The organism is Maribacter taeanensis (genome assembly GCF_047345145.1).
Taxonomy (GTDB): Bacteria; Bacteroidota; Bacteroidia; order Flavobacteriales; family Flavobacteriaceae; genus Maribacter_C.
Window position 1 is genome coordinate 1 of the sequence record NZ_JBLFER010000002.1, and the last position, 57,671, is coordinate 57,671.

Below are 57,671 nucleotides of genomic sequence, written 5' to 3' on the forward strand. Positions count from 1 at the left end.
CAAAATCTTTTGGATTTTGCTCTGGACAGGAAAAAGTAAATCAAAACAAAAAGATTTCGCTATGTGCGTGGCGGAAAGCAAACGCTAGTTTGACCCCGTACTGTTCATAGCTCAACCGTTGTACACAATTTAAAATCATCATTATTGAAATACCAAAAAAGTTTATTTATTCTCATTTTTATTTTTGGGATTAGTTGTTCATCCTATAAATCAAACCTGCATCGGACTGGACAAAAAAATGAAATTATTGAAAATGCAATAATGGATTTTTTAAGCACCAATTCTTATAGAAACAAAAGCAATGCTTTTCAAATTGAATATCTGGATTTTAATGAAAACATAGCAACAGTTACAATCGATGCAATTATCGGAAAAGAACTACTTCTGCAAAAACCGGACACTATTGGAAATAGGAGTAAATGGTTTCCATCAAAATTTCGGGAAAAGAAAAACAAACTTTTTGTCGAAGTTGATTCCAGTCATGGTTTAAGCCGAGAAACAATTTCAAAAATGTCAGAATATGGCATCTTAGACTCAACAAAAGTAAAAACTGGACAAGCTACACTATTCAAAATCGATGAATCATGGAAACAGACTCATTATTTCTTTTGTAAAAGTAATATCACTAATTATAGAAGTTTAAAAAGTACTGCTGTATTAGGTCAGGACACAAGAATAGAGGAATTCAAATGTTCGGAATAAAAACTGTGTACAACAAAACCTATAAACAATACGGGCTTCGAGCTTAAACGAAAGGTTTGTGTATTTTTATGATGTCCGCAAAATCTTTTGGATTTTGCTCTGGACAAAGAAAAAATAAATCAAAACAAAAAGATTTCGCTATGTGCGTGACGGAAAGCAAACGCCAGTTTGCTCCCGTACTGTTCATAGCTCAACCGTTAGGCACAATCTTAAACCAATGAAATTCCCTCTACTCTACTCCATGTTTTTGACATTTGTGACTTGTCTCGGACAAAGCTCTCAAACGGATTTGAAACCATATTTTTCGGAATCTCAAATTATGGACTTGAATCTGATTGCGGACTTTTTTCAAAGTGAGCTTTGTGGGGATAAGGACCATGCAAAATATGGAAAATGTATGAAGGATTTGGTGCCGAAAATTACTGACTTAGAAGATAATTTCATTGAGAAAAACATTAGTTATCGAAAACAAAAAAGGCTTTATCGAACAATTTCCAAAAGCACATTTGAAAAAATATGGGCTATATGTAAAGGCACTAGATTGAATGAACCTGTTTATAAATACGAAAGTCTTTGTTTTAGCGGCAACCAAAAATTTACTGATTTTGTGCTTGAACTGGGAAAAACAAGTGGTTACTTAATAAATTACGGACAAACTCTTCAGAGCGGATTAGGAAATGGAAATTACATTGCAAATAACATTATCGATTTTCCGCTATCTATGAATATAGAGGACAGAGGAGTTCAAATCATATTTGCAATTCATTATTTAACCCTAAATGATAATCTAAAAAGGGACAAAAAATTAACTCGTTTATCGAAACGCGATTTGAGAAAACTCAACAGAACGGCAAAAAAAACTGTGCCTAACAAAACCTATAATTAATTGCTACGGATTTTTCCATCGGAAATCACGCGCAAAAAGCTATCTTTAGGTTCGGCTGCCCCGAGGCCTCGGGGTTCGGACGAATCACAGCAACTAATCATAGCCGAACCGTTAGACAACATATGAAATTACCTTCTACCATATTGATAATTTGCAGTTTTTTGTTTTACCTAAAAGCCAATTCTCAAATGACATCAAACAAATTTGAAATGGAATTTGAAAAAGGAATAGAACAAGAAAATCCTGAATATTATAAAGGACTAAAAACTATTCTCAAAGAATTTCAAGAACATTTGATTTCAAAACATATAATCGACAATTCTGATTTTAAAAATTACGCTGAACTTTTGGACAAAATTAGTGTTGATAAGGACAAGGAATATGAGATTGAATATAATATTAGTGATTCGCTGCAAAAGCTTGCGAAAGGACTTAACTATGAAGGACCTTCTCCTGAAAGTTTTGTAAAAGGAATGAAATACCTCAATGCAACAGATTCAAAAAGTTTTCTTTTTAATGAGAAAGTTTCAGAACTGATTCGAAAAAAAGAAGAGTACAATCGGTCTGTTGTCGCGACCATTTTGCTCGAAATCTACGATGAAAATGACTTCGAACTACCGATGATAAAATTGAAGTTTTTTCGTTTCCTAGACCCAAACTCCAACTTTGTCGTTACTACATACATGGGTAAGCCAAATCTGGAATAAATACGGTGCCTAACAATGCCTAAACGTAATGCGGAGTTTAGGGCTAAAACGAAAGGTCTGTGTATATTTATAATGTCGCTAAATCTTTGGGATTTAGCTTTGGACAAAAAAAAGAAAAAGCAAAACCAAAAGCTCTAGCTTCGTGCGCAGACGGAAACGAAAAGTCTCCTTACCTCCGCCCTACTTTTCTTATACTAGACCGTTATGAAATATTTACACATTATAGAAACAAACTAATAAATAATGAAAAAACAACTATTACTTCTTATAACATTGATTTTAAGCTATAATTGCTATACTCAAATTTCTTTTGAAAAAGGATATTTCATTGATAATAACGGAAATAGAATCGATTGCTTAATTGAAAATATTGATTGGAAAAATAACCCTACTGAATTCAAATATAAACTTTCCGAAAATTCAAAATCCAAGAAAGCAACTTTAACAATGGTTAAGGAATTTAGTATTCAAAATTTTTCTAAATATGTTCGAGGTAATGTTGAAATTGATAGATCTTCTAGTATTTTGAACCAATTGAGTTCCGTAAGAAATCCTGTTTTAAAAAAAGAAACACTTTTTTTAAAAATTCTAGTAGAAGGTAAATCCAACTTATATCATTATGAAGATGGTAATCTAATTAGGTTTTTTTTTAGTAAGAACGACTCTAACGTAATCGAACAACTAATTTTCAAGTATTATCTAACCTCTAATAATTTTCGTGCAGAAAATAACCGGTTCAAACAACAAATAATAAATAACTTAAAATGTAATTCAATTTCATCTAAGAACATTGAAAAAACCAAGTATGATAATGAAGATTTAATACATGTCTTTATTCAATATAATCAGTGTATGGATTCTGATTTTATTAATTATTATGAAAAGGAGAAAAGGGACTTATTTAATTTTAATCTTCGACCCGGGGTAAACATTTCTTCATTAAATGTAACTAATCAGGCAAATATCTTTAGAAATGTAGATTTTGGAAACAAATTTGGATTTAGGTTTGGGCTTGAGGGGGAAATTATCATGCCTTTTAACAAAAATAAATGGGCTATTATTGTTGAGCCTACATACCAACAATTTAGTTCTGAAGAAGAATCACCAATTAGTGCGGTTGATTATAAGTCAATTGAAATTCCTTTGGGGATAAGACATTATTTTTTTCTTAATGAAAACTCTAAGTTTTTCATTAACGGTTCATATGTTCTAGACAACGTATTAAACTCCAAAATATCCTACTCAAATACTGATTTTGAGATTACGAAATCAACTAACTTAGCATTTGGAATTGGCTATAAACAAAAAGACAAATATAGTTTGGAACTTAGATATCATACAAGCAGAAACATATTAAGTAGTTTATTTTTTTTTAGTTCCGACTACAACGCACTTTCAATAATATTTGGATATTCATTGTTCTAAAAAAACATTTCATAACAAAACCTATAAACAATACGGGCTTAGGTTTTAAACGCCGAGGATTGTATATTTTTATTAGGTCGCGCAATCTTTGGATTTCGCTTTGATACAAAAAAAGAAAAAAAACCATAAGCTTTAGCTCGTGCGCAACGAAAACGAAAAGTTTTCTTGCCTCCGCATTACTCTTAACCCAGCCGTTGACAAATATTTTAACATGAAGAAAGAAATATATTTAAAAATGCTCATTTGCGTACTTATATTCAACAGCTGTTCTGATGATAATGAGGAAACAGGCCCAATAGGGAGTTGGAACTCAATAAGTATTATTCTAACAAACCCTTTTGATTTTGATGGAGATGGGATTGAGGACAATGATGCAAAAGCTGAGCTGCCATGTTTAAATCATAGTTTTGTGCTTAACTCAGATGGAACAGGACAATACACTTCTAATTTAGCAAGTTTGGCACCGCAACCTTCTACATCACTTTATACTTGTTCTCTAGAATTTACCAATTCAATTGAATGGACCGAATCTAATGGGACAATTTCAATTATTGGGACTCAATCAGATGTGGCCTTTCAAATTAATATTATAGACAATAATTCATTAGAAAGGATATTACTAGGTTTCAATGATATAGAGGAAGGAAGAATAATTTTTAAAAGACAATAAAAACATTTGCCAACAAACCTCGAATCAATACGGGTATTGGTGCTTGACTAAAAGTTTAAAGTGGTTTTAACCAAGTCCGTCAAATCTTTTTGATTTAGCTTTAAAATGAAAATATAAAACAACCAACATAATGAAAGACATTTTCAACTTAAAGAATATCAAAATGGGATTAGGATTCGCAGCCGGATTTCTTATTTATGACTACTTTGTTCATGGCGAACTAAATTGGATTGCGGCTGTAGTAACAGCAATTATAATGGCAGCATTAATGCCTCTTTTTTATAAAAACAAATAACCTTGGGGCAAGCCCAGAAGGCATTAGAAGTAAAATTAACATGGTATTTTCTAAGAGTAAATCATGCCCAAAAAGCATCAAATGTTTCTGCTACATTGTAATTCAGATGAACTACAGCAGCCCATTTAAACAGAGACTATCAATTGCTCAAAAAAATGTACTCACGCAACTTTTATGAAAAAAATCATCTATTTATAAAAGACAAAAATGAGACGCTTAACACTCATTGTAATACTTCTTATTACCCATTTTCTGCAGTTTTCTTGTTCTGAAGAAAACCAAGAACCAATTTCCGCACTTTGCGATCATTTAGTGATTGTCGATAGCAATATATTTCAAAACAGGTCTGATGATGATGGAACAGGTCGGAATGCATTCGAAATCATTAACGCAGAAATAAATAATGACTGTTTATCATTAACTATTCAATCTGGTGGATGTAACAATGGCACTTGGCACTTAGATTTGGTTGATGCTGATAGAGTCGCAGAAACGGCCATTCCGCAAAGAGACCTTAAAGTATTTCTTGATAATACAGAGCTTTGCAATGCACTTACTACGATGACCATATCATTTGAGTTAACACCGCTAAGAATAAATGACAAACTAATCATACTCAATTTGGAAAAATGGGGTGAGCAACTTGAATATCGATATTAGAAAACCAAACTAAAAAGTCCGGCCAATTGGCCAGACTTTTCAAAACTAAACTAACTCAAAATTGTAAGCCGCTACCCTACATTTCAATCCAGTTACCTTCAGCATCAGCGTAAAGCTCAAGAGCTTCACCATCTTCTTTGGCAACTTCTAACTTGTACTGAGATGCCTCATTTACATAAGCTTTAGAGATCGTAGCTCCTGGATGAGCAACCTCTAAAGCAGCTGTAATTGCTTCTGGCAATTCTTCGATTGCGATTTCAGCGAAAGCATCTTGAGCTTCCATTACTTCAGTTGCAACCTCAGCTACAGCTGTTTCCTCTTCTTGTGCGAAAGCAGTCATGGTACCTAAAGACAACGCTGCTACTAAAAATACTTTTTTCATTTTAATGTGTTTTAAAAATTAATATGCATTTGTTTTGTTATTACCAATAGAGGGAAAATGATGCCATCGCAGGAGCAATTCATCAAATGAATATAAATATTTGATTATCAGATAATTAAATCTATTGTATTTTAATTAACAGATGTATAGCAGTGTGTAATAAATTCTAAAAGTGTGTAAGATTTACACACTTTTAGCCCAGTCTGTCTGGTACTATATTTAGCTTACTTGATGTGAAGGTTTTAGCAAGTCGTTTACGGTTTTCACCGGATTGAAAGTCAAAAGAGGTACTTCTACAAAAATGGTGTTCCAAAACGCCATTGCGCCGTTCCAAAGTCCGGGAAGTTCCAAAGCCTTTAGCTCCTTTCCATCTTTTGTTTTTCCAGTTATAAAACCTTGTTTTGGGTCGACAAAATTCAGAAGATTATATTTCTCCCCTTTGTAGTTTCGAACCCCACAAACCAAGTCTACAGGATTAAAATGGGTTGCTTGTGCAACAATATCTTTTTGACTTTGATTAGAAGTATCCATCTGGGCTGATTCAACAATCTGCAACGAGATTCGATTGCTACTGTCTTTAATCCAGAAAGGTCCACCACCCGGTTCGCCTTCATTCTTCACCATTCCGCAGATACGAATAGGTCTATTGATTTTATCCTTCAGTACTTTCATCTGTTCATCAGCCGTAAACGATTCATAGGTATTCGAAAACCGAACGTTGAGCTCCTTCTCTAAAAATTGCTTGATGTCTGCAATCTGTTCTTCACTAATCTTATGTGCGTCTAAAAGTTTGGCATACATGAATGCTTTTTGTTGTACATGCAATAGTACTCCCGCAAGAACTTTTTTGCTTCTTGTAACACCATCAAAATTTTCAGGAACTACTACATTATCAATGTTCTTAATAAAAATGACATCTGCATTCTGCTCATTGAGGTTTTCAATGAGTGCGCCATGACCTCCTGGTCTAAATAATAGAGAGCCGTCAGAATTACGGAAAGGCTTGTTTTCCATATCCACGGCAAGGGTATCGGTAGAAGATTTTTGATACGAATATCCAATATCAAAACCTGTGTCAGTAGCCTTCGAAATTCGATCTTCTATTCTATTGAGTTCCTTTCCAAACAACTCTGTATGCTGCTCTGAAATGGTAAAATGTATTTTCGCTTTGTTTCCTGTTTTAGCATATGCAGCACCTTCTTTTAAATGCTCTTCAAAAGGGGTTACGGCTTGATTAGGGTATTTATGAAAGGGAAGAAGTCCTTTAGGAAAAAATCCGTAGTTAAGACCTTCTTCAGACAATAGTTCATTTACGAATAGGTGTAAGGCCCCTCCTTCAGATATTGATTTTCCAGAAATTTTATCCTTTAGGATATCGTAAAACGGAAAATCTTCTAGACGTTCTGAAAAGACTTTCAAATCTTTGTCTTCAGTGCGAGAGAAATAGTCACTAAGGTTTTCTTCGGATGGATTATAGGCATCAAGAAAATTAAAAAGTGCTTTAAACATTCGGGAAGCTGCACCAGATGCTGGCACAAATTTTAACAACGACAAGCTTGTTCTCAATTTATCAAAGTCTGCAATTAAGTCCTCTTCTTCATGAGCAGAGAATTTAGAAATACCCTCTCCTATTACAGCTGCTTTTTCAAGATGCACAAACGGAATTCCATCACGGAAAATTTCCAATTGGTCACGAACTTTGTCTTTTGATATACCTTTTGCTCGCAGTTGTTCTAAATCTTCTTCTGAAAGTAAGCTCATTTTTTCAATAGTTTGTCAATGTGTTCTACGGACTTATTTAATCGGGTCTTTTTATCACCAGTTAAAGTAATAAAATTTCGATTGTATTTTTTTAGAGTGTCTTTAAAATACAAAAACATTCGTTCACGTTCATTGGGTTTGTCTCTTAAGTCATCACCAACCCATGGCACATCAATATCAGTGAGCAGGTATAGATCATAAGTGTTTTGCAAAGCATACTTCTCTAATATAGGATCACAATGACCTACATAATACGCTTCTGAATATACTTTGGTCTCTAACAAATCGGTATCACATATCAGAACTCTGGTTGCTTTTTTGGCCAGATCATTTTCCATTCGCATTTGTCCTTCAGCGATTGGCAAAAGATCATGCGGTTCACAGGTCTTGCGTTCATTATTCCATTTATTCTGTAAATATTCGCGTGCATATTCAGGCACCCAAACCGTATTATAATGTCTTGCTAGCTGCTCAGACAATGTGGTTTTGCCCGTAGATTCTGGTCCAAACAATACTACTTTAATAATGTCTCTGGACTCTTGTTTAAATTTTTCTTCCATGAAGAATATCCGTAAAAGGCAATTATAGTTAACAAAAAGAATAGAATAGAACTAAATATAAGCCCTTTGAACCAATAAAGAGGGACGGTTATCACATTCCCAGCAATCCAATATATCCAATTCTCTAATTTCTTCTTGGCCATTAACCACATTCCCACAAAAAAGATTGCTGTTGTTAAAGTATCAACATAATCCGTCCATACATTAAATCGATTGGAAAGCAGATAGACAATTGAAACGAAGATAATCGTGGCAAGAAATAATAAAACGGACCATTTCTTCTCTTTTGAACTTGTTAAAGTTATCGGTATAAAGTGGGTGGCATCGACTTTTCTCGTCCAAGCATACCAACCAATGATACTCATTACAAAATAATAGGCGTTTATGAGCATGTCACCTAGAAGTCCGTATTCCAATAAAATATAGGCCATTATTCCGGTTCCAATTATTCCAGTAGGAAATACTAAAATGTTCTCGCGTTTCGAATAGATGACACTCAATAAACTAAAAAGCACACTGATGAATTCCAATACTACTAAATGAGTAGGTACACCTTCGTATTGAGAAAAAATCCAATCAAAAATTTGGCTCATATTCGCTTCGGTCAGATTTGACAATTTTCATGTAAAGTAAGCCTTTATCCATCAATTCAAATGCTACTTTTATTTCAGCCTGAAGTATTTTCATAACCGTTTCGTAATCACCAAATACCTGAGTACTCAATGGGTTTTCTAAAATGGTAAGTTCTGATGCACGTAGTTTTTTGATGAAATTTATAATGTGTTCTTCGAAGTCATTTTGAAGAGGAGAAAAAGTAAGTTCTACAGATATGTTCATATTAATTAGTTGATGGTTGATCGTAAAATTACTACTAACTGACAATTCTCAACTTTCAGCTTGACGAATCGCGTAGACACAGGTAAAGCCTTCAAATTCTAGAAAACTGATTTCAAAGTTAGTCGTATTGCCTTGATATAAGACCTCACCGGTTGTGAAATCATTCATAAGCGAAAAGTCTTTGATAACGATATGATGAAAAAAGCTTAATCCTCTCTCAGCATAAATTTTATACAATGATTCTTTACAGCCCCAAACTACAGTCAATTTTCGTATCAAAGCTTCGGTATTTGCGATAGTTCGATATTCTTCTATGGGTGTAAATTTATGCGCAATTCTAAGGATCTTATCTCGCTGCATTTCAATATCAATTCCTACCTCATTAGAACTGCTAACGATAATACCTGTAAACTGATTGGAATGGGTAATCGAAATATGATTTCCATCTTTTAAATGTGGTTTTCCCGCTTCATCATAGAATAAGTCTGCATCAACATAACCAGCCTCAGCCATGAGGTGACGAATGCTCAAAAACCCTTTTCGATGCATTTCAGATTTCATTCCATCCATTCGTCCTTGACAATGGGGAGTCAATTGAATACCCTTAGCAAGTTCATTTTCAGATTCTTCAATCTTCCAGATATACACCTTGATTGATGAGCTTACCGTTAATGTATTGTAAAGAGGCATTTTATTATTCTGGTATTTTGTACCTTTGCGGCTGCGATATTGCGCAGAGAATTGCTAATAACGAAAGTAAAAAATAAAAAAGAATATGAGCACAGAAACTATTCCATACGTTCCCTACAAAGTGAAAGATATTTCATTAGCAGATTGGGGAAGAAAGGAAATTAATTTAGCCGAGGCCGAAATGCCAGGTTTGATAGCTCTTCGTGAAGAATATGGTGATGAGCAACCTTTAAAAGGAGCCCGAATTGCAGGCTGTTTACATATGACCATTCAAACAGCTGTTTTAATCGAAACTTTGGTTGCCTTAGGTGCTGATGTTACTTGGAGCTCATGTAATATCTTTTCTACTCAAGATCATGCGGCAGCGGCAATTGCAGCAGCTGGAATTCCTGTTTATGCCTGGAAAGGAATGAATGAGGAGGAATTTGATTGGTGTATTGAACAAACCTTATTTTTCGGAGAAAATCGTGAGCCTTTAAACATGATTTTAGATGATGGCGGTGATTTGACAAATATGGTTTTAGATCGTTATCCTGCTCTTACCGATGCTATCAAAGGTCTTTCTGAAGAGACTACAACAGGGGTTCACCGTTTATATGAGCGGGTGAAAAATGGAACGCTTCCGATGCCAGCCATCAACGTGAATGATTCTGTTACAAAGTCTAAATTTGATAATAAATACGGATGTCGAGAAAGTGCTGTAGATGCTATTCGAAGAGCTACAGATACCATGCTTGCCGGAAAACGTGTTGTAGTTGCTGGTTATGGTGATGTAGGTAAAGGTACGGCAGCTTCTTTCCAAGGTGCGGGTGCGATTGTAACTGTTACAGAAATCGATCCTATCTGTGCATTACAAGCTTGTATGGATGGTTTTGAAGTAAAAAAATTAGAAAATGTTGTTGGCAAAGCTGATGTTGTAATCACAACAACAGGTAACAAAGACATTATTCAAGGGCAGCACTTTAAAGCGATGCGAGACAAAGTAATCGTTTGTAACATCGGCCACTTTGATAATGAGATTGACATGGCTTGGTTGAATGGGAATTATGGAGATACTAAGGATGAAATCAAACCCCAAGTGGATAAATATACCATTGATGGTAAAGACATTATTGTTCTTGCAGAAGGTCGTTTAGTGAATTTAGGATGTGCTACAGGTCACCCAAGTTTTGTCATGAGTAATTCGTTTACTAACCAAACCCTAGCACAAATCGAGCTTTGGAAGAATAGTGACAACTATAAAAACGAAGTTTATATGTTGCCTAAGCATTTAGATGAGAAAGTTGCCAAATTACACTTGTCTCGTTTGGGTGCCGAACTCACCGAGTTGCGAAATGATCAAGCAGAGTATATTGGTGTTACTGTTGAAGGGCCTTTTAAGCCAGAATATTACAGATATTAAAAAAAATCTTATTGTATTCACGAACCCCTTCTGGCAACAGTTGGGGTTTTGTTTACTTTGTAAGTATAATTAGAGCAAAATTCCTGAATTTTAATACGTTAAAGTCTTGTTATTTTGTTTAACAATTATTTAAAATTGATAAACGTTTAGTATATTTCCAACTAACTCAAATCAAAAAAATCCTAAAAACTTAGTTATTAGAGCTTTTTCAAGAAGATTTGGAGCTAAAAGGATTAATAAAATGGCGGAATAGGAATTAGTTATCCAACATGTGGTAAAATTCAAATGATTTTACATACATTTCCGCTTTGATTATTAGTATTTAAAATTTATTAGAAAATTTAGTATATGGATTTAATGGAACGCGTTGCGGAATTCGAGGGACGTAAAATGTCCGGAATGACAACAAGTGATAGAGTAAGCTCCTCAAGAGAGGTTAAAGCTTTGATTCTAGAAATCAACGAAATTTATAAAGAAACGAAGGAAGTCGAACTTATGGATACCATGAAGCGACTTACTGTGCTTAAGAAAAAAATTGAAAAGCGTTTGAAAGGAAACCCTACTATCTAAATGGGTTTTGCACAATAGATAGGTTTCTACTTAAAAATTTGAAGATGAAGTTCTTAGATAAGTTAAAGTTCAAGTCATCTTCAAAAACGATTCAAGTAAAAAATAATTTAAATAGGTCTTCTATTTATTCCATTCCTGTGAATGGCTTAGATGGAAGACCTATTTCTTTATCTGATTTTAAAGGAAAGTACGTGCTATTTGTAAATGTGGCTTCTAAATGCGGATTTACCCCACAATACAAAGAGCTACAAAGTCTTCAAACCGAATTTCAAAATAAATTGGTCGTTGTAGGGTTACCATGCAATCAATTTGCCAATCAAGAATCGGATGACGCAGCTAAAATTCAATCCTTTTGTGAGCGAAATTTTGGAGTTACTTTTCCGCTTAGCGAGAAGCTTCACGTAAAAGGTTCTAAACAGCATCCGTTATACCAATGGTTGACTAAAAAAGAACTCAACGGAAAAAGTAATAGTTCTGTTAAGTGGAATTTTCAAAAATACCTCATCAACGAAAAAGGAGAATTCGTAGATTTTTTCTATTCTATTACTAAACCCAATAGTTCAAAAATTACAAAATATCTCAAGTAAATAACCTCTGGGCAAACCTGGGAAGCATTGAAGAAAAATTAAGTTAAAGGGCATGAACAAAAAGAAGAAACCTGATAACGTTGTATTTGATGAAGATTCTCAACAATATAATGCCTCACTGAAGCCTTACGCTACAGATGTTGGTGCACCTGCAATTACCACCACAGATACCGTAGCATGGAAAAATAGAAATATTCACGCGGTTAATAAACAAATAAATGCCAAATACCTTGAACTAAAAGCGGAATATGACGCCATGATGGATCAGTTCGAATACAACAATTTGGTCTACAGCGCCAAATTCAATTTTGAACCTGTTATTGGTTACACCTACCACCTTTATCGCAATAAAAACGAGGAAGCTTTCTTATCGGTTATTGCACCTAACGAGTGTAATTTTGACTTTTTGGGAACTTTCAAATTGAATGCTGATAAGATGTGGGAACAAATTAAAGACTAAATGCAGTATTCAAAACAAGATATTGATCAGATGGATCGCATTCAGAAGATCAAATTCATCAATTCTATTTCAGGGATAAAACCCGCTAATCTAATTGGTAGTGTATCTAATAGCGGACAGGTTAATTTGGCTATTTTTAGTTCTGTTTTCCACTTGGGTAGTGACCCGGCTTTACTAGGTTTCATTACAAGGCCAACGGGAGAAATTCCGCGTCATACTCTTGAAAACATCAAAGAAAACAAACAATATACCATCAATCATGTCAACTCTTCTTTTACCGAAAAAGCGCATTATACATCGGCAAAATTCGAGAGGGGCCAGTCTGAATTTAAAATTTGTGGCCTTACCGAAGAGTACATCGGTGATTTCAAAGCTCCTTTCGTAAAAGAAAGTGGAATCAAGATGGGTATGGAATTCAAGGAAGCAATCGATATTAAGCTAAACGGAACCATTTTAGTAATTGGCGAAATTCAACATCTCATTATTCCTGAAAAAGCTCTCGGAGAAGATGAAGACATCGATTTATCCAACATTAATACTGTTGGTATTTCAGGGCTGAACACTTACTACGAACTAAAAAAAATATCGCGTTATCCTTATGCGCGAGTGAATCAGATTCCAGATTTTGATGCTGAAATATGACTGTTGAATTGCTGCGCTTGTTATTTGATTTCGGACTCCTAGTACTGATTTGGTTGGTTCAGTTGGTAGTTTACCCCGGTTTTCAATATTACAATGCAGAGAACCTTTTAAAATGGCACCAGAAATATACCATTGGAATATCTGTTGTAGTTATACCACTAATGTTTGGTCAATTAATCACTGCGGTGCTTTTGCTATTTGAACTAAAAACAATCTTCACCATTGGAAGTCTTTTCTTAATAAGTATGGTTTGGGCGATTACCTTTTTGCAATTTGTTCCCCTGCATCGTAAAATAGCCGTCGGTGAATTCGATAATACACTTTTAAAAAAATTGGTCAGAAGAAATTGGTCAAGAACCCTCATTTGGACAGTGATTTTTATATGGACTTTTCTTACATCCCTTTAAATTCTTGTATCTTACAGTTACTTTGACAAAAGAATTAACACCCCGCTGAAAAATGAAAATTATACTTACAGGAGCTACGGGAACATTGGGTTCACGAATTCTATTTTCGTTACTAGAGCAAAAGTTCGATCAAATTGACAGCGTCTATTTACCCGTTAGAGGTAAAGCAGCAACCCACCCCGAAACACGCATTCGAAATATGTTGTCAAGCCAGAACATTCCCGAATTTATTCAAAATAATAGGAGTGCTATTGCCCATAAAATAAAAGTTATAGATGCCAAAAACATTCTTGAACCGACTTCTTATTTACAGGATGAAAATATAGACTACTTTATTCACTCTGCTGGTTATGTAAATCTATCAACCGACCCAGCGGCTAAAAAAGAAGTTTTTAAAGAGAATTTTGAGTTTACAAAAGACATTTTTAAAGCCTATAGCAATCGTATAAATAAGTTTGTTTACATAAGTACTGCTTTTTCCTTTGGTGATATCGGTGGTATTGTCAAAAATGATTACGTAGACAACGATACCGGAAATTATCGAAATCACTACGAGGCAGCCAAACATGCTTCTGAAAAGTATCTGCTTGAAAAAAGTAAAACAGAAAATCTTCCTGTTCAAATATTACGACCCAGTGTTCTCGGTGGTAATATTGAAGAAGCACCGAATTTTTTCATCTCAAAGTATATGGTTTTCTATCTATTTGCTAAATTCTTCTATAACAACAAATCTAAAGATGGAATTCGTATCGCTACTGACAGCGCAACTGGACTAAATATTATTCCTACCGACTATGCGGCTAATGTGATCGTAAAAGTTCTTGAGACCAATATTCAACAATTGAATATTGTGCATGCTGAAGAGACAAACATGATGAAAGGTATTGTTCAAGTTTTAGACGCCGTAGGCTTTTCAAATTTTAGCTTCACAGATGAGCAAATTACAACTGCAACCGGTTTTGCTTCTAAACTTGAAGAATTCTATTACGAAACTATTGGTGTGCATCTTCACCCCTATTTGAATTCAAAACCTAGCGAATGGGATACTACTCTTTTAGAAAGTATTCTACCAATGCCCAAGTATAACTTGGAAGATTACTTAATGCAAACTGTATCGTTTGCAAAAGCAGCGAATTTTCGAAATCAGAAATGGTAATTGATTCAATTCTCTTTCATCAAACACATCCATTTTGTTAAGTTAAATGAAGCTTGCATTTCATTAGAAACAGAAACAACCTCGTATAAAAAAGCCCTCTTCATTTCTGAAGAGGGCTTTTCTAATATGATTGACAAAATGTTTCTTAAGCCTCAAATGGCTCAATAGAAACATAAGACTTTCCGCCTGCTTTCTTTGTGAATTTTACAAGTCCGTCAACACGGGCGTGTAATGTATGGTCTTTACCTAAATACACATTCTCACCTGGGTTGTGCTTGGTACCACGTTGTCTTACGATGATGTTACCTGCAATTGCAGCTTGACCACCAAAAATCTTTACACCTAAGCGTTTCGATTCTGACTCTCTACCGTTTTTCGAACTACCTACACCTTTTTTGTGTGCCATGATATATTGTTTATACCCCGAACTAGTTTCAGGGTCTGGTTATTAATTCTGAACTTACGCTTTTCCGCCGTCTAATTCGTCTTGCCATTTCTTCAACTCATCCCATTTACCATCAGCTGCTAACTTAGCTTGTGCTGGCCACGTATCAGTCACGTGATTTCCACGAACGTCTGCGATGATTTCAGAAATTTTTGCTGGTTTTGCTTTTGCTAAATCTGCAAAAGTTGCTATACCTGCTTCGATTAAAGTAGTGGCGATTTTTGGACCAATACCTTCAATCTTTTTCAAATCGTCAGCTTTAGCGGGTTTTGCTTTTGGAGCTGCAGCTTTTTTTGGTGCTGCGGCTTTTGGAGCTGCTTTTACTTTTGGAGCTTCAACCTTAGGAGCAGCTTCTTTTTTCGGAGCGGCTTTCCTTGGAGCTTCTGCTTTCGCTTTTTTAGCGCCTTTAGCAACGATGCTTTCGATTACGATTTCAGTCAATGACTGACGGTGACCGTTTTTCTTACGGTACCCTTTACGTCTTTTCTTGTGAAAGACGATTACTTTGTCACCTCTAAGGTGCTTAATGACTTTAGCCTCAACAGCGGCTCCGTCTATAGCTGGGGCGCCAATAGTTACGTTCTTTCCGTCGTCTAAAAGAAGTACATTGTTAAAAGTTACCTTTTTACCTTCTTCTGTTTGCAAACGGTGAACATATACTTTTTGGTCTTTCGCAACTTTAAATTGCTGCCCTGCCATCTCTACAATTGCGTACATAGCGTGTATATGATTTAAATTTCCTCGATAATCGAGATTAATTGCTCAAATTTTCTTTAAGCGGATGCAAATATAAGTGTAAATGAGTAATCTACAAGGGATTTGACAAGATTTTAAGTTGTTTTTTATACTCCTCCTTTTTAATCTTGAAAAAGCAGTTCCATGATCTTTCTTTTTTTGCCGCGTTTACTTCTAAAATTACTGTTAAATAATGTAAGGCTAATTTATGATGCTACTAAAAAAAAATTATATTAGCCGTAACACAAATATCTAAAAAGACACTAACCATAGGTATTTGATCAAGTAAACACAATTTATATGAAACGAAAATTACTAGTGGCCCTTCCTCTTTTCTTAATGGGATGGGTGACACAAGCCCAAGAAGTGGCTTACGAAGAATATGACTTAGACAATGGTCTACATGTTATACTACATCAAGACAACACGGCACCTTTGGTAACAACTTCAGTGATGTATCACGTTGGCGGAAAAGATAGAACCGAGGGTCGTACAGGTTTTGCTCATTTTTTTGAACATCTTCTTTTTGAAGGCACAAAGAATATAGGTAAAGGAGAGTGGTTCAAAATTGTTTCTTCCAATGGTGGAAAAAACAATGCAAACACTTCCCAAGACAGAACGTATTACTACGAAGTATTTCCATCAAATAATTTACAACTTGGTTTGTGGTTAGAGTCTGAACGCATGCTTCATCCCATTATTGATCAATCAGGAATCGATACACAACAAGAGGTGGTAAAAGAAGAGAAAAGACTTCGTTATGATAATAGTCCCTATGGGCAGTTCCTTTATGCCATTGGAAAAAACTTATTTAAGGTACATCCTTACAAAGATCCTAATATTGGGTACATGGCTGATTTAGATGCTGCCACCCTTGAAGATGTTACGGCGTATAACAAAAAGTACTATGTGCCTAATAATGCGGTATTGGTAGTAGCAGGTGATTTTGAAAAAGCAAACGCTAAAAAAATGATTGCTGATTATTTCTCGGGAATTCCTAAGGGAGAAGATATCGTTCGCAGCTTTCCCAAAGAAGAACCGATTTCTGAGGAAATGAAGGCGACTTTTTACGACCCGAACATTCAAATTCCTGCCTCTATGATTGCATATCGAACACCCGGTTTCACTGAAAGGGAAGCTTATGTTTTAGATATGGTTTCAACGTATCTAAGCGACGGAAGAAGTTCAAAATTATATAAGAAAATGGTAGATGATCAAAAGCAGGCCTTACAGGTAGGTGCTTTCAATATTGGCCAAGAAGACTACAGCATGTACGTCGTTTTCGCTCTCCCCGTCGGAGAAACGACATTAGATGTTTTAAACACAGAAATGGAAGAAGAAATCGCTAAAGTGCGCTCAGAACTTATTTCTGAAAGTGATTATCAAAAACTACTGAATAAGTTTGAAAATCAGTTTGTTAATTCGAATTCAAGTGTTGAAGGTATTGCAAATTCATTGGCTCGATATCATATGCTTTATGGAGATACTTCTTTGATTAACAAAGAAATAGAAATATACCGCTCAATTACTAGAGAGGAAATCAAAGAAGTAGCTAGCAAATTTTTAAATCAAAACCAACGCTTGGTGCTCTCATATTTACCAGAGGATACTACTCAAAACTAGAACATGATGAAAAAGTTATATACCCTATTATTTGTACTATTTGCAGTCAGCTTATCTGCACAAATAGACCGAACACAAATGCCCAACCCTGGTCCGGCGCCAGAAATTAATTTGGAAGACCCGCAACGTTTTGAGTTGAAAAACGGACTCAAAGTACTGGTTGTTGAAAATCATAAATTACCCAGAGTATCTGTGCAACTGCGCATCGATAATCCTCCCATAGCGGAAGGCGATAAATCGGGAGTTTCTTCTCTGACAGGAAGTCTTTTAGGAAAAGGTTCAAAATCCATTTCTAAAGACGACTTCAATGAAGAAATTGATTTTTTAGGAGCTCGATTGAGCTTTGGCTCTCAAAGTGCTTTTGCGAGTTCATTGTCGAAATATTTTCCGAGAATTCTTGAATTGATGGCTGACGCCGGTATAAATCCGAATTTCACTCAAGAGGAATTTGATAAGGAAAAGAATAAGTTAATCACTGGGCTCAAAACCCAAGAGAAAGATGTAAAAGCAATTGCAGGGCGCGTACAAACTGCTTTAGCTTATGGCACAGATCATCCCTATGGTGAATTTACTACCGAAGAAACCGTGAATAACGTTACCCTGACTGATGTTCAAAAATTCTATTCCAGCTATTTTGTTCCAGCAAACGCTTACTTGGTGATTATTGGTGATGTTGAATTAGAAAAAACCAAAGAACTTGTTGAAACCTATTTCACACCTTGGACGAAAGCCTCACCCCCTTCTTTTAAATTTTCAAATCCTGTAGATGTGCAGTATACGCAGATTAGTTTTGTCGATGTACCCAATGCCGTGCAGTCAGAGATATCAGTACAAAATCTCGTAAATTTAAAAATGAGAGACGAAGACTACCTTTCTAGCTTAATGGCAAATGAAATCTTAGGTGGAGGCGGTGAAGGTCGTCTATTCTTAAACCTTCGAGAAGATAAAGGATACACTTATGGTTCGTATTCCAGACTTGGAGATGACAAATATGGTGCTTCAAGATTTAGAGCAGTGGCCAGTGTCAGAAACGCAGTAACAGATAGCTCTGTAGTCGAACTTCTTAAAGAAATTGATAAAATTCGCCAAACTCCTGTAACTGATGAAGAGTTGAAGAATACAAAAGCGAAGTATGTAGGTCGCTTTGTTATGGCTCTCGAAGACCCAGAAACCATAGCGAGATATGCTTTGAACATTGAAACGGAAGATTTACCTAAAGACTTTTACAAAACGTATTTAGAAAAAATAAACGCCATTTCTGTAGCTGATGTTCAAGAAGCAGCTCAAAAATATTTTAGTTCCGATAATTCAAGAGTAGTTGTAACTGGCAAAGGAAGCGAAGTATTAGAAAACCTCAAAAAAGTTGCCGTTAACGGAAAAACAATTCCTGTTAAGTATTACGATAAATACGCCGCTTCAGCTGAAGAACCTAATTATAACTCAGAAATGCCAGCAGGTATTGGCATTAATGAAGTGATGAATAGTTACATCAATGCCATTGGCGGAAAAGAAAAACTAGAGGCTGTTAATTCATATATGCTTATTGCAGAAGCGGAGATGCAAGGGATGAAATTAAATCTTGAGCAGAAAAAGACTTCTAAAAACCAATTCATGCAAGATGTGAAAGTCATGGGTAATTCAATGAGTAAGCAGGTTTTAAATGATGGCTCGGGTTATGTGGTAATGCAAGGTCAGCGAAAAGATATGGATGAGGAAGAATTGAAAAAGGTTCGAGAAGAATCTGCACCATTTCCTGAATTGCAATATCTCAACGGAGGAGTCGCCCTAGATGGGATAGAAGACGTAAATGGCAAAAAAGCATATAAGGTGAAGATTTCAGAGGAAAAGACGCTCTATTATGATGTTGAAACTGGTCTTAAAGTACAAGAGGTTACCAAAAATGAAATGATGGGGCAGCAAGTTACCAGTACTGTAATATATAGTGATTATCGAGAAGTAAATGGTATTATGTTTCCATTCTCAATCGCTCAAACCGTAGGACCTCAAAGTTTTGAGTTTATAGTTAGTGAAATCAAAATCAATGAAGGCGTTAGTGATGCCGATTTTGAATAATTAACTACCTTATATTAATAATAAAGGAAGCCTCGTTCGAATTTAACGAGGCTTCCTTTTTTTAAACACTTAAACAATATTATCCGATTTTTCGAATCCTCGCTTCACCAATTACAATTCCTTTATCCACATCAGCATTACCTTTGTAGTTGATTTTGGTTTCACCATAACAAGTAACTTTTAGTCGTTCTGAAACATTAACTCTAAAATTACTCTCACCATAAGCCGTTATTTTTGTAGATGTGTTATTCATATCCATAGTGTTTACTTCACTTTCTCCGTAAGCTCTATAAACTTGTCTACCTACATCACCTCCTTGAATTTCCAAATAACTTTCGCCATAAATAGCAACCGTTAACTCTTCTGTTGTTACCGAATTGAAATATACTTTTGACTCCCCATAAATTGCCAACTTTAGTTCTTTTTGTTCAAAGGGACTTTCGCATTTTACGATTTCTTCACCTCTAATTGATAGCATTTTTAATCGTTTATAGGTAATTGTTGCCGTGGCCATCGTTCCATTGTAAATTGATTTTTTCCAATTGCCGCTACTCCCCTCAACACGTTCAGATTTTGTAACCGTTTTCGCTCCGTCTAAATACAGGCGAAGTGTTTTTCCCTCTACTTCAATATTGATTTTCTCTTCGGAAACCTTAGCATTATCAATTCTCACAGATTCCTCGTCTCCTTCAACCAGGACAACCTCTATATGTGGACTTACAATTACTTTTTCAAAAGATTTGACATTGGTTGTTTTTTGAGCATGGCTAACATTGGGAAGCAATAAGACTATGCCAATGACCATTAGAGATAGAATTGATTTTTTCATGATTGTCGTTTTTTAGTTAAATGAATTCAGAAGAAAGAGTATCAAAAAATTAAATTGTTACAGTAAGTTAACTGGTTTCTTCTTTTTATTTACCAACCAAACGCCGAAAAGAATAATAGCTCCACCCAAAAGTTGGTATATATTGATGCGTTCACCATCCCAAAAACCCCATAAAACAGCTACCAAAGGAATAGTATAGGTAACCGATGCCGCAAAAACAGGACTAGAAATATGAATCAACCTATTAAATAGAATGTTTGCCCAGGCTGTGCCTAAAATAGCGAGCGCCAACAAGTACCATATCGTATCTTGCATCTGGGCATTCGTCGTAATTTCCTCAAAAAATCCGGAGTAGCTCACTATGAACAGAGCAGGTACAAAAGCAACTCCAAAACTAGCCGTTGTAATAGACAATGGCCCCAAATGTGACAAATGTCTTTTTATGATATTTATGTTGAAGGCATAACCCAATGCCGAGAGCAATATAAAAATGGCATACCAATAATTTTGCTCAGGCGTAAACTCCATTCCAGTCACGATTAGAGCAACCGTGCCAAATAGACCAATGAACACTCCTAAAACCTGCCTTTTGGTTATAATTGCTCCAAAAAGAGCGATTCCGACGAGAGTTGTCATTAAGGGAACTATGGAATTGAAAATAGAAGTAATACCGCTATCCAATTGTGTTTGTGCTAATGCGAATAAAAATGGTGGGAAAAACGAACTTGTGAATCCGGCGATAATCAACCACTTCAAGTCGGTCTTTTTAATTTCCGATAAACTTCGGAATCCAAATAGGAATAAAGTCAAAGAAGCAAACACGATTCGTAAACCTCCAAGTTGAATGGCAGTAAAACCTACAAGTGCCTTTTTTATCAATATAAAGGAAGAGCCCCATATAAGGGAGAGTAATATCAGATAAAACCACTTCTTTTGATAGTCGTTCAAGAGATGCTAATTTTTGACAAAAATGGCATTTTTTTATGACTATGGTATCAGTACTTTGTACCTCAGGTCGTAAATTTGTTTAAATCAAACGATTTAAATTATGAAAGCAAAAACGAGTTGGCTGTTCTTTTTCTTAACTTTTTCGAGTGCTTTTATATATGCGCAAGGAAGCAATGAAAGCATGATGTTGTCCGACGAAAAAATAACAGCAGTTATTACCATTGACGGAATGGCTTGTCAAGAGGGATGTGCCAATACAATTTCTAAAAACCTTCTGGAAACAGATGGGGTACATATGGCAGAAGTAAGCTATGAAACGGGAAAAGCAATTGTTCAATTCGACAATAGCCTATTGACTATCAATAGTTTGCAAAAAATAATTACCGACACCAAGGTCAAAGATTATATCTATGTTGTTAAAGAATTGGTCATCAAAAATGAAACTTTAGAATGAAAAAATATATTTTAATTGTAACCACCCTTGTTTTCACTATTGCAATAGGTTGCAAGGAAGAAAAGAAGGAATCTACAGACTCAAATCAAATGGAACAAGTAATGGCCATTCATGATGAGGTAATGCCTAAAATGAGCAAGATCGGTAGGTTGGTAGCCCAATTGAGAAAGAAAATTGATTCTGACCAGGGTGGAGTTGAAGAAAAAGAGGCTATGGAAGCTTTACAAGATGCCAACAAAAGCATGATGGATTGGATGCAAAGTTTCGGAAATCGTTTTGATTCTGATGAAATCATGAATGGCAAAGCACTGACCGATGAGAAAAAACACTGGCTGAATGAGGAGGAGGAAAAAGTAAAACTTGTGGCTGAAAAGATGAATTCAAGTATTGCTGCGGCTGAGGCCTTGCTTAGTGAAAAATAAGTGAGTTTTTCTATCAAATAAATCTCCTTATTTAGACTTACTAATAAGTTCCAGTGCTTTTTCGATAGCGGCATCGCCTTCCGAATTAAGGTCGTCCACCACCTTTTTCAAAAACTTTTGGGTATCTCGCTCATAACCAATTTCTATATCAGGCGAAATTCCTACCCCTTCATAATTATTACCATTTAGGTCTAGGTAAACTTCGCTTGACAAACCAAACTCCCAACCATTGGGAAGTACTCGGTCTAGAATATCAGAGAACACTCCTTCAGTTTTCGACCCTATTCTTGTTATATTAGGAAGTGATAACGAACTTAGGGCCATAATCTCTGTTGCACTCGCTGATTCCGGACCTATCAATAAATAGACTGGTTTGGAATAGGGATTTTTTGATCCCTTTTGAACCACTTTGTTCACAGGTGTAAAACCATCTCCCATTTTGCCTTTCTTGATAAAGACCGTCCTATCCTCCTTATTAAGGCGTTCGAGAACTGCCATACCAACTTCATCTTGCCCACCACCATTAAAACGCACATCAACAATTAGGGCATCGGTACCCTCAATATCTTCCATGATACTATCCAACGAAGCGTTAATTCCGTCAAGTTCGTCCTCATTATCATTTTCGGCGGTCTCTAACTTTTCGAAATAAGCCATCCAATGGTCTCTATATGAAAGTGTATCGCTTATTCCATAATCGGCCATACCCATCATTTGATTCATTTGAAGATAAGCAATATTGCTCTCTAACTTGCCCCAACGAAGGTTTCCATTTTTAATATAAATGCCCTCAGGGATGTACTTCTTGGCTACCTCTGCTGCAACCTCATAATTACGAAGTCGTTTTTTTGACTTTTCACCAGAAGCATCTTCTTCATTTTGAGCAGCCTGCTTTGCTTCATAAAGCTTCATAGCAGCTTCCTCCACTTCATCTGATGCGTCAAGGCCAATATGCCCGTCATCAAAAGATTCCAACATTTCATTCAACACTAAGAACAACTCGGCATCTGTAGTTTCTGCCGTTACCTTAGGGCGGTATTCGGCGTACATCTCTTCTGGATTCACATTGCGCAATTCAAAGTAGGCATAATGGTCTTTGAAGGTTTCCCAAAGGACTTCAAAATTATATTCAGGGTTATTTGCCTTTGCTTGAGCGTCGGCATACTCCGAGGTATCATTCTGACATACAGTTGGAGCATCCTCAATCCTGATGAAATGGTAATTATTTATACCATCTTCCAGAATTATTGTATCGTTTCGCACCTTCAGTTTGTCTCCAAAATCTGAAATGTTTCCCTCCATTAGAGGCATACATGAAATAGTAGTGACATCGGCCATTGTGTATTCGCCTTCCTCTATATTTACAACTCTTCCATAGCCCAAGGATTTCCATACGCCATCCAAACTTTGTGGGTCTTTTTTATCGGAAGATTCACAAGACAGGAGAGCTATGATGAATAGGAATGCAAAGCCAGATTTGAAAAATTGCGATTTTTTCATGGGATGATTTTTGATTGATATTGTATATATTAGGAAAGTAAGTTACTTAAATTCGTTGAATTCTAAATAACGCTAAAACTCCTCCCACCAGCGCTCATTTGAAATTTGGTCGGCTTCCAGATAAATATATTCCCCAATTTTAGGAATTGTAGTAGCAACACCTAATTCCTCAGCTTTTTTGGAAACTCTTTCTACGGGTTCTGTCCACGGGTGCATGGCTAGTTTGAAAGCCCCCCAATGGATTGGCATAATCTTATTGGCCTGAATATCCAATCCTGCTTGCGCTGTTTCCTCTGGCATCATGTGAATATCACTCCAAAATTCATTGTACTGTCCGCATTCCAGCATCGCAAAATCAAAAGGACCGAGTTTCTCGCCGATTTCCTTAAAGTGCGAACCGTAACCGCTATCGCCACTAAAGAAAATGTTCTCGGTAGAAGATTGAATCGCCCAAGCGCTCCACAAAGTTTTTGCGCGGTCTGTAAGTCCCCTACCTGAAAAATGTTGCGCCGGGGCACAGGTAAAACGCAGGCCTTGAAAATCAGTTTCATCCCACCAATCCATTTCTACTATTTGCGCTTCGGCAACACCCCATTCTGAAAGATGAGCCCCAACACCTAAGGGCGTATAAAACATATCTACTTTTCCTTTTAAAAGTTGAATAGAACCATAATCAAGATGATCATAGTGATCATGTGAAAAAATGACAGCGTCTATTTTAGGCAACTTCTTAATTTCAATAGGTAAGCCTTTGCTGAATCGTTTCACTCCAAGCAGTGGATGTGGAGCAGGAACCGCACCGAACATTGGGTCTATCAATATATTTTTACCTTCCATTTGCAGTAGAAAAGAAGAATGCCCGAACCATACCAACCGACTTGGTCCTTTATAATCTGCTACGGTTATTGAATCAATTTTCTCAACAGCTATTCTTTTTTCAGGTTTTGAATTGGGTTGCGCACCTAATGATTGACGAATAATCTTCATCATTTTACTAAAACCTATACTCATTTCAACATTTGACTGATTTACAAAAACACCTTCCTTATAGTTCTTGGATTGCGTATATCGCAACCGCTGTTCTTCGGTAGGTTTACCCCCGAATTCCGGACTTATATTTACAAAAAGAGTAACAAAAATGACGAGAATCAACAACAATCCACCGAGGAGTAATCCCATTTTCTTTAGTATTTTTTTTAATTTTTGCATGCATTAAGATATCTCAAAGGGCAAGTTTAAACTATTCAAAGTGAAATCGGACATCTATTTTAATTTGTCTTAAAAAGGAAGTTTGCTCAGATCAACATTTCCACCAGAAATAACGATTCCGACCTGTTGTCCTTTGAAATTTTCTTTGTCCCGCAAAAGCGCTGCTAAAGTAACAGCACTGGAAGGTTCTACGATGATTTTCATACGCTCCCAAATCAATTGCATGGCAGAGACAATTTCTTCTTCGGTTACGCGAATGATTCCGCTAACATGTTCTTTTATGATTGGAAAATTATTGCTGCCTAATGTAGTTTTTAGTCCGTCAGCTATGGTGTTTGTTGTTTCATTGCCCTCGATTTTTCCACTTTGTAAAGAACGATAGGCATCATCTGCTTCAAAGGGTTCTCCGCCAAAAACTTTACAATCATTCCCAAAATAATGAGCTGCCAAAGCAGAACCTGCAATCAGTCCTCCACCCCCAACGGGGCAAAAAATGGCATTCAAATTGGGATGATCTTCTAGGAGCTCCATCGCAGCTGTACCCTGACCAATAATTACATCTATGTCGTTTGACGGATGCAAAAGTGTAGCCCCCGTTTTCTCCGCAATTTGATTAGCAGTTTTCTCTCTAGCTTCTAAGGTAGGTTCGCATTCGTAGATTATTCCCTCATATTCTTTTACTCCGGTTTTTTTTACTTCAGGAGCTGAATTGGGCATTACAATATGTGCGGTTACTCCCAAACTTTTGGCACCCAAAGAAACTGCTTGCGCAAAATTGCCTGAGGAATGAGTGACGACTCCTTTACTCCGCTCTTCATTTGTCAACTGCAAAATGGCATTGGTGGCGCCTCTCATTTTGTAGGCTCCACCCCGCTGAAAATTTTCACATTTAAAGAATACCTCCGCACCAGCTTTAGTATTAATTAGTCTAGAAGATAAAACCGGAGTTCTGTGAATAAAAGGTTTTATTCTTTGATGGCAATCAAGTAGTTCTTGTTTTTGTATCATACGGACTACAAAATACAAGATTAATTTTTTTAAATGCCTAGTGTAAATTCCTTTTTAACGAGCTAAAGTTTACTTGCCATGAATCTTTAACCTAATATAGTCAGACAGTTCATTAGAGTTATGACCATCGGCCTGTGTTCTCTTAATATAACGAGCTGTCAACCCGTGAATTTTAGCTTTCTTGAAGCTATTTGGGCTTGCATCATTGATGCCAGTATCTTTTAAGGACTTAATATATTTTGGGCTTATATCATGAACTGCAAAGTTCTTCAACATTCCAGGTTCTAAATTTGCAAAGCCCACCGCGGATAAACCTTGAATATAATCAAGTGTAATATCATGAACAGCGAAGTTTTTAATCATATTAGGGTCCAAATTACTATAGCCAGCACGAGTGAGACCATTTATATAATCAACACTCACATCGTGTATGGCAAATTTCTTTATCATATTGGCATCTATATCGCCGTAGCCAGCTTTTTCTAAGTCTTTGATATAATCGATTGAAATATCGTGAATCGCAAATTTTATAAGCATATCGACTTCCAAACCTTTATAATTAGTGTTGGCAATCGAATTGATATACTCCAAATCCACACCGTGGATTCCAAGTTTGCCAAGTTGCTTCAAAGTTGGTTTATACCCATGTCTTTTTAATCCAAGAACATATTCTTTTGATACATCTCCTAAGAACAACTTGAAATAGTTATAACGATCATCACCGTTGGAGATAATCCCCTCTTTATTTAGGAAAGCCTCAAACTCTCGGTTTTTTACGAAAGTGAAATCACCATAACCTTTGTCATTTGGGAATGCCCCTTCAAACTTAATGGAGCCTGAAGGTTTATTTAACTCAAATCCTCCAGATGTATTCAAGGTAAATTCCTCAACCGGAATACAGAGACTAATCATAAAGGATGGATTGCTCCTATTCTTTGAATCCATCAATTGAATACAAACAGTTTCCCTTTCGATAGTACCAAGCCAAATACCACTATCAATTTCAGCTCTGTGATTAAATGTGGAAAATGAGATGGTATGTTCTTCTTTCTGCTCTTCTTGACAAAAAGAAATCTGGAACATAAATAAAAATGCAAATAATAGACTCGCGTAAAGGTTGATTGTAGTTTTCATGATATCGTTTTTTGATGTATACCATGGTAAACTCGCCTTTTTGAAAATGGTTACATGAAATAGTAGAAATCTTTATTTCGGGTAATCCACATAAGTGTATGACTTATGAATAATCTTCCAACTTCCCTGATACTTTAAAAGCATTAGATAATCCGTATAAATTCTTTTGGGGCCTGGCATAATGATTTCAATCTTGCCAACCGCAGCGTCGTTTTTATAATCAATGGATACAATTCTACCGATGCGATTACTCTTTTTTCCTTGTTTTATACCCCCAGTATAGTCTTGCCCATACCAGACTCTTAGGCTATCATTAGCAACACTATAAAGGTTAAGTTCAGGGTGAAAAGCTCTTTTTACACGTTCTGGTTCTCCGTTGGCGGTTCCTTCAAGATAGTCGTTTAATGTACTGGTAATCGATTCTAAATCAGTTTGTGCGCTTACTGTATGGATTCCTATAAATAGAAAAGCCATCAGTATGATTTTGTTCATTTTCATAATTTCAATTGTTTAACTTCTGTTCGTATTTCTCTAAAATTTTATGAATCTTTCGATATTGTTTCCATAGTTTCTCGTCATCCTCCGCATTAACATTGGCTAGAACAATCCGACCTATTTTGCTGTCTGCATTAAACTGTAGGTCAGTTTGAACTCCTGGGTCGCTACCGCCATGACCAATATTTCGGCTTTTTACTCCCATACCCCAAAAAGCCCTATTGGCATCGGCATCTCCAGGAAGTAACAATTTAGCATATTCTGGTGGCAGATAACTACTATTGCTTGAGTAGGCCTTAATGATTTCCTGAAGGAAGTTAGACAAATCGGAAACACTAGAATAAAGCCCCCCATCTGGGAAGGTTATCAATTGATATCGGGGCACTTCCTTCCCGTTAGGAAAATATGGAGTTGCTAATTCATTTACCTGTACTTCGTTAAGCTCCCAAGAAGTACTCCTCAGTGCCAAGGGGGTAAAAATCTTGGCTTTCGTATATTCTTCAAAAGAAGTCTTGGTCACAACCTCAATCAAGTAAGCCGTCAATGCTGTGTTTAAGTTTGCGTATTCTTTGTTTGAACCTGGCGGGCTTTTCTGAAAGTTTTTTTTACGGTTCCATTGCCCATTTTCATTTAAAATATGAAACAGAAAATTTTTGAGCGATATCTGTTCATGACTTTTTAGGAATGCCAGATAGTCTTGATGTACATTTTCGGAAGGCTTGAAATTAGAATCTAAAATATATGACTTACTATAGTTTTTGGTATCAAGAATGCCAGAGGTATGATTGGCCAAATGACGAACTAAGATTGGTGATTCTTTGAAGTAAGGATTAACGACCTTGAAAGGTAGTATATCGTTAATCTTGGTATCCATTGTTAGCAGGCCATCTTCAATAGATTTGACCAAGGCAAGGCCAACTATTGTTTTGGAAACGGAACCTAAGTTTTGAACTGTTTTCGTCTCAAAGTTCTTACCTGTGCTTTTATCAGCAAGACCGAAACCCATTTGATATAAAACTTTGTCTTCGTCGACTAAGGCAACCGCGAACCCTGGAATATCGGAGTTGGTTAAATGATTTGTTAGTTCTGCGGTTAAGGACTCTGAATCGGCTTGACCTTGTAATTCCAGAGAAATAAAACCTAGAAGTAAAATGAACAGGTGCTTTTTCATTTGGTTTTCATCAAATTCTGGCTTGAGGGGATTTCCTTTTTAAACCAAATATTAGCTACTCCGCTCGTGGCAAGTTGAAACCCCGTGATTGTACCGTTTAAATCCCTTTCAAAAGCGAGCGATGAAAAATGTCTTTGGTCTCCAGTGAATACATCTTGTATTCTTGGACTCAATTGAACAGGTTCTAGCCTAGGATGGGTTATTAAGAGCTTTCCTTGATTAGTTGTCAGGGAATACCAAGTATCCAAAGCCGCTGCGTAATAATTTCCGGTAAACATATCAAGGTCATTTGCCCAACTTGCATTGGCCTCAAAAGCAATTAGATGAAAGTTATCACCCCCGACCGTCACATTCATATTCTTAGGTATAGCTTTCGCATCAAAACTAACCGTTACCTCTGCCGGTGAAATCATTTTGAAGGAGTTCTTGGTCAAAGGTACTAGGGCACTTTCATTGCCTGGGCCTCTGGAATATCTCAAGGTATCGTTAACGATATGAATTTTTCGGGTGGAGTGGTTCGTAACATCCCAATAATCACCCTCAAAGTTAGCAAGTTGCTTTTTTGATAATTTTTTAGAGTTGATATTGGCAGGTGCTTCACCAGATGATGAATCCAAAAAATCTTCAATATATAGCGCACTGGCTCCTGTGCCCGCATATCCGTTATAGGCACCATCATTTCCCATAATAACAACGGCAAGGTCATAATCGGGATAGCGAATCAATTTACTGGCATATCCCCCAGCAACCTCAACATGGTATAGTTTTTTAGCTCCTCTAAAATTCCAATACCGGTGGCCTCCGGTATACAATGAAGTATTGACTTCCTCAAGAGTTCTTCCGTCAACAACTGAAAGTCCATCAAATTTTTCAACCATTTGCTTGGTACCAATTTTGGGGTTACCGAGCTCTTTGGACCAAAGGCACATATCTCCCACAGTAGTGTATACATCTGATAAAAGCGTGTGACTATAGCTCATGTTTGAACTGATAAAACCATCGTTTTGCGCAAAATACCCCTGGGCCTTGTTTGCGATTACGGCACCTTGAGTATCATATATTGAATTCTTCATTCCTAGTGGTTCAAAAATCTCCTTCGTCACAAAATCAGTATATGACATTTTAGAAATCTTAGCAATAAGGTCTTCGAGTATCAAAAAACCGGCATCCGAAAAGCGTTGTACACTCCCGCTATTGGGTACTGATTTCGCCTGGTTCTGAATCATGGTATATGCCTGTTCCTTGGTAAAAACATCTTCAGCTCTCCATCCTGCAAGGGCTTTGAAAACCTCTTCGTTGTTTAATCCACCGGTGTGATGTGTCAATTGTTCAATACTTATGGAGTTGGGAAAGGACTTTAATTTGGGCATATGCATCCGTATATCATCTTTCAGTGAAAGCTGGCCACGTTGTTCCAATAACAAAAGTGCATAAACGGTGAACTCCTTGGCTATGTCACCAATATGGAATCTAGTTTCGGCACTTATCGGAATCTTGTGCTCCAAATTGGCTAGGCCATATCCTTTAGTGTAGACGATTTCTCCATCGTTAAGAACCCCCACTGCAATACCTGGTCTATCAGGAGTATCCCACTGGGAAAAAACAGCATCTATTTGCGCTGGTGAAATCTGTCTTTTTTGTTCCTCCTGTGAAAATGTAGTGGTTAGTGCGAATAATAAAAATGCCGTGAATAGATTTTTCATGTCCTGTTCGTTTTTTGATGATTTATAATTGCTGTAATGTCTCAATCACTTTTTCTGCCACCAAGCCCGCAGCTGAAGGGTCTTGTCCGCTTATCAATCTTCCATCAGATACCATAAAGCCATCCCAGCCTTCTTCGGAAAATTGAAAATCCCCTCCTCTTTCCTTGAGGATTTCTTGGATTGAAAAAGGGAAGGTCTTGTAGTACTCTGCATCTTTATTTTCGAAAATATCAGGAAAACCGTTTACCTTTTTTCCAGCAAATAGGTAAGAACCATCCTGAGTCTTAAGATTGACTATACCAGCGGTGCCGTGGCAAATGGCCGAAACGATTCCATTGTGCTGCTCGTAAAGTTCCATCACGATTTTTTGGATGGCCTCGTTTTCAGCCACTCCGAACATTGCGGCTCCACCACCTCCATAATACACTGCTCTATAATCGGATGCCTCAATTTCATTTGGTTTTTTTGTAGTCTCCAAGTCATCCATAAAATCATTGTCATAGATATATTTCTTTTGAAGCGAATCTGAAGTGCTAATATATCCGATTGGTATTGCTCCTCCCTCAGGGCTCACAAAATCGATTGCATAACCTTTCTTTTTAAAGACTTCATATGCCTGAACTATTTCGGAAAAATGATTTGAAGCACCTATATCGGAATCTCCATAAAAATGGGCATTCGAAACAATGAACAAGATTCGTTCTGCTTGCTGGGCAACTTCAATATTGCTAGATAGTGTTTCAGGGTTTTGCTTGCATCCTATAAATAAAAAAAGGATGGTAAAAAGAGCGTACATGGTATTTTTCATGCTAATGTTATTTTGATTCGGTCACAATACTATGTCGAATCAAAATGAAAGTAGGTCTTACTTATAAATCTGGAGTACGGATTTATAAATCGGGAAGGGATTTAAGGAATCTTTAGGAAATACTTTCCTTGTATTTGGCCGGAGTAGTATTCGTCATCTTCTTGAAAACAGAATAAAAGGTGGATTTTGAATTGAAACCACAATCATAGCCTACGGCCTCCAATTTGATGTGGTTGTTTGATTGAATTAAGTTTTTGGCTTCCTGAACACGATACTCGTTTATCAAAGAAGTAAAGCTCTTTCCTAAATTATCATTAATCAATTGCGATAGCGTGTGCGGTAGAATATTCATTTTACTTGCCACATCGGAAAGCTTAAGGTCGGCATCTGTAAAAATTTTCTCCTTCACCATCAGATGGTTCAATTGTTTAGAGAGATTTTCAGCCTCAGCAGCTTCTATTTTCTTATTGGAATACTTATGGTTCTTATCAAAAATAGCTCCTTTAGTTCTGCGAAAATGAATCAAAAGAATTAATAAATAAAAAATAAATGAAAATGATAATGCCCCAACGATGTAGGAGGTGTAAGAACAAGTTTTATAGGCGACCCATATGATTACGTTACCAACAAAAACGCTTAATACCCAGAAGTCAAAATCAGACAGTTTCTCATTGGTATTGAAAATTTTATTTATTGTACCCCTTATAACCCAAGCAGATGCAATGATATAACCCAACCAAACCAAATAGATTATTTCCACCCAACTAAGGCTTCGCCCTATTATCCATGGATCATGAGTTTCTGGGAATAAAACCCCAATCAAAACAGATAAGCCTAACAATACCAAAAAGTGAAGTGGCCAAAAACTCATTTTAGAATTTGACCGTACACAAGATTTCATATAAAAATAGAGTGCAGGTCCAATTAATATGCAAGCAGCTAGCCCAACCTTAATAAATTCTATAGCCAGGTCATCATTGAAATAATAAAATACCGATTTACCAACCCTAATAGCAAGCATTAAAAGCAAGAGGCCTAAAAAGAAATTGGAAATATTCTTTGGCTTTTTAAAAAAGAAAAAATAAACACTGATGAGCAAGGCATTGAAAACTCCCAAGGCACTAAAAAAGAAAAGAAGTTCATCAGAAACGTTCATAATCTTGAAAATTTTTGCACTGTTATAAAAGTAGCAAAAAATAATAGCTCGAAAAATTTGAGGAATCTAAGTTATTTCCACCTTAGCGACTCCATTATTCGCCCCATATCTTGTTGCAGATATACAGCGGCTGGATAGATAGAATCATAATTGGGTCTTGTTTTAAAATAGAGCGAACCCGTCACAAAATGATTTAGACTATCAGTAACATAAAATTGAGCTTGTGAAGCTGCATCACCTCGAACTTCAAAAAATGCACCGTATACTTTACTTAAGTCGTCTTCGTATGCTCTTGGTCGAATACCATCTGCCTTTGCTGCGTGTTCATAGCTCAATTTTTGAGCATCTGAAATAAGGTTTTTGATATCGTCGTCTACCTTTCGATAACTCATAAATATAGTGGCCTTCATTTCTGGGTATTCAAGTATGATCGACCTACTGCTCTTTTGATTAACGACTGCTTCTTTATTAGAATCAAACCTAAAATAATCAGTTTCAATACTCTGCGCCGATGGCCTCTCATATTCCAAACGAAGCATTGCTTTGGGTTTAGGCAAAATGGTTTCATCATTGCAAGAACTGATCGTAATGAGAATAAGAAAAACCATAAAGATTATACTAGGCTTCATTTGGCAAGGTCACTTTAATTTGTTTTAATCGCTTTTTATCCAGACTTTCTACTAAAAACTGATAGGCATTGAAATGTACTTTTTCTCCTTTTTTAGGGAAGTTTCCAGCAATTTCGAGAACAAATCCTGCAATGGTCTCAGACTCTCCTTTTTGATTTTCAAACTCCTCTTGATTTTCAATCTTAACAACGCGATAAAAATCTTTTAGGGCCGTTTTTCCATCAAAAACATAATTGTAATCATCTAATTTAGAGAAAATCAAATCTTCATCATCAAACTCGTCACTAATATCACCAACAATTTCTTCTATGATATCTTCCAAAGTTACGATTCCTGAAGTACCTCCATATTCATCAACAACAATGGCCAAATGGTTTTTCTTATCTTGGAACTCCGACAGTAAATCATCTAACTTTTTATTTTCTGGAACGAAATAAGGCTCGCGAATTAGCGATACCCAATTAAAAGTTTTTCTATCAATATAAGGCAACACGTCTTTAACGTAAAGTACCCCTTTAACAGTGTCAATATTTTCTGAAAAAACAGGAATTCTAGAATACCCATGCTTTTTGATTTCCTCTAGTACCTCCAAAAACTTCATTTCTTCTCCTAAAGCAAAAATATCAATACGTGGTCGCATAACCTGTTTGGTATCTGTATTCCCGAAAGAAACGATTCCCTCTAAAATTTTTTGCTCTTCTCTTGTTGTATCTCCTTCAGACGTTAACTCTAAAGCTTGCGATAAGTGATCAATGCTAAGATTGGATTTTTCCTTTCCTAATTTATTATACAAGAAAATAGTACTTGACCTCATTGGAAGACTAAGGGGAGAAAAAACAAAGTCTAATGCTTTCAGAGGATAGGCCATGAGTTGTGAAAAGCTGGAGCGATTTCGATTGGCATAAACTTTAGGAAGTATCTCACCAAACATCAATATTAAAAAGGTAATTACAACAACTTCAAGCAAAAAACGAACTGAAACAAGATCAAACAACTTATAGGTAATATCAGAAAACAGGGTATCACCAATGACATTAAACAACAATACAATGCCAATATTAATGGCATTATTAGCAATCAAAATTGTAGCTAATAGCTTTTTAGGTCGTTCTAGCAGTTTAACCACAATTGATCCTCGTGTGGTTTTTTGATCGTCAATTTCGTTTACTTCGGTTGGTGAAAGTCCGAAAAAAGCAACCTCTGCACCTGAAATTAAAGCTGAACATAAGAGCAGCACTAATAAAATGACCACCTTAAAAAAGAAAGAGCCGTCAAAAACGATAAAATTTAGCAGAAAACTAAGGGGGTCAGGATCCAATAGTTGCGATTTAGATTTTTATTAATTAAAATGGTAAATCATCATCTTGTTCAGGCACATTTACCTGTGAAGTCTCATTTGACACCGCCGGTTTTTGAACCTGAGCTGGTTGAGATTGTGTACTAGCTTGAGCATTTGCCATACTCTCTTTCTTAGTAGATAAAAAGGTAAACTCTTGTACATGTACTTCAGTAGTGTACCTTGTATTACCATCTTCACCTTGCCATTGTCGATTTTTTAGTCGCCCTTCGACATAAATTTTATCACCCTTACTTAAATATTTCTCACAAATTTCGGCGGCTTTATTGCGAACTACAATATTATGCCAGTCTGTATTAGTAACACGTTCGCCAGTTTGCTTATTTGTATAACTTTCATTCGTTGCGATAGGAAAACGACCAATACTGCCTCCACCTTCGAAATAGTGCATCTTTACCTCGTCACCCAAATGCCCGATAAGCATCACCTTATTAAGTGTTCCACTCATGTTTTATTTTTAAATTTTCTTATTAAGAAATGTACTGTTTTCGATATTAGATACCATTCTTTAAAGTACAAAGAATTGGGTCAAAAATACGAAATTTTAGCCGTTTTGATGAAATCTGCAATCAAAACAGGTACGGCATAATCTTCAACTTCCGCTACCGGAATAGACCCTTCTAATTTGGTGTCGGTCTTAATCAACCAAAAACGAGTGTGTAGGTGTTGATGTGAAAGCTTATGCACAATTAATTTTTCATTGAAGGGAGTTACTTCTGGAGAATCATGCAATTCTAAAACCTCTGACAAACCACTCAACACCTTTTCTAAACTGATCTCATCGTCGGATTCAAGTAAAGGAAATTCCCATAGATTCTGCCAAATGCCTTTACCCTTGCGACGTTTTAAAAGTGTTCGCTTCTCTCTATTTTCCGAATCAATTAGGGGCACCAAATAATTGAAATACCGCTTTCTAACTTTCGTTTTATTTAGCTTAACAGGTAGTTTATCAATCGTATTTTTTTGCAAGGCAACACAACTTTCATTCAAAGGACAACTCAAGCAATTTGGTTTTTTTGGAGCACATTGAATTGCCCCAAACTCCATAATACCCTGATTATAGTCTCTGATATTATCGGCATTCATTATTTTTCGAGCCAATTCTTTAAAATACCTAAGGCCCTCAGTACTATTTATAGGCGTATCAATACCAAAGTAGCGAGCCAAGACTCTATAAACATTACCGTCAACTACCGGTTGTGGCTCGTCAAAACAAATAGAAGCAATTGCACTTGCAGTATAATCACCAACACCTTTTAGCTTTAAAAGTTCTTTATAGGTTTTAGGAAACTCACCTTCATACTCCTCAACAACCATTTTTGCTGTTGCGTGTAGATTGCGTGCTCTCGAATAATAGCCTAGTCCTTGCCATAACTTTAAAACCTGTTCCTCCGAAGCTTTTGCTAAGTCATAAACTGTTGGAAAATTTGCAACAAACTTCAAATAGTAGGGGGTACCTTGAACTACACGTGTCTGTTGTAGCATGATTTCTGATAGCCAAATTTTATAAGGATCTCTAGTTCGTCGCCATGGAAGTGTGCGTTTATTTTGAGCGTACCAGATAAGAATATTTTGAGAAAAAGTCATTAGCACGAAACGATTGCATCAAAAGTAAGGGTTTATTTATTTAGTGCTTTCTCAAATTCTATTTTTAGTATAATTTCAAAAAATCAACTTTAACACCAAAAGCCCAATGAATTCACTTAAAATTAGTCGTTTAAGACTAAAAGAATAAATTTAATTTATATATTTGCTCGCCAAAATTTTATACCTAAAACTTAATTTAAAAGATGACGAAAGCGGAAATTGTATCGAAAATCTCAGATAAACTGGGAATCGAAAAAGGTGATGTGCAAGCAACAGTAGAATCATTCATGGAGGAGGTAAAATCTTCCTTAGAAAGTGGCGATAACGTTTACCTACGAGGTTTTGGAAGTTTCATTGTTAAGACAAGAGCTGAAAAAACTGGAAGAAACATTTCAAAAAACACGACAATTAAAATTCCTGCTCATAATATTCCTGCATTTAAGCCTGCAAAGGTTTTTGTTGAGGGTGTTAAGAGCAACGTTCAAGTAAAATAAAGTACTAATCATAAAAAGTAACCCTTTATGCCAAGTGGTAAGAAAAGAAAAAGACATAAGGTAGCTACTCATAAGCGTAAGAAACGCAGAAGAGCTAACCGTCACAAGAAAAAGTAGTTGTAATAACTACTTTTTCACTTTATACGTTCTTTGACATAGAGATTCCAAAAGTGAATTTCGGCAGGTGGTATGCCCCTGTTTCAATATTGTTTAATCCATTTATCCGCTCGTAAGCGGATAAGTATAAATAAATTCAGGTGAATAGAGAATTAATCGTAAGATCTAGTTCCGACGCCGTCGATTTTGCTTTACTAAAAGATGGAAAACTTACTGAATTACATAAAGAAGAAGACAATAACGACTTCTCCGTTGGTGATATTTTTCTCGCCAAGGTAAGAAAACCTGTTACCGGTCTAAACGCAGCTTTCGTAAATGTAGGTTATGAAAAAGATGCTTTTTTGCATTATCATGACCTTGGGCCGCAATTATCTTCAATGTTAAAATTCATTAAGCAAGTTAGTACAGGGAAATTAAGAGATTATTCCCTCAAAAACTTTCCAACTGAAAAAGATATAGATAAGCATGGTGTAATAACTGACGTTATTAAAGCCAATCAGTCCTTATTAGTGCAAATTGTTAAAGAACCCATATCAACCAAAGGCCCAAGAATTAGCTCTGAGCTATCATTAGCTGGGCGTTATTTGGTGATGGTACCTTTTTCTGATCGTGTATCAGTCTCTCAAAAGATTGCTAGTAGACAAGAAAAAGACAGGTTAAAAAGGCTTGTAAAAAGCATTAAACCCAAAGGTTTCGGAGTAATTATCCGTACAGTTGCAGAAGGCAAAAAAGTGGCAGAACTCGACAAAGATCTAGAAAACTTGCTGAACAAATGGTCAGCAATGTGCAAGAAATTATACAAAGCGCCAACCCCCTCTAAGGTACTTGTTGAAGTCAATAGAGCTTCTAGTATTTTAAGAGACGTTTTTAACGATTCCTATACGGGAATACATGTAGACGACCAAACGCTTTATAACCAAATTAAAGATTACCTGCTGGAAATTGCACCAGCCAAAGAATCCATTGTAAAACTGCATAGTTCGTCCGTTCCTATTTTTGAGAAATTTGGAATAGAAAGACAAATCAAAACCTCTTTTGGCCGTACTGCTACTATGAGTAAAGGTGCATACCTTATCATAGAGCATACCGAAGCATTACACGTAATCGATGTAAATAGCGGAAACCGTTCAAATAAGGCCAAAAATCAAGAGGATACTGCCCTAGAGGTAAACTTATTGGCAGCTTCTGAAATAGCAAGGCAATTACGCCTTCGCGATATGGGAGGAATAATCGTAGTAGATTTTATCGATATGGTAAAAGCACCACATCGACGAAAACTTTTTGATCATCTTCGTGATGAGATGAAAGATGATCGTGCGAAGCACAAAATACTACCTCCTAGTAAATTCGGACTCATACAGATTACAAGACAAAGGGTTCGGCCCGAAATGAATATCAAAACAACAGAGAAGAACCCAAATGGCAATGGTCAAGAGGTAGAAGCTCCGATTGTTCTGGTTGACAAGATAAATGCCGACCTAGAACGCCTTTTAAAAGGACCGAAAGCTAATAATGGTATTACTTTAAATATACATCCATTTATAGCTGCGTATTTGACGAAAGGCTTTCCATCTATGCGAACCAAGTGGTTTTTGGAGCATAAGAAAAGAATTAAAATACAACCTAGAGATGCGTATACGTATCTTGAATACCGTTTTAAAGATAAAGACGGTAAAACTATTTACTAAGCCATTTTGGCTATTAAAATTTAAGCGACCTTTCGGCAACGAAGGGTCGCTTTTTTTGTATCTAGTTATTTTATTTTCATTCCCATGAACATGGGAATCTTAAAGATTTTTGTATTTTCCTCATACTAAACACAACACTATGAAAGAATACAAGGTTGAGTCTTTTCTTCTCTATTCAAAAATGACTTTTAATACAAAGCATATTATTCAAGACGCCACAAAGAAAATTCAAGAGCTCTTAGACCAATATGCGCAAGATGGTTGGACTCTTGCTTCAACCGACGCCGTTACTTTTGGTGCTGCAGTATATCATTATCTTTATTTTGAGCGTAATAAATAATGGCAAATTCAGACATTAATCGCTTTCAAAATAAAACAGAAACCTACACCCTAACAGAAGCTACTAAAAAACTAGAAGGCTACTGCGCCTATCAAGAGCGCTGCCATAAAGAAGTAGTTCAAAAGCTTCGTAATATGAACATGATTACTGAGGCAATAGATGAAATTGTTTCGCATTTAATTCAAGAGAATTACCTAAACGAAGAGCGCTTTGCGCAAAGCTTCGCAAGAGGGAAATTCAATATTAAAAAATGGGGTAGAAATCGCATTGTTAATGAATTGAAGTTTCGGGGAATTTCTAAATACAACATCAAAACGGCGCTAAAAGAAATTGAAGATGAAGCATACCTAAGTACTTTAGATACTCTTTCTCTAAAACGCTTAGAAGCTATCAAAGAAACTAATCATCAAAAACGACGGAAAAAACTAGCAGACTACTTGCTATATCGCGGATGGGAAAGTCATTTGGTATATGGTAAAGTAAAGGAATTGATTCCTTAAAAATAGATCAGCTCATTGCCCGATTGGTCTTCTCAATTGCTCTTTTATTCTTTCGATCTATCCATTTTTGACCCTGTAATTTTCGCATGAAAACATCAAAATGACGCATAAAGAAAATATTATAAGCAGCCTCCAAAAAATTTAAGGGATTTCTCGCCAAAGCCCGCAAACTCATTGAAAAACCAGGCGTCAAATACTTCATATAATGCCAATAACCCTCGGGCATATACAACACTTCACCGTGCTTTAGAACAGATTTAAACCCTTCGGCTTTTTTCAAGGCTGGCCATTTCTCAAAATCTGGATTTGAGAAATCTATACTTTCATGTGTAATTATCGAATGCGGTACGCGATACAGGTATTTGTTCTCCGATTGGGGGAAAAGAATACAGAGCTTCTCACCCTCAAAATGAAAGTGAAAAATATTAGCAAAATCAATATCATGGTGCATGAAGGTGTGCGAGTTTTTACCTCCAAAGAAAAGCATGGGTACACCTTTCAATAGTCGAATGCCAAAATCAGGGTACGAAAAATCCTTTTGTAAAACGGGTACTTCCTTTAAGACATTCCATAGAAAAATTCGAAACTTCGTAGGTTCCTTTTTCAGTAAATCAATATATTCTGACATCTTCATCTCAGCATGTGGTTCGTTAAAACCATCATCATGATGCACAGGCCTATCATCATATAAGGGAACAATTTTATCTCCTGCAACTTCCTTGATATAGTCTAGACTCCATTTGGAATGCGCAGCCCAACCATCATCAAATTCTTCAATAATCACAGGTTTTTGTGGCTTTAGATAAAGCCGCACAAAATCTTTTTTTGAAATGGATTTTACCCTCGGAATTTCAACTAACTTCAATGGAATCTGGGTTGATTTTAAAGAACAAATTTAGTCAACCTAAAGAAAAGATATTCTTAAAATTTTCTGAAAGAAAAATAGAAACTAAAATGTAAGTTTGGGCCTGTAGAAGACATTGCTAGAAGTGTTTCGATAAGCTCAGCAAGACTAACGTATTTCTTAACAGACGCTTATTTTGCAGCAGCTTTCGCCTCTTCGTTACGCTCGATTTTATGGCCAGGGCGCGTCCATTTTGGTTTTTCACCTAAGGGCTGCAATTGAGAATCTTCTGCTTCTACAGTCTTTGGTTGCGATACTTTGGTGAATGGTTTTTGCGGATTCAAACCTAAGAGTTTGAACATTTCCATATCCTGATTAACATCCGGATTTGGTGTGGTTAACAATTTATCTCCCGCAAAAATAGAATTGGCACCTGCGAAAAAGCACATTGCCTGTCCTTCTCTGCTCATTTCCGTTCGACCTGCAGAAAGACGTACTTGTGTCTCTGGCATTACAATACGTGTGGTTGCTACCATGCGAATCATATCCCAAATGGCGATGGGTTCCATATCTTCCATAGGAGTGCCTTCTACAGTAACTAAAGCATTAATTGGAACCGATTCTGGTTGCGGATTTAAAGAAGTGAGTGCAACTAACATTCCCGCTCTATCTTCTAAAGCTTCTCCCATGCCAATAATTCCACCACTGCAAACAGTTACATTACTTTTGCGAACATTGTCAATGGTTTCCAAGCGATCTTCAAAGGCTCTGGTTGAAATCACGTCTTTATAATAATCTTCAGAAGTATCAAGGTTGTGGTTGTAAGCATATAGTCCGGCTTCTGCCAAACGATTTGCTTGATTTTCAGTAATCATCCCTAAGGTACAGCAGACCTCCATGTCTAACTTGTTAATCGTACGTACCATCTCAAGAACTTGATCAAACTCTGGTCCGTCTTTCACATTACGCCATGCCGCCCCCATGCAAACTCGAGAACTTCCAGATGCCTTGGCACGCAAAGCCTGAGCTTTCACATGCGAAACTGTCATTAAATCATTGCCTTCAATATCAGTATGGTAGCGAGCAGCTTGCGGACAATACCCACAATCTTCAGGGCAACCTCCTGTTTTTATTGACAATAAGGTTGAAACCTGAACCGTGTTTGGATCATGATTCTCTCTATGGATTGTTGCCGCTTCATAGAGCAATTCCATCAAAGGCTTATTGTAAATATCTAGGATTTCTTCTTTTGACCAGTTGTGTCTTGCTGTGCTCATATTCTATTTGAATTCTAGTTCAAAAATAAGCTATTCGAAGTCAAAAGCCAATGAAAGAAAAGTCCAAAATGAATTGGAAATTGATGTTTTTTAGTCCTCGACTGCTCTCGAAGGGACAGTAATTTATTATTTGGAAAGTAGAATACTAACCGCATTCCCTCCAAAACCTACGGCATTTACCATAACTTTTCGAATCTTTTTTGGTTTAGATTCATAAGAAATAAATGGCGTTCCTATAAATTCTTGATGCTGTAACATGAGAACCGCTAGTTCAACACTCAACATTCCAGATGCACCAAAGGTATGGCCTACCTGCCATTTGTTGGAAGTCAGCACAGGTTGTTTCTTTTGAAATATTTTTTGAACTGCTTTGTACTCTGAGGCATCCCCTTTTATGGTTCCTGGCGCATGCATCACTATTACGTCTACTTCTTCTGGATTCATTTCTCCTAAAGCCATTTGCATCGAACGTTGAAAGCATTTTGCATCCGAAGAAATAGAAATATTATGCTTTAAAATTTCCGTAGCATAACCAATTCCCAATATTTGAGCCAGAGCATTTTTGGCAAGTCCTTTTTCCAAACAAGCTACTGATGCACCTTCACCTAAGATCATTGTATTTTGCTTTTTATCGAGGTTTAAGGCTTGACAGGGATAGTCGTCTAAGGGGTCTTTCGACTGCGCTAGAGGAGACATTCGAGCATAAATCTTTAATGCCTTCATTTGAGCAATTGTAAACGGAGTTAGAGGGGCTTCACTTCCGCCTACTAAGAATTTATCTGCCATTCCAGATTGTAGCCAAGCGATTCCGTTCAGCAAGGCATGTAACGCGGTAGAACAGGTTATGGAATGTGATACTTCAGGCCCTTTAGAATTCAAATCATGACCTACCCACGAAGAAATATTTCCCAAAGTGGTAGTCGGCGATGTTAAAGTAGAAGACTTTTTATTTTGAATATATTCGGAATGATATGATTCAAAAAGGGAGGTCGCTCCGCGAGAAGAGCCTATGTTAATTCCGAAATTATCGCTAGCCCTCCACTTGGCTTCTTCTATAGCTTTTCTCGAAACATAGATTGCAAATAAGACAGAATCATCAAGCTTTTTATATTTGGAATCTGAATTTCGAAGTTCCTGTATTTCTTTGGCCGCTTCAGTATCTAACTGCGCTACCCATTCCATATGTGCATCAAACATTTTTTGCTTAAAAAGATGCTCGCGCCTTTGATAATTAGACCAAACTTCATCTTTGGTTGTTCCTAAAGCAGAAATTGAACTTAATGCCGTTATTGAAATGGGTTGAATCACAAATTTGATATTTATGGCAAAAGTAAAAGTTCTTATCTTCATCTTATGCAACAAAATCAAGAAAGCATGAATAATGAACTGGTAGAATACCCGAGTTGGTGGAAACGCAATTGGAAATGGGTCGTACCCGTTGGTGGATGCCTTAGCTTAATTGTACTATTTATTGTGTTTCTAGGCTCTGTTTTTTATGGTGTTACCTCAGCTTTAGAAGAGTCACAACCTTATGAGTACGCCTTAGAGAAAATAAACCAAGACCCCGAAATAGCTAGTGTTTTAGGTACTCCAATCGAAAAAGATGGAATGATTCAGGGAAATTATAAATATTCTAACGGTAAGAAATCGGCTGATATGAAAATACCTATTTCAGGGCCAAACGGCTCTGGCACTTTGTTCGTTGAAGCCACAGGCGAAGATGATAATTGGACTTACAATGTGATTCGTGTGGAAATTAAAGACAATGAAAGTATCGATTTGTTAGAAGGGGAATCAGAAATGTTCTAAGGCCTCTTCTATTGAAGAATACACCTTTCTCAATTGCATATTAGTAATCACATAAGGAGGAAGCACATAAACCGTGTTTCCTAAAGGTCGTATCATAATGCCTCGCTTCATAAAAAACTGATACAATTTATCGCGTAAATTGCCATAGCGTTCCATTTGCAAATTCAAATCAACAGCAAGTATAACTCCAAGACTACGTACCTCTTTCACTTTTGGGTGTTTCTCAATGGTTGCTGCAAATTGTTTGTGAGCATTTTCAATATATCTTCTTCGCTCCATAATTTCAGGAGAAGAAAGCAATTCAATACTAGCCAATGCAGCAGCACAACCCAACGGATGCGCACTAAATGTATGTGCATGAAAAAAACCTTTATGTACTTCTTCGCTTAAAAAACCATCAAAAATCGCCTGCGAACAACTCGTAATACTCAAAGGAAACATACCGGCCGTTAGTGCCTTGCTCAAGCAAATAATATCAGGATTATTTTCAAGGTAATCAGAAGCAAAGTTCTTACCCGTTTTACCAAACCCAGTCATAATCTCGTCTGCAATACAAATAACACCTAATTCTTGGCATCTTTTAATCAATACGTCAAGTCCTTTAGCCGAGTGAAATTTCATTCCCGCAGCTCCTTGGGCCAATGGTTCGAAAATAAAAGCAGCACAATTCGTATTCTGAATTATACTTTCTAACTGTGCTAAAACCTTTTCAATAGTATCTTCTTGAGGTGGAGGTATACGTTCCACTTTCAATAAAAAATCTTCAAACGGACCGTTATACGATGAGAGTCCAGATGCGCTCATGGCACCAAAAGTATCTCCGTGAAATCCATCTTCAAAAGCGATAAGTGTTCCTCGCTTATCTCCTCTATTATGATGGTACTGCAAAGCCATTTTAATTGCAGCTTCCACGGCCGTAGAGCCATTATCATTAAAGAAAATTTTTGCTTGGTTTTCAGGTAGAATTCGCAATAAGTTTTCAGATAATTTCACAGCAGGTTCATGGGTAAAACCACTGAACATCACGAAATCCAACTTTTGCATTTGATTCTTGATGGCAGTTGTTATGGTGTCATTGGAATGCCCATACATACAGGTATACCATGACGCAATACCATCGATATATTCATTGCCATCCTCATCCCATAACAGGGCATCTTTGGCTTTTACAATTCCGATAGGAGCAGCGGCGGTTTGATGCTGCGTTAGTGGATGCCAAATAAATTTTTTGTCTCTTTCAGAAAGATTTTTCGTTACCATTGAATTTATTAAACGGCGGTTTCTTTATCTTGCAAAGATGGGGAATTCATCCCAAAATGAAGTATGCTCAACCGCCTTATAGACAAACTTACGCCTAACTATAACCAAATAAAATATCGCACTGTTTTCGGTATTCTATTTGTGATTTCGCTCTTTGTTCGTTTTCCTTTTTTCTTTAGGGATTATATCGATAGAGATGAAAGCACTTTTATTTTAATGGCGCAATCATGGGTTGAAGGGCATTTGCCGTATACCCAACTTTGGGATCTTAAACCTCCCTTGGCCTTTTTGTTCTTTGCAGGAATCATAACCGTTTTCGGGAAAAGTTTTTTTGCAATCCGTTTTGTGGGGGCATTAGTAGTTGCTACCACAGCATTCTTTACTTATCAAATCGGAACAACTATTTCTACTAGAAAAATATCTTTTTGGGCGGCCATAGCTTGCGTGGCATTGCAAAGTATGTTTGGAAGTATTCAGGGCGTAATGTCGGAGCACATTTGCGTCGCCTTTCTAACTGCGGCCATTTATGTTATTATTCGTTATAAGGAATGGTATTGGCTTGCCCTTGCCGGATTATTAATGGGCATTGCTATAATGGTAAAGCTTAATCTTGCCTATGTAGTCTTATTTGTAGGTCTTTATTTAATCTATTATTTCATTGGAGAACGGAAAATTAAAAATGGAATCCTTGGCGTTACAGCCTATGGAATTGGGATTATAACAATTGTTTTACTTACATGGCTTCCTTATTATTTTCAAGGGCTTCAAGAACTTTGGTGGAAATCTGTGGTCATCGCTCCTTTAGATTATTCTGGCGCTAGGCGCTATTCAGTATTCAAGTTAATGCCAACTTTTCTTTTGCTTGGAGGCTTTTTCTTTTTGGCTTGGAAAAACAAGTATTTGAATTTCAAAGATGCCTCCATTCAAGTTCTTTTGGTTGCCATTCTAGGAGTGCTTTATGCTTTCTTTAAAGGCGGAAGAATCAATAGTCATTATTTGATTCAGCTCTACCCTATTTTGATCGTCTTAGTAGGAATCGTTTTTGGTAAACTATGTACATCTTGGAAGGTAAAAATACCCAAAGCATTTCTATTATTATTGCTTCTGTTTCCAGCAGAAAGTTACTTGGAGTATTATCGCATTGTCAAACATAAAATAGAACGTGGAAGCTTTTACAATGGAGAAGGAATTACCGTTCCTAAATATCTGTCTGAAAACAATATTAATGCGGATAATATTCTCTTTTTAGAATATCATATTGGGTATTGGAAATTAAATAAAAAACCTCCCACAAAAGCCGCCACCCACCCTAGTAATATCTGTAAGCCTGAAATGTTTGCGGCATACGATAATCCTAGAAGCACTTCTATGGAAGAGTTACGCTATATCATGGAGACGCTACAACCAGAGACCATAGTGACCAGAAAAGATCGACTCATATTTGACGAGCAACAAGTTGAGGCAAACGCATATCTAGAAAAATACATTCCGAATAACTATAAACTTCATACTGTAGTTGACGAAGCAGAAATATTTATACGCTTAAAGTGATTGTAGTGTATTTCGAAACTTATTGGCGTATTTTTTAATTACATCTTTGTTGAATTCTGCTTCCTCATCAATTCTGCCGATTAACGGGACTCCCGTTTTATGCAGAATAATTTGCTCGGTTGTTGGGTGTTCATTTCCGCTAAATAAAAGTGATACACTATAACCTTTCTGCTTTAGCCAACCTACTGTTAAAAGCGTGTGATTAATGCTGCCTAAATAATGTCGGGAGACCACTATGACCTTATAACGTGGTGATATTATATCTAAAATAGTATCCTCTTCATTCAAAGGAACCAATAATCCACCCGCACCTTCAATAACCAAATGATTTTCGGTTTTGGGAGCAACTATTTTTTGAGTATCAATCTGAATTCCATCAATATCAGCAGCCGCATGCGGACTCATAGGTGTCTGAAGTTCGTAACTACTTTTGTGAATTTTTGTCTTCAGATTCGAAATTAAACGAGATACTTTATGGCTGTCTGAGTTATCTAAATCACCAGCTTGAATGGGTTTCCAATAATCAGATTCAAGCGCTTCGGTTATAATTGCGGAGGCAATTGTTTTTCCTACTTCTGTAGAAATACCTGTGATGAAATAAGTATTTGCCATTTTACAAAAATAGGAAACAGTCTCTAATACCTGATTGAAGACTGTTCCTTATTTACATGATAAACTTACTATTCTATAGACTGAAGCACAGTAGTCAGTGCTTTATCTGCCAAAACCTCTATTGTAGGTTGCACTCCCACACGATCCAATCTAGTACCTGCTGCAGTTATATAGTCCAGTACTGGAAGGAAAATTGTTAATTGATCATCTAATTTAAAATCCATACCGCTCATCATTTCACCTGCCGTGGGTTCGCCCACGATGGTTACTACTTTTTGGTTCTTTAATAAATATACCAAAGGCTCACAAGCGCTTGCAGTTTTCTTACTGGTCAGTACATATACTTTTCCAGAATACGTTGAGTTATTATGAGGAGGTAAGACCATTCTAAATGCTGGATTTTGTGATGCCTCCTGAAATCCTTGATAAGTCATCTCCTTGAGGTATGGAAAACTATTAATTTCATCCAGAGAAGGGTATCTCTGTTTTTCTTCAAACCAGGATCGACCAATATAGGCGCCTGCATCAATTATTTCTGCCGTTAAAAAGCGACCTAATACTACCGCCGCATCCAAACTTCCGCCCTGATTATTGCGCAAATCAATGATTAGGTTTTTATATCCATTTTGTGCAATTTGCTGTACAATATTGATCATCAATTCTGTATTTGAATCAAAGGATCGTATAAATAAAACGGCTGTGGTATTATCAATTGGCACCAATTCAAACGGAGGTATTTCATTGGTCTTGGTGTTTCTATTTTCTTTTTTGGAGCTTCCTGTGTGTTTAAGATAATAATGGCTAAAAGGTAGTTTGTCCGAAGCGTTATTAAAAGCTTTTGCAAAATCACGGTCACTTAATTTCTGCTCTGCCAAAGCTTTAATTTGAGATTCAAATTCCTCCCAATCTTTGGTTTCTAAAAATGCCGGATTGCAGATATTTTTGTGTGTTGTTTCTATTAAAGTATTGAATAGTTTTTTGTGTTTTTTTGCTTCGTTCTGTGCGTTTCCTGCGCTCAAAATTGTACACGCTACAAGGATTAAAATTCGTTGTTTCATAAAGTTTTTATTTGTTGATGAAAAACAAATAGAAACTATTCTGTAAAATGAAAAAAAAGATTGTGATTAGTTTGTAATTTTTGTGCTCAAATTGTAAACCTTGGGACGATTTTGTTTTTTCTGGGATGAGTCTAAAAGCTTATTTCTCAATGCTTCAAAGTATTTTTGAGAAATAGGAATAGGTTCTAAAGGAAGCGTAAATACCATTTCTCTTTTACGTGAATTACCCTTAACTCCTTCTAGAAATTTTAGATTCACAAGATATGATCGATGTACTTGATGTGCATGAGGCAATTGTTTTTGTATTATCGTAAGTGTTGCTCTTAGCATTTCCTCCTTAACGATATCATCTTGTACAAATACAATGATTACATAATTTTGTTGTGCCCGTGCATACACAAAACTGTCTGCTTCGAGTATTAATTCATCATATTTATTGGTTCCACGCAGCACAATCTGCTTATCATCTTCTTCATCACTTGTTGCTAATTGAATCGTCCCTAAGCGTATTCTAAAATAGATCCATAAGGGACCCAAAATGGGAATGAATGGTATTCCAGCATAACTCATAAACCCTTTCCATCTATTCAAACTCAATCCTTGCATACCATCCATCGCCACCCATTTATAGAGATAACTTACACTGAGCATTACGAACAAACTCAGTAAAGTATACAAGATTTCATTAATGGGATACCAACGTCGTTTTTGAACTTTATAGATGTAGTTCTCCAATGGATGTAGTGCAAGTATGGGAATCAAAATTGCCAAGGCATAGCCCGCCAATCTTAGGTTTTTATAAGAAATAGTGGACTTATCGGTATTAAAAGGCTGCAGGAAAATAAGAATTAGACTTATACTTACCCCCATGATTAACCCTATATGTAAGGTAGATTTCCATTTCTGGTTATATGCAATTACTCTATTAATGGGCTGGATTATTTAGAAACTATGAAACTAAAGATAGCAAATTAATTATTCAGGGTTTAGTATTAAAACTATGCATACAAAAACGTAATCGTTCAGCTCCCTCAATGACCAAATGGTTATCCGTTTTGGAAGCAACTATTTTTTGAGCATTAATCCGAATACCATCAATATCTACCACTTTATGGCTATCCAAATTATCTAAATCACCTGCTTGAACACGTTTTTAATAGTCGGCTTATAATGCTTCGGTGATACTTGCTGAGGCAATTGTTTTTACTACTTCAGTGGATATTCCGGTAACGAAAATTTGTTGCATTTTACTCAGGTTTGGTAATTATTCCGCAGTTGAGACACTTGTATTTCCTCTTTTCAAAAAATGGAAAGAGTCTATGAAATATACTTTTACGTTCATAATATGCTTCTGACTTTGTTGCCTTGCAATTTGGACAAACGATAGGGTTACCATCACCATCTAAGGCGTACGCCCGTATTTCATTATAAATTTCAAGAGCACGATCTTTATCTTTTGTATATACTTGCAGCTTCACTCCTCCAATAGCATTGCTAATTAAAGGGTCAGAATTTAAAGTATTCTCATCTCGAAGAAAAACAGGAATACCTTCTGCTTCCAATTTACCTTTTATGATTTGCACGTCTGCTACAAATTCAAAAGCACCAATCATATAAAACTTCTCTTCCATAGTTCTCAAAGATAACTTTTAAGCAACTGAAGTACTAGTCCGATTTCATCGGGACTATTAAAACTATGCAAACAAAATCGCAGCCGTTCTTCACCTTCAGGAACTGTTGGCGAGAGAATTGCTTTTACATCAAAACCTTTATCGTTTAGTTTTTTTGAAACGGACTTCACTTTATCGTTTCCTGAAATCATACAACAATGAATCGCGGAATCGCTTGGCACAAAATACTTCGCAATTTCAAGTGATTGTATTTTGCTTCTAAAAAGCGAAATATTGTCTCGAAGGTATTTCCCTTGATCCTCTACATCTGGAATTTCTAGATAGGCATATGATGACAAAATGGTAGCAACCGAATGTGGTGGAAGTCCTGTAGTGTAGATAAAACTCCTTGCGAAATTCACCAGGTAATGTTTCAACTGCTCACCTCCTAAGATGGCAGCGCCATGGCAACCCAAAGCTTTTCCGAAGGTAATGATACGTGCTAAGATTTGTTTTTCTAAACCCAAATCTTGAACAATTCCTTTCCCATTTTTCCCTAATACCCCAATCGCATGTGCCTCATCAACTATGAAATGGAATCCTTCAGAAGCACAAAAATCAGCAAACTTTTTTAAGTCTGGAGAATCACCATCCATTGAAAACACGGATTCGGTTACAATGTAAATTTCTGTTTCATTTGGGTTTCGGGAGCGCTCAGCCTGACACTTTGATTTTAAATCTCCTAAATCGTTGTGTTTGAACTTGTAGCTTTTCGCATTTCCCATTTTGATACCATCACGAATGCTGGCATGAATGTATTCATCGTAGAATACAACATCACCACGCTGTGGTACCGCACTAAAGAAACCAATATTGGCATCATAACCTGAATTGAAAACTAAGGCACTTTCTGTCTTATGAAATTTCGTTAGCTGCCTTTCGAGTTCTGCATATAAATTGTGATTACCAGATAAAAGCCGAGACCCAGTTGCTCCGTTTTGAGAAATATTTTTTTTTAGACTAAGTTGAAAAGTATTGGCATAAATCGTCTCATTGTTTGCAAAGCCTAGATAATCATTACTAGAAAAATCAACTAGATTTTCTTCAAAAGGTAAACTCCGAAGCGCGTTGTTTTCTTTTCGTTCTTGTAATTTTTGTTGTAGTTTTTTCGGGAATTTGGCCATGGGCTAAAGATAAACCATCCGAAGAAAAAAAAGGAAATAAGACTCATCACAAATGAGTATAAAAATGTAAAAACTTAGCTAAATGCAGGTGGGAAATAAATTACACAACAAGATTACTTCTGTTTACAAGTTTTAGAAAGGCACTGACAACAAAAATAAGTGTGCAGTTCATCGAAAAGTTTATATTTAATCGGCCTTTTAACTTAATTTTAAGATAGTGAACTGGTTTTGACTTTTTCTTTTACCTGCAAACTTCACATTTTGCACCCTAATTTTGTCATTTTTGATTACCGTAGCTAAGGCTATGCCGATAAAAAACAACTTCATTAGGTCACAAAAGCCGAAATTCTCGGTTCCAAACAAAAAGTCAAAACCAGTTCAATCAACCAAACACAATTGTCCAAACTAATTGTCCCCTTCATGCTATTTTGCACTCTTGGCATATCCCAAAGTATCAACTTTGACCAATTGGGCAAAGAGAAATGGCTACGCTATAATGGCGGAGTTGCGGCAAATGCTGTTTACTACGATGGCACTGCGAACAGACAAGATTTAACTTACTTTTTAACGGGAAACTTAAACTTCAATATTGCGGGGTTATACAATATTCCATTGTCATTCACCTACTCAAATCAAGATTTCAATTTTCAGAATCCGTTTAAGTTTAATCGTTTGAGTTTGCATCCATCATATAAATGGGCGACGGCACATATTGGTGATGTGAATATGACCTTTTCACCTTACACCTTGGCTGGGCATCAATTTACAGGTGGTGGTTTTGATTTGAATCCTGAAGGAAGATTCCAAATAAGCGCTATGTACGGGCGTCTACTTCGCGCTACAGAATATAATGAAGAAGAACCAAGAGCGATTACCGCATACAACAGAAAAGGCTACGGACTAAAAACAGCCTACGATTTTGATTTTATGAAGTTGGGCTTGATTCTTTTTAAGGCTTCGGATGATATCAATTCTTTGGATAATCCATTTCCGGTTGAATTAGGTCTTTCACCAAAAGACAATGCAGTCGTCTCTTTTGAATCAGAATTTCGACTTTTTGATAAAGCACAAATTCGTGTAGAATACGCCATTTCAGGAGTCACGGAAGATACACAGCTGACAGATGCTCGAGAAACCAATGGTATTCTATCCTTTTTATTGGATGAAAATATTAGCACCAACTACTACAATGCGTTGAATGCTTCATTCAGCTATCCCGCAGGTAATGGAACGATTGGCGCAGGCTACGAACGTATTGACCCTGATTATAAAACCTTAGGAGCCTACTTTTTCAATAATGATTTGGAAAACATTACTGTAAATGCTAGTCAATCGTTGTTCGAAAACAAATTAAGCCTAAGTGTAAATGCAGGTTTACAGCAAGACAATTTAGATAATGCTAAGTCATCAGACCAACAGCGAATTGTAAGTGCTGTGAATGCCAATTATAGCGCTTCTGAGCGTTTGAGTTTGAATGGGTCGTATTCCAATTTTCAGTCCTTTACCAACATTCGTGACCAGTTTGATTATATCAATCAAGTGGGCGATTTCGATAATGTAGATACGCTTAACTATCGTCAAATTTCACAAAATGCCAATTTGGGCGCGAACTTTATCGTCAAGAAAACGGAAACCCAACAACAAACTACGAATTTGAATTTGGTGTATCAAAACTCTACCAATCAGCAAGAAGGGGAAACGATTGAAGGCGGTGAAAACCAATTTTATAATGGTGTTGCGGGTTATACTATCGGATATCCTGAACGGGCATTAAATATTTCTTTAGCAGCAAACGTATCTTACAATACGGTCGCTGAAGATGATAATATGACTTTGGGCCCTACCCTATCCATCGGAAAACAATTTTTTGACAAGCAATTACGCACCAATTTTTCAAGTTCGTATAACACCTCATTCACCAATGGAGAACAGCAAGGTGACGTTCTGAACTTTCGATTGGGCAGTAGCTATGTATGGTTGGAAAAGCATAATCTCAATTTGAATTTCTTGATGCTATTTCGAAATTCTACTTTAAACACAGGCCGTGATCTGACCATAACATTTGGATACAGCTATGCCTTCGACAATTTCAAGCTAAACCTCAAAAAGGGTCAGCGTGTACCGAATGAGCGAACACCTCGCAATCGAGAAGCTTCAGTCAGCTTTAGATATCGCAATGTATCTTACAGCGGAACACTGTCGGAAGTCAGTGAACAATTGACCAACGTCTTTGAAAGTGGGCAATTTGCAGCTATTCCACAGTTTAAGAAAGATGAACTGACTATTCTTTTAGCGATAACCAAAGAGCAGGAAAAAGAGAATAAATACCAAGAAAGTGCTCTGAATTTTCTTGCAGAATTATATGAGTATGGCGATTTTCAAGATCTTTACAACCAAGCGCTTTTTGACGTAATTGATCGTATTCGTGACGACATCAAACGAATTGATTTTATATTAGAAAAACTCTACATAGAGACCAAAGAGATTGTAGATAAGCATCCTCTCTATAAAAAACCGGTAGAAAACTATACGGATACTGATAAAATTTTAAAGCCGCAATTCGACAAAATTATAGCCGAACATACTGATCGAGCCGAAAAACTAGCCGGTCATCGTTGGCTTGAAATCAAGTTTGCCAAATACAATACCGTTGAAGATATTGAAAACCCTAGTGGTTATTTAAAGGACTTTAGAGACAGTATGTCGATAAAATCATACGAGATGTACGATAAAACAGGTGATTTAGACGAATTAGAGTACTTTTTAGAAAAGGAAATCATCGATTACTACTATAAGAAGTCACTGAGCATTACCGACCCAGATAATTTGGAGTTGCGGTATATTAATAAGAACTAAATCTAAGTACGAGGTAAAAAGTACGAAGTACGAAATATTGGATGGATAGATTTTTACAATTTTTAATTGGAATTTTTTCTTTTAAAAAGAAGAATAAATTCCCTTCCCTTCGGGAAGGGCTAGGGAGAGGTCTATTCGTACTTTGTACTTTGTACTCCGTACTTTCAACAGCCCAAACCTTCCCCGTACAAGTAATTCCGCAAGCTTTACCACCTGCACCAATCTATATTTCAAACTACGCAGATGCTAGCACTGTTACGAGCCCTTTACGTGTGCAGATTATCTTAAATGATTTTGAAATCGCCAATCGTGAAATTCGCCTAAAAACCTATTTCACCGGAAGCGGACTGTCCTTCCAAAGCAACGATCTTGTAGTGGGGGCGAGTCCTTTGTTTTTAGAAGGGGGAATTCCTTTGATATTAACCAATGCCGAATTAGCCCCTTATTTTGAGTTTAACAATATAACAGGCATCAATGCCAATCAGTATGGAAGTGCCATTCCCGAAGGTGCTTATCAATTCTGTGTTGAAGTATACGATGTATTGACGGGCAGTCGCCTCTCTAATAAAAATTGTGCCGTTAGTGTAGTCTTTCAAAATGAGCCTCCCTTTTTGGTACTACCCAGAAATAAAGAAAATGTTGATGAAATCAACCCACAGTACATCGTCTTTCAATGGACACCGCGTAGCATCAACGTCAGCAATGTAGAATACGAATTGAGCATGGTTGAAATTTGGGACAACCAAGTAGATCCACAGCAAGCCTTTTTAAGTTCTCCCCCTGTTTTTCAAACAACGACCACAGCCACGACATATGTATATGGGCCATCAGACCCACTCTTACTATCTGGAAAAAAATACGCTTGGCGCGTTCAGGCAAAAGCCAAACAAGGGACCGAAGAAATTGGACTCTTTAAAAATGAGGGCTACAGTGAAATCTATTCTTTTAGTTATGCCGCCTCTTGTGAGCTTCCGGCAGCAGTTAACCATGAAGTAAAAGGAAGTACCAATGCGAACATTTTCTGGGATGATTTTTCTACGGAAATACCTGAGTATACAGTACGCTATCGTCAAAAAAATGTACAAGATGCTGAGTGGTTTCTAGCCAAAACTACGGGTAATGAACTTACGATTTGGGAACTCAAAGCCGGCACCACCTACGAATACCAACTCAGTAAAAACTGTGGCGTTGCTCAAAGTGATTGGAGCTTTACCAAAGAGTTTACCACGGCATTAGAGTTTGAAGAAGAGAGCGTTCTTGATTGTGGAGTTTCTCCTGATATCAACTTAACGAATATGGAGCCTTTAGCTAGTATTGCTACTGGCGAAACTTTTGTTGCCGGAGATTTTCCTGTAAAAATTCTAGAAGTCAGCGGTTCTAACGGAAAGTTTACTGGTAAAGGTTATGTATCGCTGCCTTATCTTGAAAACATCAAAGTCGCTGTTGAGTTTACCAATATTTTGATCAATACCGATCGAGATATGGCCGAAGGCTCTGTCATAACGGTTTACGACCCCGACTGGAAAAACATTCTTGATGTCGATGTTGTTATAGATGTCGCGGACGATATTTTAGATGAATTTACTGGTGGTGACCAAAATGTCCCCATAAAAGTTGACTTTGAGGTTCCTTCTACGGATAATATTAAAATTGAAAATGGTAAAATAGTTATCACAGGACCCAATGGAGAAACAACAACTAATGACTACGATGAAGGTGATAGTTATGTAATTACAGATAGCAAAGGCAACACCTTCAACATTGATAAAGATGGTAACATTACTGAAGGTGATAAAGGTGCCCCAGGTGGTGAGGCTACCGCAGATAATACTTCTGGTATTTCAGGTGGTTCTGGTACTGCAGCCGACCCTTCTGTACAACAAATAACCGCTACAGATATCACCGTAACTTTCGATGCCTCAACTTCGACCTATGGTTTTGATGAAGCTACAAGTGATTTTGAAAAAGCAAACTACCCTAAAGTTTCTCTTCCCAATGGAGGAGATTACTACCCCGTTCATAAAGCAGTGGTTGCAGGAAAAAGCGATAACCTAATTGCGAATGTTCAGACTACAAACCCAGACATTCAGCTCGACAGCCTCATATTCAAAACGGTTAAAGGTACCCTAATACCAACCACTAGAAATAACAATTCTTTCACTCTAACCCTAAACGGAAACAATAGCTATCATTCTGATGAAGCCATTGTAACCTACAAAGCTAAAGATGGCAAATACAAAATAGCAGCTAGCTTCTTTATTCATCATATAAAACAGCATGATAAAGTTGATGTGGTCATCGTACAAGTAAATAATGCAGATGCACTCTCCAATATAGATCAAAAATTAGATCCCCTTTTTAAAACTGCCGGAGCCAGTTTTAATATTATACGCAAGCAACTTTCAGTTACCACAGAACAATGGGATACAAAAACAGCCAATAATTCACTTGATTATGACGGTAGTGGCATAGCCTCCAATTACCCTGATGAATTTAAAAATATTACCCAAGCTTATAAAGACGACAATCCAAATTGGAACCGTCGTGCCTACCACCTTTTTGTCCTCCCTGAGGATATACCTAATACTAAAGGAATCAATGGTTTTATGCCTAAAGGTAGGCAATGGGGTTATGTTTTCGAAGCACATAAAGGCAGTGGCATTGAAAATAAAGCAACGCTAAACTTAACGGCCATGCACGAACTAGGGCATGGTATTTTTGGCCTACCACACCCATTTGAAAACGACGAAGACACCAGTGGTGAAGGCACTGATTGGCTCATGGATTATGGGGGTGGGGAGCAGCTCTCTTACTCTAACTGGGCACATATGAGTGATGAAGGCCTGAAGTTGTATCTGTTTCAGACCGATGAGGATGGGGAGTATAGTAATTCTGAATATTTTGAAAAACTCCTGCAACAAATTCGATGTGCTTATGCCTCAGGTATAAATTCAATTGAAATGCCCGAGAAATACATAACGGGATATAACAAACAAGTAATTACATTCAACTATGGTCTACCTATTCGCAGATCGGATATTAATGGAGAAAAAATTACCTCCGGTTGGTTTACCTCAACGAGTGGCGCAGCTACAATTACAAATATTCGAAATGCTATTATTGACCCAAATAAAGGAGATATTATATTTGGAAACTTTAAAATAGATGTTCCTGTACCAGTTTATACCTTTAATAACAACATAACTCCATTTGAACATTTAATAGATTACTTATTTCCTACTTCGGCCGATATTGAAAAAGACTTCAACACAATATGGAATGATAATATAAAGCAGAAAGTAGAGTCAAATCAAATGCTTTCAAGTGATGACATTAACAATCTTAAAAAAATTGCTTCTTGTGGAACGGAGCTATTGAGCAGTGACACAAAATACAAGTTGTTAAAGAGTCTGTTAAAGGTAGGTTGGACGAATTGGTGGATTGATGAAGAGCAAGAAGATTTAATTCTTGATATTATTGCTACAACTCCCCCTGGAAATAAATCGAAAGAACTTTTTGATAAAATAAATGCCGACAATGCTTTGTTAGAAGATCTAATGGGAAGTTTGGATGATACCTCGGGTAATGAGAATAACTTTGTAAGACTAGGTAAAGAAATATTTTCCTTATTTGACAGAGCATATTCAGATGCTGCCCGAAATTCTCTTTACAACAATCTTGATGCTGGCAAAAAACTCTATTTCTACGGGGCTAATAGCCCAGAAATGTGCACATGGAGAATTAGCGCTTCTAAAGGGAGCAACAAGTTCAACTTTGATGAAACTCACGTATTTAATATTCAATATGGAGACTACAACCCTTTAATAGCGGGTTCAAGTCTGCCAACATGCCAAACAGAAAATAAAAAATATAGTTTCTCTTATAGCGATTTTATAGCCGTTAAGTTCATCGGTGACCAATCTACCTATGATTTTGATGATGGTCTAAATTTAATGCCTGCATCGGTTTACTACATATTACTTAAGTCAAATTCAAATCAAATTATAAGGACCCAACTTGAAACTTTTGTTTTCGTTCTTGGTATACTTACTCCAATAGATGAATTCTATCTTTTAGGTAAAGCGATACAATATGGGAACAGAGGTATAAAAGCTTTAAGGTATTCTAGTATCAAATCTTTGTCTCAGGTCAATAAAATTAAAGTACCTCTGGATACCAGTGGCAAAAAACTTGAAGAACTTAGTAATGGCAAAGTAGATAAATTTGTTGAGTTCGTTGATGATGGAGCAGGCCTGTCAGATGAACTGCTTACAGCTATAAGGTTGGGAAAAAGAAACGATGGGACTCTTGCTAAAGCACTTGATGATGCTGGTTTTCCAAAAAGTGCTGATGCAGTTAGAAAATCAAGCAATGTTCAATCTAATA

General features: G+C 36.7%; 58 protein-coding genes and 1 pseudogene (1 of these 59 running past the window's edge). 26 read left to right on the forward strand and 33 right to left on the reverse strand.

Translation table 11 applies throughout. The features are described 5' to 3' along the window. Positions 1-144 precede the first annotated feature (144 nt). The 7 genes from ACKWCD_RS05865 to ACKWCD_RS05895 all read left to right on the forward strand — a co-directional run bounded on the left by ACKWCD_RS05865 (position 145) and on the right by ACKWCD_RS05895 (position 5,345). Positions 145-702 carry a hypothetical protein gene (locus ACKWCD_RS05865; RefSeq protein ID WP_413983014.1) on the forward strand — a complete coding sequence of 186 codons (558 nt, stop codon included), beginning with the start codon at positions 145-147 and terminating at the stop codon, positions 700-702. A 217-nt stretch (positions 703-919) separates the two neighbouring features. Next, entirely contained in the window at positions 920-1,588 is a 669-nt protein-coding gene (locus ACKWCD_RS05870) for a hypothetical protein (RefSeq protein ID WP_413983015.1), read from the forward strand. Between the two features lie 209 nt (positions 1,589-1,797). After that, positions 1,798-2,295: a hypothetical protein gene (locus ACKWCD_RS05875; protein WP_413983016.1), complete on the forward strand. Its 498-nt coding sequence runs from the start codon at positions 1,798-1,800 to the stop codon at positions 2,293-2,295. A 243-nt stretch (positions 2,296-2,538) separates the two neighbouring features. Beyond that, positions 2,539-3,720, forward strand: a complete 1,182-nt coding sequence (locus ACKWCD_RS05880) for a porin family protein (protein ID WP_413983017.1) — start codon at positions 2,539-2,541, stop codon at positions 3,718-3,720. A 211-nt stretch (positions 3,721-3,931) separates the two neighbouring features. Further along, entirely contained in the window at positions 3,932-4,390 is a 459-nt protein-coding gene (locus ACKWCD_RS05885; RefSeq protein WP_413983018.1) for a hypothetical protein, read from the forward strand. Positions 4,391-4,520: 130 nt separating this feature from the next. Beyond that, entirely contained in the window at positions 4,521-4,685 is a 165-nt protein-coding gene (locus ACKWCD_RS05890; RefSeq protein WP_413983019.1) for a hypothetical protein, read from the forward strand. A 207-nt stretch (positions 4,686-4,892) separates the two neighbouring features. After that, complete coding sequence (locus ACKWCD_RS05895; RefSeq protein ID WP_413983020.1) at positions 4,893-5,345, forward strand: hypothetical protein; 453 nt, start codon at positions 4,893-4,895, stop codon at positions 5,343-5,345. Between the two features lie 76 nt (positions 5,346-5,421). On the opposite strand, the gene ACKWCD_RS05900 is transcribed toward ACKWCD_RS05895, so the two are convergent. From ACKWCD_RS05900 to ACKWCD_RS05925, 6 genes are all read right to left on the reverse strand, one after another. Next, on the reverse strand, positions 5,422-5,727 hold the full coding sequence (locus ACKWCD_RS05900; RefSeq protein WP_413983021.1) for a hypothetical protein: 306 nt from the start codon (positions 5,725-5,727) through the stop codon (positions 5,422-5,424). A gap of 219 nt (positions 5,728-5,946) precedes the next feature. Then, a complete protein-coding gene (locus ACKWCD_RS05905; RefSeq protein ID WP_413983022.1) occupies positions 5,947-7,488 on the reverse strand; it encodes a DUF4301 family protein in 1,542 nt (513 codons plus the stop codon). Next, the gene (locus ACKWCD_RS05910) at positions 7,485-8,048 is read right to left on the reverse strand and encodes an AAA family ATPase (protein ID WP_413983023.1); all 564 of its coding nucleotides are present in this window, start codon (positions 8,046-8,048) and stop codon (positions 7,485-7,487) included. The genes ACKWCD_RS05905 and ACKWCD_RS05910 overlap by 4 nt, the downstream gene beginning before the upstream one ends. Further along, positions 8,003-8,641: a nicotinamide riboside transporter PnuC gene (pnuC, locus tag ACKWCD_RS05915; RefSeq protein WP_413983024.1), complete on the reverse strand. Its 639-nt coding sequence runs from the start codon at positions 8,639-8,641 to the stop codon at positions 8,003-8,005. The genes ACKWCD_RS05910 and pnuC overlap by 46 nt, the downstream gene beginning before the upstream one ends. Beyond that, positions 8,625-8,885, reverse strand: a complete 261-nt coding sequence (locus ACKWCD_RS05920; RefSeq protein ID WP_413983025.1) for a hypothetical protein — start codon at positions 8,883-8,885, stop codon at positions 8,625-8,627. The genes pnuC and ACKWCD_RS05920 overlap by 17 nt, the downstream gene beginning before the upstream one ends. 48 nt (positions 8,886-8,933) lie before the next feature. Then, complete coding sequence (locus ACKWCD_RS05925; protein ID WP_413983026.1) at positions 8,934-9,575, reverse strand: 4'-phosphopantetheinyl transferase family protein; 642 nt, start codon at positions 9,573-9,575, stop codon at positions 8,934-8,936. 85 nt (positions 9,576-9,660) lie between these two features. Here ACKWCD_RS05925 and ahcY point away from each other — a divergent pair, with 85 nt between their 5' ends. The 7 genes from ahcY (at position 9,661) to ACKWCD_RS05960 (ending at position 14,799) form a co-directional block, all read left to right on the forward strand. After that, complete coding sequence (gene ahcY / locus ACKWCD_RS05930; RefSeq protein ID WP_413983027.1) at positions 9,661-10,977, forward strand: adenosylhomocysteinase; 1,317 nt, start codon at positions 9,661-9,663, stop codon at positions 10,975-10,977. A gap of 348 nt (positions 10,978-11,325) precedes the next feature. Continuing rightward, complete coding sequence (locus tag ACKWCD_RS05935) at positions 11,326-11,547, forward strand: hypothetical protein (RefSeq protein ID WP_413983028.1); 222 nt, start codon at positions 11,326-11,328, stop codon at positions 11,545-11,547. Between the two features lie 44 nt (positions 11,548-11,591). Beyond that, positions 11,592-12,134, forward strand: coding sequence for a glutathione peroxidase (locus ACKWCD_RS05940; protein WP_413983029.1), 543 nt, complete (start codon positions 11,592-11,594; stop codon positions 12,132-12,134). Between the two features lie 52 nt (positions 12,135-12,186). Then, a complete protein-coding gene (locus ACKWCD_RS05945; RefSeq protein ID WP_413983030.1) occupies positions 12,187-12,594 on the forward strand; it encodes a DUF2452 domain-containing protein in 408 nt (135 codons plus the stop codon). Then, positions 12,595-13,236 (forward strand): flavin reductase family protein, encoded by a 642-nt coding sequence (locus ACKWCD_RS05950; RefSeq protein ID WP_413983031.1) that lies wholly within the window; start codon positions 12,595-12,597, stop codon positions 13,234-13,236. Then, the gene (locus ACKWCD_RS05955) at positions 13,233-13,643 is read left to right on the forward strand and encodes a hypothetical protein (RefSeq protein ID WP_413983032.1); all 411 of its coding nucleotides are present in this window, start codon (positions 13,233-13,235) and stop codon (positions 13,641-13,643) included. The genes ACKWCD_RS05950 and ACKWCD_RS05955 overlap by 4 nt, the downstream gene beginning before the upstream one ends. Before the next feature lie 52 nt (positions 13,644-13,695). Beyond that, a complete protein-coding gene (locus tag ACKWCD_RS05960) occupies positions 13,696-14,799 on the forward strand; it encodes an SDR family oxidoreductase (RefSeq protein ID WP_413983033.1) in 1,104 nt (367 codons plus the stop codon). 145 nt (positions 14,800-14,944) lie between these two features. Here the strand turns inward: ACKWCD_RS05960 and rpmA are convergent, their stop codons facing one another. Together rpmA and rplU are read right to left on the reverse strand one after the other, a co-directional pair. Next, positions 14,945-15,205 (reverse strand): 50S ribosomal protein L27, encoded by a 261-nt coding sequence (gene rpmA, locus ACKWCD_RS05965; protein ID WP_413983034.1) that lies wholly within the window; start codon positions 15,203-15,205, stop codon positions 14,945-14,947. A 54-nt stretch (positions 15,206-15,259) separates the two neighbouring features. After that, positions 15,260-15,961 (reverse strand): 50S ribosomal protein L21, encoded by a 702-nt coding sequence (rplU, locus tag ACKWCD_RS05970; RefSeq protein ID WP_413983035.1) that lies wholly within the window; start codon positions 15,959-15,961, stop codon positions 15,260-15,262. Between the two features lie 318 nt (positions 15,962-16,279). On the opposite strand from rplU, the gene ACKWCD_RS05975 reads away from it, so the two are divergent. Beyond that, entirely contained in the window at positions 16,280-17,602 is a 1,323-nt protein-coding gene (locus ACKWCD_RS05975; protein ID WP_413983036.1) for a M16 family metallopeptidase, read from the forward strand. A 6-nt stretch (positions 17,603-17,608) separates the two neighbouring features. Then, complete coding sequence (locus tag ACKWCD_RS05980; RefSeq protein ID WP_413984108.1) at positions 17,609-19,675, forward strand: M16 family metallopeptidase; 2,067 nt, start codon at positions 17,609-17,611, stop codon at positions 19,673-19,675. Between the two features lie 79 nt (positions 19,676-19,754). On the opposite strand, the gene ACKWCD_RS05985 is transcribed toward ACKWCD_RS05980, so the two are convergent. Further along, a complete protein-coding gene (locus ACKWCD_RS05985) occupies positions 19,755-20,504 on the reverse strand; it encodes a head GIN domain-containing protein (RefSeq protein ID WP_413983037.1) in 750 nt (249 codons plus the stop codon). A gap of 57 nt (positions 20,505-20,561) precedes the next feature. After that, the gene (locus ACKWCD_RS05990; protein ID WP_413983038.1) at positions 20,562-21,452 is read right to left on the reverse strand and encodes a DMT family transporter; all 891 of its coding nucleotides are present in this window, start codon (positions 21,450-21,452) and stop codon (positions 20,562-20,564) included. Between the two features lie 100 nt (positions 21,453-21,552). Here ACKWCD_RS05990 and ACKWCD_RS05995 point away from each other — a divergent pair, with 100 nt between their 5' ends. Further along, on the forward strand, positions 21,553-21,906 hold the full coding sequence (locus ACKWCD_RS05995; protein ID WP_413983039.1) for a heavy-metal-associated domain-containing protein: 354 nt from the start codon (positions 21,553-21,555) through the stop codon (positions 21,904-21,906). Beyond that, complete coding sequence (locus tag ACKWCD_RS06000; RefSeq protein WP_413983040.1) at positions 21,903-22,328, forward strand: hypothetical protein; 426 nt, start codon at positions 21,903-21,905, stop codon at positions 22,326-22,328. The genes ACKWCD_RS05995 and ACKWCD_RS06000 overlap by 4 nt, the downstream gene beginning before the upstream one ends. A gap of 27 nt (positions 22,329-22,355) precedes the next feature. On the opposite strand, the gene ACKWCD_RS06005 is transcribed toward ACKWCD_RS06000, so the two are convergent. The 13 genes from ACKWCD_RS06005 to mutY all read right to left on the reverse strand — a co-directional run bounded on the left by ACKWCD_RS06005 (position 22,356) and on the right by mutY (position 36,085). Continuing rightward, positions 22,356-23,828, reverse strand: a complete 1,473-nt coding sequence (locus ACKWCD_RS06005; RefSeq protein WP_413983041.1) for a S41 family peptidase — start codon at positions 23,826-23,828, stop codon at positions 22,356-22,358. A gap of 72 nt (positions 23,829-23,900) precedes the next feature. Beyond that, on the reverse strand, positions 23,901-25,007 hold the full coding sequence (locus ACKWCD_RS06010; protein ID WP_413983042.1) for an MBL fold metallo-hydrolase: 1,107 nt from the start codon (positions 25,005-25,007) through the stop codon (positions 23,901-23,903). Between the two features lie 99 nt (positions 25,008-25,106). After that, the gene (locus ACKWCD_RS06015; RefSeq protein WP_413984109.1) at positions 25,107-26,045 is read right to left on the reverse strand and encodes a pyridoxal-phosphate dependent enzyme; all 939 of its coding nucleotides are present in this window, start codon (positions 26,043-26,045) and stop codon (positions 25,107-25,109) included. Positions 26,046-26,114: 69 nt separating this feature from the next. Next, entirely contained in the window at positions 26,115-27,179 is a 1,065-nt protein-coding gene (locus ACKWCD_RS06020; protein WP_413983043.1) for a hypothetical protein, read from the reverse strand. Between the two features lie 72 nt (positions 27,180-27,251). Beyond that, entirely contained in the window at positions 27,252-27,677 is a 426-nt protein-coding gene (locus ACKWCD_RS06025; protein ID WP_413983044.1) for a nuclear transport factor 2 family protein, read from the reverse strand. 4 nt (positions 27,678-27,681) lie between these two features. Then, the gene (locus tag ACKWCD_RS06030; RefSeq protein WP_413983045.1) at positions 27,682-28,845 is read right to left on the reverse strand and encodes a serine hydrolase domain-containing protein; all 1,164 of its coding nucleotides are present in this window, start codon (positions 28,843-28,845) and stop codon (positions 27,682-27,684) included. Beyond that, positions 28,842-30,548 carry a serine hydrolase domain-containing protein gene (locus ACKWCD_RS06035; protein ID WP_413983046.1) on the reverse strand — a complete coding sequence of 569 codons (1,707 nt, stop codon included), beginning with the start codon at positions 30,546-30,548 and terminating at the stop codon, positions 28,842-28,844. The genes ACKWCD_RS06030 and ACKWCD_RS06035 overlap by 4 nt, the downstream gene beginning before the upstream one ends. 22 nt (positions 30,549-30,570) lie before the next feature. Beyond that, a complete protein-coding gene (locus ACKWCD_RS06040) occupies positions 30,571-31,356 on the reverse strand; it encodes a type 1 glutamine amidotransferase domain-containing protein (RefSeq protein WP_413983047.1) in 786 nt (261 codons plus the stop codon). Positions 31,357-31,468: 112 nt separating this feature from the next. Further along, entirely contained in the window at positions 31,469-32,512 is a 1,044-nt protein-coding gene (locus tag ACKWCD_RS06045; protein WP_413983048.1) for a helix-turn-helix domain-containing protein, read from the reverse strand. Between the two features lie 71 nt (positions 32,513-32,583). After that, positions 32,584-33,141, reverse strand: coding sequence for a gliding motility lipoprotein GldD (gene gldD, locus ACKWCD_RS06050; protein WP_413983049.1), 558 nt, complete (start codon positions 33,139-33,141; stop codon positions 32,584-32,586). Continuing rightward, positions 33,131-34,459, reverse strand: coding sequence for a gliding motility-associated protein GldE (locus tag ACKWCD_RS06055; protein WP_413983050.1), 1,329 nt, complete (start codon positions 34,457-34,459; stop codon positions 33,131-33,133). Before ACKWCD_RS06055 ends, gldD begins: the two co-directional genes overlap by 11 nt. Positions 34,460-34,484: 25 nt before the next feature. Then, positions 34,485-34,946: a single-stranded DNA-binding protein gene (locus tag ACKWCD_RS06060; RefSeq protein WP_413983051.1), complete on the reverse strand. Its 462-nt coding sequence runs from the start codon at positions 34,944-34,946 to the stop codon at positions 34,485-34,487. 80 nt (positions 34,947-35,026) lie between these two features. Continuing rightward, positions 35,027-36,085: an A/G-specific adenine glycosylase gene (gene mutY, locus ACKWCD_RS06065; protein WP_413983052.1), complete on the reverse strand. Its 1,059-nt coding sequence runs from the start codon at positions 36,083-36,085 to the stop codon at positions 35,027-35,029. A gap of 203 nt (positions 36,086-36,288) precedes the next feature. On the opposite strand from mutY, the gene ACKWCD_RS06070 reads away from it, so the two are divergent. The 4 genes from ACKWCD_RS06070 to ACKWCD_RS06085 all read left to right on the forward strand — a co-directional run bounded on the left by ACKWCD_RS06070 (position 36,289) and on the right by ACKWCD_RS06085 (position 39,224). Next, complete coding sequence (locus ACKWCD_RS06070; RefSeq protein ID WP_413983053.1) at positions 36,289-36,579, forward strand: HU family DNA-binding protein; 291 nt, start codon at positions 36,289-36,291, stop codon at positions 36,577-36,579. Positions 36,580-36,836: 257 nt separating this feature from the next. Further along, positions 36,837-38,384: an Rne/Rng family ribonuclease gene (locus ACKWCD_RS06075; RefSeq protein WP_413983054.1), complete on the forward strand. Its 1,548-nt coding sequence runs from the start codon at positions 36,837-36,839 to the stop codon at positions 38,382-38,384. Positions 38,385-38,523: 139 nt separating this feature from the next. Continuing rightward, positions 38,524-38,724 carry a DUF4177 domain-containing protein gene (locus ACKWCD_RS06080; RefSeq protein WP_413983055.1) on the forward strand — a complete coding sequence of 67 codons (201 nt, stop codon included), beginning with the start codon at positions 38,524-38,526 and terminating at the stop codon, positions 38,722-38,724. After that, the gene (locus tag ACKWCD_RS06085) at positions 38,724-39,224 is read left to right on the forward strand and encodes a regulatory protein RecX (protein ID WP_413983056.1); all 501 of its coding nucleotides are present in this window, start codon (positions 38,724-38,726) and stop codon (positions 39,222-39,224) included. The genes ACKWCD_RS06080 and ACKWCD_RS06085 overlap by 1 nt, the downstream gene beginning before the upstream one ends. A 7-nt stretch (positions 39,225-39,231) precedes the next feature. On the opposite strand, the gene ACKWCD_RS06090 is transcribed toward ACKWCD_RS06085, so the two are convergent. The 3 genes from ACKWCD_RS06090 to ACKWCD_RS06100 all read right to left on the reverse strand — a co-directional run bounded on the left by ACKWCD_RS06090 (position 39,232) and on the right by ACKWCD_RS06100 (position 42,695). Beyond that, positions 39,232-40,089 carry a cupin-like domain-containing protein gene (locus ACKWCD_RS06090; protein WP_413983057.1) on the reverse strand — a complete coding sequence of 286 codons (858 nt, stop codon included), beginning with the start codon at positions 40,087-40,089 and terminating at the stop codon, positions 39,232-39,234. Between the two features lie 170 nt (positions 40,090-40,259). Continuing rightward, positions 40,260-41,345 (reverse strand): biotin synthase BioB, encoded by a 1,086-nt coding sequence (gene bioB / locus ACKWCD_RS06095; protein WP_413983058.1) that lies wholly within the window; start codon positions 41,343-41,345, stop codon positions 40,260-40,262. A 126-nt stretch (positions 41,346-41,471) separates the two neighbouring features. Continuing rightward, complete coding sequence (locus ACKWCD_RS06100; RefSeq protein ID WP_413983059.1) at positions 41,472-42,695, reverse strand: beta-ketoacyl synthase N-terminal-like domain-containing protein; 1,224 nt, start codon at positions 42,693-42,695, stop codon at positions 41,472-41,474. Positions 42,696-42,719: 24 nt separating this feature from the next. Here ACKWCD_RS06100 and ACKWCD_RS06105 point away from each other — a divergent pair, with 24 nt between their 5' ends. Then, positions 42,720-43,154 carry a cytochrome c oxidase assembly factor Coa1 family protein gene (locus ACKWCD_RS06105; RefSeq protein ID WP_413983060.1) on the forward strand — a complete coding sequence of 145 codons (435 nt, stop codon included), beginning with the start codon at positions 42,720-42,722 and terminating at the stop codon, positions 43,152-43,154. Here ACKWCD_RS06105 and bioA read toward each other — a convergent pair. After that, a complete protein-coding gene (gene bioA, locus ACKWCD_RS06110; protein ID WP_413983061.1) occupies positions 43,140-44,414 on the reverse strand; it encodes an adenosylmethionine--8-amino-7-oxononanoate transaminase in 1,275 nt (424 codons plus the stop codon). The genes ACKWCD_RS06105 and bioA overlap by 15 nt on opposite strands. A 63-nt stretch (positions 44,415-44,477) precedes the next feature. Here bioA and ACKWCD_RS06115 point away from each other — a divergent pair, with 63 nt between their 5' ends. Next, positions 44,478-45,965, forward strand: a complete 1,488-nt coding sequence (locus tag ACKWCD_RS06115) for an ArnT family glycosyltransferase (protein WP_413983062.1) — start codon at positions 44,478-44,480, stop codon at positions 45,963-45,965. Here the strand turns inward: ACKWCD_RS06115 and bioD are convergent. From bioD to ACKWCD_RS06145, 6 genes and pseudogenes are all read right to left on the reverse strand, one after another. Next, a complete protein-coding gene (gene bioD / locus ACKWCD_RS06120) occupies positions 45,957-46,577 on the reverse strand; it encodes a dethiobiotin synthase (RefSeq protein ID WP_413983063.1) in 621 nt (206 codons plus the stop codon). The two genes, ACKWCD_RS06115 and bioD, sit on opposite strands and share 9 nt — an antisense overlap. Positions 46,578-46,645: 68 nt before the next feature. Continuing rightward, positions 46,646-47,635, reverse strand: coding sequence for a S41 family peptidase (locus ACKWCD_RS06125; RefSeq protein ID WP_413983064.1), 990 nt, complete (start codon positions 47,633-47,635; stop codon positions 46,646-46,648). A 66-nt stretch (positions 47,636-47,701) separates the two neighbouring features. Continuing rightward, complete coding sequence (locus ACKWCD_RS06130; protein ID WP_413983065.1) at positions 47,702-48,505, reverse strand: LytTR family DNA-binding domain-containing protein; 804 nt, start codon at positions 48,503-48,505, stop codon at positions 47,702-47,704. 154 nt (positions 48,506-48,659) lie between these two features. Then, a pseudogene (locus ACKWCD_RS06135) lies at positions 48,660-48,881 on the reverse strand (AAA family ATPase); the annotation flags it as partial. Between the two features lies 1 nt (position 48,882). Then, positions 48,883-49,266 carry a putative signal transducing protein gene (locus ACKWCD_RS06140; RefSeq protein WP_413983066.1) on the reverse strand — a complete coding sequence of 128 codons (384 nt, stop codon included), beginning with the start codon at positions 49,264-49,266 and terminating at the stop codon, positions 48,883-48,885. Positions 49,267-49,271: 5 nt separating this feature from the next. Continuing rightward, positions 49,272-50,429, reverse strand: coding sequence for an aminotransferase class I/II-fold pyridoxal phosphate-dependent enzyme (locus ACKWCD_RS06145; protein WP_413983067.1), 1,158 nt, complete (start codon positions 50,427-50,429; stop codon positions 49,272-49,274). Between the two features lie 420 nt (positions 50,430-50,849). Between ACKWCD_RS06145 and ACKWCD_RS06150 the strand changes: the two genes are divergently transcribed. Continuing rightward, complete coding sequence (locus tag ACKWCD_RS06150; protein WP_413983068.1) at positions 50,850-53,285, forward strand: hypothetical protein; 2,436 nt, start codon at positions 50,850-50,852, stop codon at positions 53,283-53,285. Between the two features lie 41 nt (positions 53,286-53,326). Then, a protein-coding gene (locus tag ACKWCD_RS06155; protein WP_413983069.1) for a hypothetical protein crosses the window boundary here: on the forward strand, positions 53,327-57,671 show its 5' portion. It continues 551 nt past the right edge of the window; only the first 4,345 of its 4,896 coding nucleotides appear in the window; its start codon is at positions 53,327-53,329; its stop codon lies beyond the right edge, outside the window.

Bases quoted from the DNA above. Each gene is read 5' to 3' on its own strand.
- ACKWCD_RS06150 (WP_413983068.1), top strand. From the start codon at position 50,850: ATGCTATTTTGCACTCTTGGCATATCCCAAAGTATCAACTTTGACCAA.
- ACKWCD_RS05885 (WP_413983018.1), top strand. From the start codon at position 3,932: ATGAAGAAAGAAATATATTTAAAAATGCTCATTTGCGTACTTATATTC.
- ACKWCD_RS06010 (WP_413983042.1), bottom strand. From the start codon at position 25,007: ATGGGATTACTCCTCGGTGGATTGTTGTTGATTCTCGTCATTTTTGTT.
- ACKWCD_RS05910 (WP_413983023.1), bottom strand. From the start codon at position 8,048: ATGGAAGAAAAATTTAAACAAGAGTCCAGAGACATTATTAAAGTAGTA.
- ACKWCD_RS06145 (WP_413983067.1), bottom strand. From the start codon at position 50,429: ATGGCCAAATTCCCGAAAAAACTACAACAAAAATTACAAGAACGAAAA.
- ACKWCD_RS06000 (WP_413983040.1), top strand. From the start codon at position 21,903: ATGAAAAAATATATTTTAATTGTAACCACCCTTGTTTTCACTATTGCA.
- ACKWCD_RS05950 (WP_413983031.1), top strand. From the start codon at position 12,595: ATGCAGTATTCAAAACAAGATATTGATCAGATGGATCGCATTCAGAAG.
- ACKWCD_RS06125 (WP_413983064.1), bottom strand. From the start codon at position 47,635: ATGAAACAACGAATTTTAATCCTTGTAGCGTGTACAATTTTGAGCGCA.
- ACKWCD_RS06020 (WP_413983043.1), bottom strand. From the start codon at position 27,179: ATGAAAACTACAATCAACCTTTACGCGAGTCTATTATTTGCATTTTTA.
- ACKWCD_RS05945 (WP_413983030.1), top strand. From the start codon at position 12,187: ATGAACAAAAAGAAGAAACCTGATAACGTTGTATTTGATGAAGATTCT.
- ACKWCD_RS05870 (WP_413983015.1), top strand. From the start codon at position 920: ATGAAATTCCCTCTACTCTACTCCATGTTTTTGACATTTGTGACTTGT.
- ACKWCD_RS05895 (WP_413983020.1), top strand. From the start codon at position 4,893: ATGAGACGCTTAACACTCATTGTAATACTTCTTATTACCCATTTTCTG.
- ACKWCD_RS06130 (WP_413983065.1), bottom strand. From the start codon at position 48,505: ATGGGGGTAAGTATAAGTCTAATTCTTATTTTCCTGCAGCCTTTTAAT.
- ACKWCD_RS06115 (WP_413983062.1), top strand. From the start codon at position 44,478: ATGCTCAACCGCCTTATAGACAAACTTACGCCTAACTATAACCAAATA.
- ACKWCD_RS05975 (WP_413983036.1), top strand. From the start codon at position 16,280: ATGAAACGAAAATTACTAGTGGCCCTTCCTCTTTTCTTAATGGGATGG.
- ACKWCD_RS05900 (WP_413983021.1), bottom strand. From the start codon at position 5,727: ATGAAAAAAGTATTTTTAGTAGCAGCGTTGTCTTTAGGTACCATGACT.
- ACKWCD_RS05920 (WP_413983025.1), bottom strand. From the start codon at position 8,885: ATGAACATATCTGTAGAACTTACTTTTTCTCCTCTTCAAAATGACTTC.
- ACKWCD_RS06140 (WP_413983066.1), bottom strand. From the start codon at position 49,266: ATGGAAGAGAAGTTTTATATGATTGGTGCTTTTGAATTTGTAGCAGAC.
- mutY (WP_413983052.1), bottom strand. From the start codon at position 36,085: ATGACTTTTTCTCAAAATATTCTTATCTGGTACGCTCAAAATAAACGC.
- pnuC (WP_413983024.1), bottom strand. From the start codon at position 8,641: ATGAGCCAAATTTTTGATTGGATTTTTTCTCAATACGAAGGTGTACCT.
- ACKWCD_RS06045 (WP_413983048.1), bottom strand. From the start codon at position 32,512: ATGAACGTTTCTGATGAACTTCTTTTCTTTTTTAGTGCCTTGGGAGTT.
- ACKWCD_RS05925 (WP_413983026.1), bottom strand. From the start codon at position 9,575: ATGCCTCTTTACAATACATTAACGGTAAGCTCATCAATCAAGGTGTAT.
- rplU (WP_413983035.1), bottom strand. From the start codon at position 15,961: ATGTACGCAATTGTAGAGATGGCAGGGCAGCAATTTAAAGTTGCGAAA.
- ACKWCD_RS06070 (WP_413983053.1), top strand. From the start codon at position 36,289: ATGACGAAAGCGGAAATTGTATCGAAAATCTCAGATAAACTGGGAATC.
- ACKWCD_RS06060 (WP_413983051.1), bottom strand. From the start codon at position 34,946: ATGAGTGGAACACTTAATAAGGTGATGCTTATCGGGCATTTGGGTGAC.
- ACKWCD_RS05935 (WP_413983028.1), top strand. From the start codon at position 11,326: ATGGATTTAATGGAACGCGTTGCGGAATTCGAGGGACGTAAAATGTCC.
- ACKWCD_RS05960 (WP_413983033.1), top strand. From the start codon at position 13,696: ATGAAAATTATACTTACAGGAGCTACGGGAACATTGGGTTCACGAATT.
- ACKWCD_RS06100 (WP_413983059.1), bottom strand. From the start codon at position 42,695: ATGAAGATAAGAACTTTTACTTTTGCCATAAATATCAAATTTGTGATT.
- ACKWCD_RS06105 (WP_413983060.1), top strand. From the start codon at position 42,720: ATGAATAATGAACTGGTAGAATACCCGAGTTGGTGGAAACGCAATTGG.
- ACKWCD_RS06030 (WP_413983045.1), bottom strand. From the start codon at position 28,845: ATGAAAAAGCACCTGTTCATTTTACTTCTAGGTTTTATTTCTCTGGAA.
- ACKWCD_RS05905 (WP_413983022.1), bottom strand. From the start codon at position 7,488: ATGAGCTTACTTTCAGAAGAAGATTTAGAACAACTGCGAGCAAAAGGT.
- ahcY (WP_413983027.1), top strand. From the start codon at position 9,661: ATGAGCACAGAAACTATTCCATACGTTCCCTACAAAGTGAAAGATATT.
- ACKWCD_RS06035 (WP_413983046.1), bottom strand. From the start codon at position 30,548: ATGAAAAATCTATTCACGGCATTTTTATTATTCGCACTAACCACTACA.
- ACKWCD_RS05995 (WP_413983039.1), top strand. From the start codon at position 21,553: ATGAAAGCAAAAACGAGTTGGCTGTTCTTTTTCTTAACTTTTTCGAGT.
- ACKWCD_RS05955 (WP_413983032.1), top strand. From the start codon at position 13,233: ATGACTGTTGAATTGCTGCGCTTGTTATTTGATTTCGGACTCCTAGTA.
- ACKWCD_RS06025 (WP_413983044.1), bottom strand. From the start codon at position 27,677: ATGAAAATGAACAAAATCATACTGATGGCTTTTCTATTTATAGGAATC.
- ACKWCD_RS05875 (WP_413983016.1), top strand. From the start codon at position 1,798: ATGGAATTTGAAAAAGGAATAGAACAAGAAAATCCTGAATATTATAAA.
- ACKWCD_RS06005 (WP_413983041.1), bottom strand. From the start codon at position 23,828: ATGAAAAAATCGCAATTTTTCAAATCTGGCTTTGCATTCCTATTCATC.
- ACKWCD_RS06085 (WP_413983056.1), top strand. From the start codon at position 38,724: ATGGCAAATTCAGACATTAATCGCTTTCAAAATAAAACAGAAACCTAC.
- ACKWCD_RS05890 (WP_413983019.1), top strand. From the start codon at position 4,521: ATGAAAGACATTTTCAACTTAAAGAATATCAAAATGGGATTAGGATTC.
- ACKWCD_RS05980 (WP_413984108.1), top strand. From the start codon at position 17,609: ATGAAAAAGTTATATACCCTATTATTTGTACTATTTGCAGTCAGCTTA.
- rpmA (WP_413983034.1), bottom strand. From the start codon at position 15,205: ATGGCACACAAAAAAGGTGTAGGTAGTTCGAAAAACGGTAGAGAGTCA.
- ACKWCD_RS05880 (WP_413983017.1), top strand. From the start codon at position 2,539: ATGAAAAAACAACTATTACTTCTTATAACATTGATTTTAAGCTATAAT.
- ACKWCD_RS05940 (WP_413983029.1), top strand. From the start codon at position 11,592: ATGAAGTTCTTAGATAAGTTAAAGTTCAAGTCATCTTCAAAAACGATT.
- bioA (WP_413983061.1), bottom strand. From the start codon at position 44,414: ATGGTAACGAAAAATCTTTCTGAAAGAGACAAAAAATTTATTTGGCAT.
- ACKWCD_RS06040 (WP_413983047.1), bottom strand. From the start codon at position 31,356: ATGAAAAATACCATGTACGCTCTTTTTACCATCCTTTTTTTATTTATA.
- bioD (WP_413983063.1), bottom strand. From the start codon at position 46,577: ATGGCAAATACTTATTTCATCACAGGTATTTCTACAGAAGTAGGAAAA.
- gldD (WP_413983049.1), bottom strand. From the start codon at position 33,141: ATGAAGCCTAGTATAATCTTTATGGTTTTTCTTATTCTCATTACGATC.
- ACKWCD_RS06015 (WP_413984109.1), bottom strand. From the start codon at position 26,045: ATGATACAAAAACAAGAACTACTTGATTGCCATCAAAGAATAAAACCT.
- ACKWCD_RS06080 (WP_413983055.1), top strand. From the start codon at position 38,524: ATGAAAGAATACAAGGTTGAGTCTTTTCTTCTCTATTCAAAAATGACT.
- bioB (WP_413983058.1), bottom strand. From the start codon at position 41,345: ATGAGCACAGCAAGACACAACTGGTCAAAAGAAGAAATCCTAGATATT.
- ACKWCD_RS05985 (WP_413983037.1), bottom strand. From the start codon at position 20,504: ATGAAAAAATCAATTCTATCTCTAATGGTCATTGGCATAGTCTTATTG.